The organism is Subtercola sp. YIM 133946 (assembly GCF_036553535.1).
Lineage (GTDB): Bacteria > Actinomycetota > Actinomycetes > Actinomycetales > Microbacteriaceae > Subtercola.
This window is the reverse complement of the sequence record NZ_JAZHPE010000008.1, coordinates 1-56,708: the sequence shown is the minus strand read 5'-3', so window position 1 is coordinate 56,708 and position 56,708 is coordinate 1. Positions and strand designations below refer to the sequence as shown.

Annotated in this window: 55 protein-coding genes and 1 tRNA gene (1 of these 56 running past the window's edge); 25 read left to right on the top strand and 31 right to left on the bottom strand. The window is 68.5% G+C overall.

From position 1 onward, the window contains the following. Positions 1–1,052 carry the 5' portion of a phosphotransferase family protein gene (locus V3W46_RS01745; RefSeq protein ID WP_331781360.1) on the bottom strand. The gene continues 31 nt to the left of window position 1, outside the view, so 1,052 of the gene's 1,083 nt are visible here — the first part of the coding sequence; its start codon is at positions 1,050–1,052; its stop codon lies beyond the left edge, outside the window. 67 nt (positions 1,053–1,119) lie between these two features. On the opposite strand from V3W46_RS01745, the gene V3W46_RS01740 reads away from it, so the two are divergent. Continuing rightward, positions 1,120–1,725, top strand: a complete 606-nt coding sequence (locus V3W46_RS01740; protein ID WP_331781359.1) for a TetR/AcrR family transcriptional regulator — start codon at positions 1,120–1,122, stop codon at positions 1,723–1,725. Between the two features lie 19 nt (positions 1,726–1,744). Next, complete coding sequence (locus tag V3W46_RS01735; protein WP_331781358.1) at positions 1,745–2,932, top strand: acyl-CoA dehydrogenase family protein; 1,188 nt, start codon at positions 1,745–1,747, stop codon at positions 2,930–2,932. A gap of 95 nt (positions 2,933–3,027) precedes the next feature. On the opposite strand, the gene V3W46_RS01730 is transcribed toward V3W46_RS01735, so the two are convergent. The 12 genes from V3W46_RS01730 to V3W46_RS01675 form a co-directional block, all read right to left on the bottom strand. Further along, on the bottom strand, positions 3,028–3,222 hold the full coding sequence (locus V3W46_RS01730) for a hypothetical protein (protein WP_331781357.1): 195 nt from the start codon (positions 3,220–3,222) through the stop codon (positions 3,028–3,030). Between the two features lie 79 nt (positions 3,223–3,301). Beyond that, positions 3,302–3,910, bottom strand: a complete 609-nt coding sequence (locus tag V3W46_RS01725; protein WP_331781356.1) for a VOC family protein — start codon at positions 3,908–3,910, stop codon at positions 3,302–3,304. Next, positions 3,907–5,355, bottom strand: a complete 1,449-nt coding sequence (locus tag V3W46_RS01720; protein WP_331781355.1) for an FAD-binding oxidoreductase — start codon at positions 5,353–5,355, stop codon at positions 3,907–3,909. Before V3W46_RS01720 ends, V3W46_RS01725 begins: the two co-directional genes overlap by 4 nt. 29 nt (positions 5,356–5,384) lie before the next feature. After that, positions 5,385–6,356, bottom strand: coding sequence for a fumarylacetoacetate hydrolase family protein (locus V3W46_RS01715; RefSeq protein WP_331781354.1), 972 nt, complete (start codon positions 6,354–6,356; stop codon positions 5,385–5,387). Next, positions 6,353–7,165 carry an ABC transporter ATP-binding protein gene (locus V3W46_RS01710; protein WP_331781353.1) on the bottom strand — a complete coding sequence of 271 codons (813 nt, stop codon included), beginning with the start codon at positions 7,163–7,165 and terminating at the stop codon, positions 6,353–6,355. Before V3W46_RS01710 ends, V3W46_RS01715 begins: the two co-directional genes overlap by 4 nt. Next, positions 7,162–8,058: an ABC transporter permease gene (locus tag V3W46_RS01705; protein ID WP_331781352.1), complete on the bottom strand. Its 897-nt coding sequence runs from the start codon at positions 8,056–8,058 to the stop codon at positions 7,162–7,164. The genes V3W46_RS01710 and V3W46_RS01705 overlap by 4 nt, the downstream gene beginning before the upstream one ends. A 1-nt stretch (position 8,059) precedes the next feature. Continuing rightward, positions 8,060–8,881, bottom strand: coding sequence for an ABC transporter permease (locus tag V3W46_RS01700; RefSeq protein WP_331781351.1), 822 nt, complete (start codon positions 8,879–8,881; stop codon positions 8,060–8,062). Positions 8,882–8,912: 31 nt separating this feature from the next. Continuing rightward, the gene (locus V3W46_RS01695; protein WP_331781350.1) at positions 8,913–9,887 is read right to left on the bottom strand and encodes an ABC transporter substrate-binding protein; all 975 of its coding nucleotides are present in this window, start codon (positions 9,885–9,887) and stop codon (positions 8,913–8,915) included. A gap of 127 nt (positions 9,888–10,014) precedes the next feature. Further along, a complete protein-coding gene (locus V3W46_RS01690) occupies positions 10,015–10,833 on the bottom strand; it encodes a FadR/GntR family transcriptional regulator (RefSeq protein ID WP_331781349.1) in 819 nt (272 codons plus the stop codon). A 29-nt stretch (positions 10,834–10,862) separates the two neighbouring features. Continuing rightward, positions 10,863–12,299 carry an L-serine ammonia-lyase gene (locus tag V3W46_RS01685; RefSeq protein ID WP_331781348.1) on the bottom strand — a complete coding sequence of 479 codons (1,437 nt, stop codon included), beginning with the start codon at positions 12,297–12,299 and terminating at the stop codon, positions 10,863–10,865. Between the two features lie 62 nt (positions 12,300–12,361). Continuing rightward, entirely contained in the window at positions 12,362–14,053 is a 1,692-nt protein-coding gene (locus V3W46_RS01680) for a glycoside hydrolase family 43 protein (protein WP_331781347.1), read from the bottom strand. Beyond that, positions 13,986–14,996 (bottom strand): LacI family DNA-binding transcriptional regulator, encoded by a 1,011-nt coding sequence (locus V3W46_RS01675; protein WP_331781346.1) that lies wholly within the window; start codon positions 14,994–14,996, stop codon positions 13,986–13,988. The genes V3W46_RS01680 and V3W46_RS01675 overlap by 68 nt, the downstream gene beginning before the upstream one ends. Positions 14,997–15,152: 156 nt before the next feature. Here V3W46_RS01675 and V3W46_RS01670 point away from each other — a divergent pair, with 156 nt between their 5' ends. The 4 genes from V3W46_RS01670 (at position 15,153) to V3W46_RS01655 (ending at position 20,663) form a co-directional block, all read left to right on the top strand. Continuing rightward, positions 15,153–16,442 carry an extracellular solute-binding protein gene (locus V3W46_RS01670; RefSeq protein WP_331781345.1) on the top strand — a complete coding sequence of 430 codons (1,290 nt, stop codon included), beginning with the start codon at positions 15,153–15,155 and terminating at the stop codon, positions 16,440–16,442. A 12-nt stretch (positions 16,443–16,454) separates the two neighbouring features. Continuing rightward, positions 16,455–17,471, top strand: coding sequence for a carbohydrate ABC transporter permease (locus V3W46_RS01665; RefSeq protein WP_331781344.1), 1,017 nt, complete (start codon positions 16,455–16,457; stop codon positions 17,469–17,471). After that, positions 17,471–18,337, top strand: coding sequence for a carbohydrate ABC transporter permease (locus V3W46_RS01660; RefSeq protein ID WP_331781343.1), 867 nt, complete (start codon positions 17,471–17,473; stop codon positions 18,335–18,337). The genes V3W46_RS01665 and V3W46_RS01660 overlap by 1 nt, the downstream gene beginning before the upstream one ends. A gap of 79 nt (positions 18,338–18,416) precedes the next feature. Further along, the gene (locus tag V3W46_RS01655; RefSeq protein WP_331781444.1) at positions 18,417–20,663 is read left to right on the top strand and encodes a beta-glucosidase; all 2,247 of its coding nucleotides are present in this window, start codon (positions 18,417–18,419) and stop codon (positions 20,661–20,663) included. A gap of 22 nt (positions 20,664–20,685) precedes the next feature. Here V3W46_RS01655 and V3W46_RS01650 read toward each other — a convergent pair whose 3' ends face one another. Then, positions 20,686–21,567: an NAD-dependent epimerase/dehydratase family protein gene (locus V3W46_RS01650; RefSeq protein ID WP_331781342.1), complete on the bottom strand. Its 882-nt coding sequence runs from the start codon at positions 21,565–21,567 to the stop codon at positions 20,686–20,688. Positions 21,568–21,683: 116 nt separating this feature from the next. On the opposite strand from V3W46_RS01650, the gene V3W46_RS01645 reads away from it, so the two are divergent. Next, positions 21,684–22,283, top strand: a complete 600-nt coding sequence (locus V3W46_RS01645) for a TetR/AcrR family transcriptional regulator (RefSeq protein ID WP_331781341.1) — start codon at positions 21,684–21,686, stop codon at positions 22,281–22,283. Between the two features lie 23 nt (positions 22,284–22,306). Here the strand turns inward: V3W46_RS01645 and V3W46_RS01640 are convergent, their stop codons facing one another. The 9 genes from V3W46_RS01640 to V3W46_RS01600 form a co-directional block, all read right to left on the bottom strand. Further along, complete coding sequence (locus V3W46_RS01640; RefSeq protein WP_331781340.1) at positions 22,307–23,635, bottom strand: NosD domain-containing protein; 1,329 nt, start codon at positions 23,633–23,635, stop codon at positions 22,307–22,309. Positions 23,636–23,665: 30 nt separating this feature from the next. Further along, positions 23,666–24,610, bottom strand: a complete 945-nt coding sequence (locus V3W46_RS01635; RefSeq protein ID WP_331781339.1) for a carbohydrate kinase family protein — start codon at positions 24,608–24,610, stop codon at positions 23,666–23,668. Further along, a complete protein-coding gene (locus V3W46_RS01630; protein ID WP_331781338.1) occupies positions 24,607–25,596 on the bottom strand; it encodes a glycosyl hydrolase family 32 in 990 nt (329 codons plus the stop codon). The genes V3W46_RS01635 and V3W46_RS01630 overlap by 4 nt, the downstream gene beginning before the upstream one ends. 2 nt (positions 25,597–25,598) lie before the next feature. After that, a complete protein-coding gene (locus V3W46_RS01625) occupies positions 25,599–26,666 on the bottom strand; it encodes a LacI family DNA-binding transcriptional regulator (protein ID WP_331781337.1) in 1,068 nt (355 codons plus the stop codon). A gap of 10 nt (positions 26,667–26,676) precedes the next feature. Further along, on the bottom strand, positions 26,677–27,516 hold the full coding sequence (locus V3W46_RS01620; RefSeq protein WP_331781336.1) for a carbohydrate ABC transporter permease: 840 nt from the start codon (positions 27,514–27,516) through the stop codon (positions 26,677–26,679). After that, positions 27,513–28,403: a carbohydrate ABC transporter permease gene (locus V3W46_RS01615; protein ID WP_331781335.1), complete on the bottom strand. Its 891-nt coding sequence runs from the start codon at positions 28,401–28,403 to the stop codon at positions 27,513–27,515. The genes V3W46_RS01620 and V3W46_RS01615 overlap by 4 nt, the downstream gene beginning before the upstream one ends. Positions 28,404–28,497: 94 nt before the next feature. Next, positions 28,498–29,814, bottom strand: a complete 1,317-nt coding sequence (locus V3W46_RS01610) for an ABC transporter substrate-binding protein (protein ID WP_443069908.1) — start codon at positions 29,812–29,814, stop codon at positions 28,498–28,500. Positions 29,815–30,084: 270 nt separating this feature from the next. Next, positions 30,085–30,161 (bottom strand) — tRNA-Arg (locus tag V3W46_RS01605). A gap of 82 nt (positions 30,162–30,243) precedes the next feature. Continuing rightward, positions 30,244–30,999, bottom strand: a complete 756-nt coding sequence (locus V3W46_RS01600; RefSeq protein WP_331781334.1) for an SDR family NAD(P)-dependent oxidoreductase — start codon at positions 30,997–30,999, stop codon at positions 30,244–30,246. A 99-nt stretch (positions 31,000–31,098) separates the two neighbouring features. Here V3W46_RS01600 and V3W46_RS01595 point away from each other — a divergent pair, with 99 nt between their 5' ends. Both V3W46_RS01595 and V3W46_RS01590 read left to right on the top strand, forming a co-directional pair. Next, complete coding sequence (locus tag V3W46_RS01595; protein ID WP_331781333.1) at positions 31,099–31,686, top strand: TetR/AcrR family transcriptional regulator; 588 nt, start codon at positions 31,099–31,101, stop codon at positions 31,684–31,686. Positions 31,687–31,810: 124 nt separating this feature from the next. Then, complete coding sequence (locus tag V3W46_RS01590) at positions 31,811–32,794, top strand: alpha/beta fold hydrolase (RefSeq protein WP_331781332.1); 984 nt, start codon at positions 31,811–31,813, stop codon at positions 32,792–32,794. 109 nt (positions 32,795–32,903) lie between these two features. Here the strand turns inward: V3W46_RS01590 and ald are convergent, their stop codons facing one another. Then, positions 32,904–34,025, bottom strand: coding sequence for an alanine dehydrogenase (ald, locus tag V3W46_RS01585; RefSeq protein WP_331781331.1), 1,122 nt, complete (start codon positions 34,023–34,025; stop codon positions 32,904–32,906). A 147-nt stretch (positions 34,026–34,172) separates the two neighbouring features. Here ald and V3W46_RS01580 point away from each other — a divergent pair, with 147 nt between their 5' ends. From V3W46_RS01580 to V3W46_RS01570, 3 genes are all read left to right on the top strand, one after another. Continuing rightward, positions 34,173–34,682, top strand: coding sequence for an Lrp/AsnC family transcriptional regulator (locus V3W46_RS01580; protein WP_331781330.1), 510 nt, complete (start codon positions 34,173–34,175; stop codon positions 34,680–34,682). A gap of 94 nt (positions 34,683–34,776) precedes the next feature. Next, positions 34,777–35,550, top strand: a complete 774-nt coding sequence (locus tag V3W46_RS01575) for a VOC family protein (RefSeq protein WP_331781329.1) — start codon at positions 34,777–34,779, stop codon at positions 35,548–35,550. Positions 35,551–35,669: 119 nt separating this feature from the next. Then, positions 35,670–36,869, top strand: coding sequence for a hypothetical protein (locus V3W46_RS01570; protein ID WP_331781328.1), 1,200 nt, complete (start codon positions 35,670–35,672; stop codon positions 36,867–36,869). 64 nt (positions 36,870–36,933) lie between these two features. Here the strand turns inward: V3W46_RS01570 and V3W46_RS01565 are convergent, their stop codons facing one another. From V3W46_RS01565 to V3W46_RS01545, 5 genes are all read right to left on the bottom strand, one after another. Next, positions 36,934–37,944, bottom strand: coding sequence for an adenosine deaminase (locus tag V3W46_RS01565; RefSeq protein ID WP_331781327.1), 1,011 nt, complete (start codon positions 37,942–37,944; stop codon positions 36,934–36,936). Between the two features lie 34 nt (positions 37,945–37,978). Further along, positions 37,979–39,472 carry an amidohydrolase family protein gene (locus tag V3W46_RS01560; RefSeq protein WP_331781326.1) on the bottom strand — a complete coding sequence of 498 codons (1,494 nt, stop codon included), beginning with the start codon at positions 39,470–39,472 and terminating at the stop codon, positions 37,979–37,981. Beyond that, the gene (locus tag V3W46_RS01555) at positions 39,469–39,972 is read right to left on the bottom strand and encodes a cupin domain-containing protein (RefSeq protein ID WP_331781325.1); all 504 of its coding nucleotides are present in this window, start codon (positions 39,970–39,972) and stop codon (positions 39,469–39,471) included. Before V3W46_RS01555 ends, V3W46_RS01560 begins: the two co-directional genes overlap by 4 nt. A gap of 93 nt (positions 39,973–40,065) precedes the next feature. After that, positions 40,066–41,484, bottom strand: a complete 1,419-nt coding sequence (locus V3W46_RS01550; RefSeq protein ID WP_331781324.1) for an NtaA/DmoA family FMN-dependent monooxygenase — start codon at positions 41,482–41,484, stop codon at positions 40,066–40,068. Between the two features lie 26 nt (positions 41,485–41,510). Further along, the gene (locus V3W46_RS01545) at positions 41,511–42,110 is read right to left on the bottom strand and encodes a TetR/AcrR family transcriptional regulator (protein WP_331781323.1); all 600 of its coding nucleotides are present in this window, start codon (positions 42,108–42,110) and stop codon (positions 41,511–41,513) included. Between the two features lie 175 nt (positions 42,111–42,285). Between V3W46_RS01545 and V3W46_RS01540 the strand changes: the two genes are divergently transcribed. The 10 genes from V3W46_RS01540 to V3W46_RS01495 all read left to right on the top strand — a co-directional run bounded on the left by V3W46_RS01540 (position 42,286) and on the right by V3W46_RS01495 (position 51,623). Continuing rightward, positions 42,286–43,425, top strand: coding sequence for an ABC transporter substrate-binding protein (locus tag V3W46_RS01540; RefSeq protein WP_331781322.1), 1,140 nt, complete (start codon positions 42,286–42,288; stop codon positions 43,423–43,425). A gap of 127 nt (positions 43,426–43,552) precedes the next feature. Next, the gene (locus tag V3W46_RS01535; protein WP_331781321.1) at positions 43,553–44,389 is read left to right on the top strand and encodes an ABC transporter ATP-binding protein; all 837 of its coding nucleotides are present in this window, start codon (positions 43,553–43,555) and stop codon (positions 44,387–44,389) included. Then, a complete protein-coding gene (locus tag V3W46_RS01530; RefSeq protein WP_331781320.1) occupies positions 44,382–45,269 on the top strand; it encodes an ABC transporter permease in 888 nt (295 codons plus the stop codon). The genes V3W46_RS01535 and V3W46_RS01530 overlap by 8 nt, the downstream gene beginning before the upstream one ends. Continuing rightward, positions 45,269–46,162 carry an ABC transporter permease gene (locus tag V3W46_RS01525; RefSeq protein WP_331781319.1) on the top strand — a complete coding sequence of 298 codons (894 nt, stop codon included), beginning with the start codon at positions 45,269–45,271 and terminating at the stop codon, positions 46,160–46,162. Before V3W46_RS01530 ends, V3W46_RS01525 begins: the two co-directional genes overlap by 1 nt. A 2-nt stretch (positions 46,163–46,164) precedes the next feature. Beyond that, the gene (locus V3W46_RS01520) at positions 46,165–46,929 is read left to right on the top strand and encodes a nucleoside phosphorylase (RefSeq protein ID WP_331781318.1); all 765 of its coding nucleotides are present in this window, start codon (positions 46,165–46,167) and stop codon (positions 46,927–46,929) included. Beyond that, entirely contained in the window at positions 46,926–47,957 is a 1,032-nt protein-coding gene (locus V3W46_RS01515) for a nucleoside hydrolase (RefSeq protein WP_331781317.1), read from the top strand. Before V3W46_RS01520 ends, V3W46_RS01515 begins: the two co-directional genes overlap by 4 nt. Continuing rightward, positions 47,954–48,973: an adenosine deaminase gene (gene add, locus V3W46_RS01510; protein ID WP_331781316.1), complete on the top strand. Its 1,020-nt coding sequence runs from the start codon at positions 47,954–47,956 to the stop codon at positions 48,971–48,973. The genes V3W46_RS01515 and add overlap by 4 nt, the downstream gene beginning before the upstream one ends. Positions 48,974–49,069: 96 nt before the next feature. Continuing rightward, positions 49,070–49,501, top strand: a complete 432-nt coding sequence (locus tag V3W46_RS01505; RefSeq protein WP_331781315.1) for a nuclear transport factor 2 family protein — start codon at positions 49,070–49,072, stop codon at positions 49,499–49,501. Positions 49,502–49,510: 9 nt separating this feature from the next. Beyond that, positions 49,511–49,951, top strand: coding sequence for a hypothetical protein (locus tag V3W46_RS01500; RefSeq protein ID WP_331781314.1), 441 nt, complete (start codon positions 49,511–49,513; stop codon positions 49,949–49,951). Between the two features lie 235 nt (positions 49,952–50,186). Next, positions 50,187–51,623, top strand: a complete 1,437-nt coding sequence (locus tag V3W46_RS01495; protein WP_331781313.1) for a DUF6421 family protein — start codon at positions 50,187–50,189, stop codon at positions 51,621–51,623. A gap of 28 nt (positions 51,624–51,651) precedes the next feature. Here the strand turns inward: V3W46_RS01495 and V3W46_RS01490 are convergent, their stop codons facing one another. Beyond that, positions 51,652–52,047: a nitroreductase family deazaflavin-dependent oxidoreductase gene (locus tag V3W46_RS01490; protein ID WP_331781312.1), complete on the bottom strand. Its 396-nt coding sequence runs from the start codon at positions 52,045–52,047 to the stop codon at positions 51,652–51,654. A 12-nt stretch (positions 52,048–52,059) separates the two neighbouring features. Continuing rightward, positions 52,060–52,230, bottom strand: a complete 171-nt coding sequence (locus V3W46_RS01485) for a hypothetical protein (RefSeq protein WP_331781311.1) — start codon at positions 52,228–52,230, stop codon at positions 52,060–52,062. A 152-nt stretch (positions 52,231–52,382) separates the two neighbouring features. On the opposite strand from V3W46_RS01485, the gene V3W46_RS01480 reads away from it, so the two are divergent. The 3 genes from V3W46_RS01480 (at position 52,383) to acs (ending at position 56,545) form a co-directional block, all read left to right on the top strand. Beyond that, positions 52,383–53,474: a threonine aldolase family protein gene (locus tag V3W46_RS01480; RefSeq protein ID WP_331781310.1), complete on the top strand. Its 1,092-nt coding sequence runs from the start codon at positions 52,383–52,385 to the stop codon at positions 53,472–53,474. 100 nt (positions 53,475–53,574) lie between these two features. After that, positions 53,575–54,207 carry a nitroreductase family protein gene (locus V3W46_RS01475; protein WP_331781309.1) on the top strand — a complete coding sequence of 211 codons (633 nt, stop codon included), beginning with the start codon at positions 53,575–53,577 and terminating at the stop codon, positions 54,205–54,207. Positions 54,208–54,487: 280 nt separating this feature from the next. After that, complete coding sequence (gene acs, locus V3W46_RS01470) at positions 54,488–56,545, top strand: acetate--CoA ligase (RefSeq protein ID WP_443069910.1); 2,058 nt, start codon at positions 54,488–54,490, stop codon at positions 56,543–56,545. Positions 56,546–56,708: the final 163 nt, after the last annotated feature.

The following is a 56,708-nucleotide window of genomic DNA, read 5'->3' as shown; positions in this document are numbered from 1 at the left end:
AGCAGGCGGGGCACTCCGCGCTCGAGGCTGGGGCCGAACACCGTGTCGTCGGGGCGCTCGCCCTTCAGGTAGCGGGTGTAGATCGCCTCAGAGAAGATGGCCGCCTTCCACAGCGCGAGCGCCTGGTACCAGCCGAGATCAGACAGGTCGAGGTCGGAATTCTGGGCGTAGCGCGCCAGCACCTCGTCACGGGTGAGGTAGCCGGGCTCGCGGGTGACGCTCGAGAGCTCCATGGTGGTGGGCTCGTGGTCGGGGCTCGCCCAGGTCGCCACGAGATAGCCCAGGTCGGCCAGCGGGTCACCGAGGGTCGCCATCTCCCAGTCGAGCACCCCGATGACGGTAGCCGGCGCCTCACGGGCGAACATGAGATTGCCGGTGCGGTAGTCGCCATGCACGATCGACGCCCGCTGCGTGCCCGGGATGTTCGCCGCCAGCCACGCGCCGATGCGGGCGACCTCGGGCATCTCCCGCACCGTCGCCCCCGCCCAGAGCGAACCGAAGCGGCCGACCTGGCGCTCGAGGTAGCCGTCGGGGCGGCCGAGCGTCGCCAGCTCTCCCGACCGCACATCGAGCCGGTGCAACCCGACGAGAGTATCGACCACCGCCTCGCTCGTCGCCCGGCGCTGCTCGAGCGAGTCGAGCGGCGCGGGGATGCTGCCGGTCACCACGAGCCCGTCGAGGTACGACATGAGGTAGAAGGGCACGCCGAGAACGTCATCGGTCTCGCACACCGCGATGATCTGGGGAACCGCCACGCCCTCCCGGCCCACGAGCGTCTGGATGCGGGCCTCGCGGATCATGTCGTGGGTCGACTTCGGCAGCGGCGGCCTCGGCCCCCGGCGCAGGATGAACTCCGCGGCGCCTCGCCGCATGCGATAGGTGACGTTCGACTGGCCGTCGCCGACGCGCTGCCACTGGACCTCTCCGCTGCCGAGCTGGTGCTGATCGAGAAAGGCGATGAGCGACTCGACCACGAGGAACGGCGGTGAGGCGAGGCGCGCGGCCTCTGCCGGGGTGGCGACCACTTCGACGCCGTCGGGAGTGTTGTGCATCCCAATACTATGACCGACCGAGCGCCCGGTAGCAATGACGTGGCCCGAAGGCGTACGCTGTGGTGACATGAAAGAGCCCACTGCCCCCAGCGTCGCGACGGCCGACCGCCTGCTCGTCGCAGCCGCGGCCCTGTTTCGCGAGAAGGGCTTCGCGGCCACCTCGACGCGCGAGCTGTCAGAGCGGCTCGGCATCGTGAAGGCCTCGCTCTACCACCACATCAAGAGCAAAGACGACCTGCTGTTGCGCATCTCGATGCTGAGCCTCGAGCGCATCCGTCTGGCGGCCGTCGCCGCCATCGAGGCCGCCCCGCCCGGCGAGACGCTGCGCGCGGTCATCGCCGCGCACCTCGAGACGGCCCTGACCGACCGCGACATGCACGCCACCATGCTCGCCGAACTGCACTCGCTCACCCCCGAGCGGCGCGCCACCGTACTGGCCGAGCGCGACGCATACGAGGCGGTGCTGCGCTCGGTGATCGCGGCCGAGCAGCAGGCCGGCCAGCTGCGCACCGACCTCGACGCCCGCGAGCTCACCCTGGGCCTGCTCAACCTGCTGAACTGGACCATCTTCTGGTACAGCCCCGAGGGCCCGCAGACCCCGGCCGACATCGCGCGGTTCTTGACGACGATCTACCTCGACGGCGCAACGGCGCGCCCGGCACCCACCCCCTGACCACAGAAAGGGCGAACGAATGAGCGAACCGATCGACGCCACCGAACTCGAGAGCCTGCGGCTGCGCACGCGCGCGTTCATCCGCGACGTCGTGGTCGCGCAGGAGCCCGCCCCCGGCGAGCGCCTGACCGAAGATGCTCGCCTGAGCCTGCAGGCAGCTGCCCGCGCAGCCGGGGTCTTCGCCCCGCTCGCCCCGAAGGAGTTCGGCGGGCATGCCCTGCCCATCGAGAGCTGGTCGCCCATTCTGCAGGAGGCCGGCTACTCGCCGATCGGCCCGACAGCCCTCAACTGCATGGCGCCCGACGAGGGCAACATGCACATGCTGAACCTGATCGCCACGCCGGCTCAGCGTGAGAAGTACCTCGCGCCGGTGGCCAGGGGCGACATGCGTTCGTGCTTCGCCATGACCGAGCCGCACCCGGGCGCCGGCTCCGACCCGGCCGCCCTGCTGACCGAGGCCCGGCGGGTCGAGGGCGGCTGGCTCATCACCGGCGAGAAGCGCTTCATCAGCGGCGCAGACGGTGCCGGTTTCGCCATCGTCATGGCCCGCAACGACGAGAGCGCCGGGGTGCCCGAGGGCGCGACGATGCTGCTCGTCGACAGCGACAACCCCGGCATGACGGTGGGAGCGCACATCCACACCATCGACCGGGCCATCGGCGGCGGGCATCCGTACGTCTCCTTCACCGACTGCTTCGTCGACGACGACGCCGTTCTGGGCGAGGCCGGCAAGGGTTTCGTGTACGCGCAGGTGCGGCTCGCGCCCGCCCGTCTCACCCACTGCATGCGCTGGCTCGGGCTGGCCAGGCGATCGCTCGACATCGCCCTCGACCGGGTGAACGAACGGGTGATCTTCGGCGCGCCCATCGCCGACCTCGGCATCGCGCAAGACCTCATCGCCCGTGCCGTGATCGACATCGAGACGAGCGATGCCATCATCACCAAGACGGCCGCCCTGCTCGAGACCGACCCGCGCGCGGGCGCGGCGCTGTCGTCGGTGGCAAAGGTGCACTGCTCCGACGCGATCTACCGGGTCATCGACACGTGCATCCAGCTGTGCGGGGGCGACGGGGTGTCGGATGAGCTGCCGCTGGCCTCGTACCTGAACGAGGTGCGCCCGTTCCGCATCTACGACGGCTCGAACGAGACGCACAAGTGGGCGATCGCCCGGCGTGCGGCGAAGGCGCGCAAGCGCGCGGTGGCGTAGGGCGTCGGTGAGCGCAGGCGTCGGGCGTCGGCTCGCCTGAGCAGGTCGACAGCGGCCGCCCAGCGGCAGCCCGGCGGCTACCGGGCGGGCATCCGTCAGCCGGCGAGCAGACCGACGAAACCGCGGTTGGCGTGCTCGGGCGCTGCGAAGTAGGCTCCCCGGCGGCGGTCGGCCGAATGCTCGCAGCACACGGCGTAGACCAGGTGCAGCTCGCCGACGGTGAACGTGAGCAATTCATCGGCGGTGCGCGTACAACCGAACACGATGCACCCGACAGGCTCTGACGACATGGTGGCTCCCGACTCCCTGATGGCTTTCGGATGCCGGGGTCTGGGGCTGCACAAAACGTAACACCCGCGCCCGGGAGTCTCAACCCCGGTAGGCCACCCAGGGCGAATCGATGTCGGAGTTCTCGAGGTCGAGCTCGTGGCTCTCGTTCGAGTAGAACCGCACCGAGAGCCCATCGGGGTCACGGCAGATCAGCAGCCAGCCGAGCATGCCCCGCAGCACCCCCGAGTGGTCGATGCGGTGCGCGTCGAAGTACCGCGCCCAGGCGTCGAGGTCTGCGCGGGTGTCGGCGGCGAACACGATGGGGTCGAAACTGCTCTGCCGGGCCGCCACGGCCGGAGCCTGGCGCAGCTCGACGACCACGTCGAGCCCCGGAATCGTGACGATGTACGCGAACACGGTGCCATTCGGCAGCACATGGTCGAACTGCGGCAGCCGCTCGGCTCCGAGCGCCGTGCCGTACCAGTCGAGGCTGGCGCCGAGGTCTGACACCGCGATCTTCAGGTGGTGGATGCCCGCGACGTACGGCCTCGCCGCGTCGCCCGGTGACGTGTCGACGTTCAGCGTCGCGGCGGTACTCGGTGTCGTCGCGGTGCCGGGTGCTGGCGCGGCGCCGGGTGCTGGCGCGGTGCCGGGTGCTGGCGCGGTGCCGGGTGCTGGCGCGGCGATCGGAGTCTCGGGGGTGCTCATGGTGCGTCCTGTTCTGTTCGTCGCGGAGGTCGGGTCGTGGTCACAGTGTCGTCGGCGGGCGTGATGTGCGCCATCGAGCGGAACACGTCGGCAGGATCGTACCGCCCCTTGATGCGGCGTAGCCGGGCGAGTTTCTCGGCGCCGAAGACATCGGCGAGGTCGGGCGCGGCCGCGGCTCCCACGAAGTTCAGGTACGCCCCGGCCGGCGCGAACCGCGCGAGGGCGGCATGGGTGCGTCGGCACCAGTCGACGTGGGCTTGGTCAGACGGCGCCGAGCGCCAGCCGCCCGTCACGTTGAATGCCAGCGCGGCGTCACGCCGCGGATAGGCGGTGTCGTCTTCGCCCACGTCGGCGACCGCACCCCCGAGCAGCAGCAGCTCGATCTGGGCGTCTTCGGGCGGCATGGTCGACGCGGCATCGAGCATCACATCGATCACGTCGGCATCGAGCGCCCTGAGGTGGCCGGGTTTCAAGAAATAGCGGTAGCCGTGCGGGTAGCGGTGGTCTTGAGACGACTGCACCTCGGCGAAGCGCATGCGCCTCGAGCGGGCTGTTCCGAACGACGAGAGCCCGAGCATCCGCTCAGCGTCGGCTTCGGCCGCGGCGTCGCCCGACCACAGCCACTCGACGGTGACTGCGGGCGTGCCCGTGAAGGCGCCGACACGGTCGCCCGCGATCTTCTGCAGTTTCACCATCACCTGAAGCTCGCGGGGCAGTGAGGCCGCCCGCTCGCCGTATGCCGCGAGCGCGTCTCGCGCTTCGGCGAGGGGCACCACCCGCGTGCCGAAGGTCACCTCGCCGATCGGCTGCGCCTGCATCGTGTACTCGACGACCGCCCCGAAACTGCCGCCCCCGCCGCGCAGCGCCCAGAACAGATCGGGCTCGTGCGACTCGTCGGTGACGACGATCTCGCCGCTGCCGAGAACGGCCCGGGCGCTCACGAGGTGGTCGCTGGTGAGACCGCGGCTGCGCGAGAGCCAGCCGATTCCGCCGCCGAGAACGAGGCCGCCGACCCCGGTGTGCGACACGACGCCGGCGGGCACGGCCAGGCCGTGGCGGCCGAGCGCCCAGTCGAGGTCGCCGAGCAGCGCTCCGCCGCCGACCGTGACACGCCCCGAGACGACATCGACGTCGACGGCCCGCAGCCCGCCCAGGTCGATGACGATCGCGCCGTCGGCCACCGCCGCACCGGCGATCTGGTGCCCGCCGCCTTTCACCGAGACAGGTACGCCGCTCGCGGTGGCCTCGCGAACGACGTAGGCGACGTCGGCCGCGCCACCGCAGCGCGCGACGGCGAGCGGAACCCTGTCGACCATGCCGTTCCACACCGCGCGCGCGGCATCGAAGCGCGCGTCGCCAGCCGTCACGAGCCGGTCGTCGAACCGCTCACGCAGGCGCGTCAACAGGGCGTCCGCACCGCCCCCCGGCAGGGCGCGCTCATCCACGACCGCACCCCCCTCCAGCGTCGCCGCCATCACGCAGCCCCCGCGAGCTCGCTAGCTGCTCCCGCCGCGGGCCCGACATCACCGGCCGCCTCCGCAGCTGGGGTCGCGCCAGGCGCCACCCCCGTACCCGTCGACACCGCGTCGACCGCGTCGGCCCCGGATGCCCACCCCGCCACCAGCGGATTCGTGAGCTCGCCCACACCCTCCACCGCCACCGTCACCACGTCGCCCGGCTTCATGAACTCGGGCGGCGTGCGAAAGGCGCCCACCCCGCCCGGCGTGCCCGTCGTCACCACGTCGCCCGGGCTCAGCGTCACGGTGCGCGTCAAGAACTCGATCAGCTCCGGAATCCTGACCACCATCATGTCGGTGGTCGCGTCTTGCTTCAGCACACCGTTGACCGTCGTGGTGATGCGCCGCCCACCGATCTCACCCACCTCGTCGGCCGTCACGATGTCGGGGCCGACAGGGCAGAACGTGTCGGGGCTCTTGCACAGCATGATCTGCAGCGACTCGCGCTGCATCACGTCGCGCGCGCTCACGTCGTTGATCATCGTGTAGCCGAACACGTACTGCCAGGCATCCGCCGCCGCCACATTCTTCGCCGTCTTCGAGATGACGAAGGTGAGCTCGGCCTCGTAGTCGGTGGCCGTGCGCTGCTCGGGGATGACGATGGCGTCGCCCGGGCCGATCACCGACGACCACAGCCCGGGAAAGAAGACGGGTTCGACCGGGGTGATGAGGTGCGCGACCTCGGCGAGGTGGTTGGCGTAGTTGCCGCCCGCGTAGATGATCTGGCACCGGTCGGCCAGCGGTGCGAGCAGCCGCTCGGGCACGACGGCCGTCGCTGTTTCGACCAGCGCGGCCACCGCCGCCTGCTCAGGCTCGGATGCCCGCAGGTACTGCCGAAGGTCGCTGAACCCCGTGTCGACCACCCTCGTCTCGTCGACGCGCAGGCCGAGCCGGTCGGCTCCCTCGTACCGGTACTTCACGAATCTCATGACGTAACTCCTCCTGTCGTTGCCGGCGCGGCGGCCGGAGCGCTGATGAGCCGGTGCACCTCGGCGCGCAGTTCGGCGAACCGAGGCTCGGCCTTCGTGGCGAGCTGGTCGCGTTCGCGCCCGAACGGCACGGCCAGGTCGGCCCGTACCGATGCCGGCCGGCCGCCGAGCACGATCACGCGGTCTGCGAGGTAGATGGCCTCGTCGATGTCGTGGGTGATGAGCACCACCGACTGCCCCTCGTCGTTGCGGATGCGCAGCACCAGGTCTTCGAGGCTTTCCCGGGTCTGCGCGTCGACCGACGCGAAGGGTTCGTCCATCAACAGAACACGCGGTTCGAAGACCAGCGCACGGGCGATGGCCACCCGCTGCTGCATTCCGCCCGAGAGCTGCCAGGGGTAGCTGTCGCGGGCATCCGTCAGCCCCACGTCGGCGAGCGCGCGCAGAGCCCGCGTTGTTCGAAGCGACCGCGCGACGCGGCCCTTCAGCGGCAGCATCACGTTGTCGATCACGCTCAGCCAGGGCAGCAACGACCGGCTGTAATCCTGGAAGACCAGGCTGACGGCGGCACTCGGCCCGGCGATCTTCGAGCCCTCCACCGCGACGAAACCCTCGCTCGGGGCCTGCAGCCCAGCCAGGCAGCGCAGCAGGGTGGTCTTGCCCACGCCCGACGACCCGACGATGCACACGAACTCTCCGGGCGCCACTGCGAACTGCAGGTCGCGGAGTATCGCCGCCGTTCCGGCCGCCGTCTGGTACGCGTGGCCGAGGCCCACTGCCTCGATCACCGCCGCCGTCTGAGAACTCATTTCACACCCTTCTTTCGGTACGCCGGATGCCAGGCCAGGAGCCGGGCCTCGACCACCCTGAACACGAGGTTGAGCGCGTAGCCGAGCAGGCCGAGCACGATCATCCCCGTCCACATGTCGGTGATCGCATAGTTTCGCTGTGCCGCCAGCACGAAGTTGCCGATGCCGCGATAGGCACCGCTCATCTCGCTCACCACGATCAGCACCACGGCGATCGACAGTGCCGTGCGTGCCCCGGCGAGAATCTGCGGAGCGGCCGAGGGCAGGCGAACAGAGAACAGTGCGATGGCGGGCTTCAGCCGAAAGGCCGTCGAGACGTCGCGCACCACCGGGTCGGTCGAGCGCACCCCCGCGACCGTGTTGACGAGAATGGGCCACAGCGCACCGAACGCGATCACAGCGATGCGCATGTCGTCGCCCAGACCGATGGCGATGATCGCGATCGGCAGAATCGCCACTGCGGGAACCGCCCGCAGAAACTCGAGTTCGGGTTCGACCGCGTCGAGCAGCCGGGGCAGCAGGCCGAGCGCGAGCCCGGCCGCGACGCCCACGATCACCGCGATGCCGTAGCCGGCCAGCAGGTTCAGGATGCTCGGCAGCAGATCGCTCGACACCCGCCCCTGCACCACCCACACCTGCCAGGTCTTGGCGAGGATCTTCTGCAGTGGTGGAAAGAATGGCGACGTGGAGTTCGCACTGGCGAACCACCACACCCCGACGAGCACGACGGGCAGCCAGACCTCGAGCGCCACACGGCCGAGCAGCAGGCCGAGCCGGCGCCTGGTGCCCCCGGCCGTCGTGCTCGGGGGCATCTGCCCTGCGGCGGTGACCGACGCGTTCGGGGCCGTCGTGGCCGCGTCGCGGGCCGGTCGGTGTGTCACGGTCGACGTCATCTCAGCGGCCTTCCGTTCGAACGGAGGGGTGCCAGAACAGCATCCGTCTCTGGGCGACAGCGACGCCGAGGTTGAGCGCCACGCCGAGCAGGGCCGCAACGACGACGTACGCGTAGGCGGTCGGCACCTGCGCTCCGAGCTGGGCGAGGGCTATCTCGCGGCCGACGCCGGGCGCGTTGCCGATGAGTTCGGCGGCGACCGCGAGCAGCAGGGCGATCGTGCTCGCCACCCGCAACCCGGTCAGGAGGAACGGGGTCGAGCTCGGCAGCACGATGTCGACCCACAGCGAGCGCCGCGACAGCCGGAAGGCCCGCGAGACATCGCGCAGAAGGGGATCGACCTCGCGCACCGCGTACACCGCCTGCAGGAAGAGCGGCCACACCGACCCGAACACGATCAGCACCACCTGCATCTCGGCGCTCGGACCGTACAGCAGCACCGCGAGCGGAATCAGCGTCACCGGTGGAATGGTGCGCAGGAAGTCGACCGACAGCCGCGTGCTGGCGGTTGCGAATCCGCCGCTGCCGGCGAGCAGCCCCAGGGGAACGGCGACCACGATGGCGATCGCGAGCCCCACCAGGGTGCTGCCGACCGTCGCGCCCACCGCCGCCCAGAAAGCGCCGGTCGCGACCAGCTGACCGAGGGCCACCACGGTCTCGCCGGGCGACGGAACGACGGTGTCGCCGAGCAAGATCGTCGCCGCCTGCCAGAGCGCGAGCGACACGATGACGGCCGCCGCCCGCCACCCCCAGCGCACCGCCGACGGGCGCCGGCGGCGCGACGACGCGAAGGGCGCCGCCTGATGCACCGGATGCACGGTCATGACCATCTGCTTCTCCGTCGCCTGTCGCCGATCAGTTGCCGCTGACGAGCAGCGTGTCGTAGTCGGGCTGGTTGTCGAGGAACTTGTACGTGTTCATGAGGTCGACCAGCTTGCGCATGCCGGAGGTGTCACCGGCACTCTCGGCGTAGGTCGGAAGGGTGATCACCTTCAGCACGTCGGGCGAGATCGTGGTGTACGTGCCGGCGATCTGGCGCGCCAGGTCTGTATCGGCGTTCGCCCGCGCGCCCGCTTCACCCACGGCCTTGTTGAAGCGGGTGACGATGTCGGGGTTCGCGGTGGCGTAGGCCGTCGAGGCGACGAAGATCGTCGACGGCAGGCCCGGCACCGAGTACGACTGGGGTGCGATCACCGTGGTCAGGCCCTTGGCCTTGGCGGCCGAGAGGAACGGCTCGACGATCAGGGCCGCGTCGACCTTGCCGCTGGTGAGGGCATCCACCATCTGCGGAAAGGCCAGCTCGACGAACTGCACCTTCGACGAATCGCCGCCCTGCTTGTCGATGGCTGCTGCGGCGGTGAGCTGGGCGATGCCCTTCAGCTGGTTCACGGCCACGGTCTTGCCCGCGAGGCCGGCCACGCTGGTGATGGCGGGATTCGCCGTCATGATCGCCGAGTAGTCTTTCGACGCGTCGGTCGGCGACACCGTGGCGACGCCGGTCGCGGTGATGCCGATGTCGTTCGACGACGCCGTGATCGTGCCGGCGGCGTCGCCGAGGGCGAAGGTAAGGCCGCCGTTGAGCAGCTGCGGTATGGCTTCGGCACCCGACTGGATGGTCGTCGTGGTGACGGCGAGACCCTGCTCGGCGAACTCCTTCTGCTGGGCGAGGTAGACGGCGGCCGATGCCGTCGAGGGGCTCACGCCGACGGTGATGGCGGTGAGGCCGCCTGACGCCGTGGCGGCCGGTGCCGCTGCGCCGGCCTGCCCGGCGCAGCCCGAGAGGCCGATGACGGCTGCTGCGAGGGCCGCTGCGAGAATGCTGCGTTTCATGAGGATGTCACACTCCGTTGTGTTGAGGACAGTACAGCGAGTATCGCAGCGCAGGTGCATGGTGTCAATGTCACTGGGTGACTTTGTACTTGCAGTCTTCTTCGGGGTCGGGAGGTTGGATGCGCGGCTACCGGCTCGCGATGAGCGCCGTGATCACGGCCGCGAAGCGCTCGTCTGACAACCGCGCTCCGAAGCTGTCGGCGTTCGTCTCCATGCGCAGCACCGCCTGCTGATGGTAGCGCTGCACGGCAGAGACGGCGGCCGCGGCATCCTTCGCCGAGATCGCCGCGATGATCTCGGCGCGTTCGTCGCCGACCTGCCCGGTCAGGTTCTGCCAGAACGCGGTCTCAGGCGGAAACAGGTCGACCTCGATGCGGTCGAGCAGCTGCACCAGAAAGCGGGCGAACACCATCAGCAGCGGCTCGTGCGCACTCGCAGCGAGAGAGGTCAGGAACGCCACCACCCCGTCGAGGATCTCGCGGGGATTCTCGCCGCCGACCACCCTCGCGTTCGCGTCGGTCAGGGCCTGCACATCGTCGACCGTTGCGCGATCGATCGCCAGAACGACGGCGCGCTCGTTGATCAGCGACAGCATCGAGATGATCTCGGCCACGCTGACGCCCTCCATCTGAAGCGCTGTGGCGAGCGAACTCGTGACGAGATTCGTGGTGTCTTCGACCACGTACGAGCCGCTGCCGTGCCGCACCTCGACGAGGCCCATCACGGCGAGGGCGCGCATCGACTCGCGCACCGTCGACGGGCTGACCTTGTACACGGTCGCGAGGTCGCGCTCGGTCGGCAGCCGCGAGCCCTTCGAGATCGCGCCGGTCGCGATGAGCCCGCGCAGGTCTTCGATGATGGTGTCGGCCGCACCGGCCCGACTGACCTGCGACGAGGTGACCAGTTCAACTGCGGGCGGCCGGGCCTCTGGTTTCGATCGGGGCACGCAGACAGCTTATGCCCCGGTGCCGGAGGTCAGCAGTACGGCACGTTGACCGCGAGGCCGCCCGTCGAGGTCTCCTTGTAGCGCGACGACATGTCGTTGCCGGTCTGCCGCATCGTCTCGATGACGGTGTCGAACGACACGACGTGGCGACCGTCGCCGAGCAGGGCGATGCGGGCGGCGGTCAGAGCCGTCGACGCGGCCACCGCATTGCGTTCGATGCACGGAATCTGCACCAGCCCGCCGACGGGGTCGCAGGTCAGACCGAGGTGGTGCTCCATGGCGATCTCGGCGGCGTTCTCGACCTGTTCGGGTGTGCCGCCCCATACGGCGCAGAGCCCGCCGGCGGCCATGGCGCAGGCGGTGCCGACCTCGCCCTGGCAGCCCGCTTCCGCGCCGGAGATCGACGCGTTCGCCTTCACAATAGAACCGATCGCCGACGCGGTGAGCAGAAACGAGCGCACCTCGGCGTCAGTCGCGCCCTGCTGCACGAGGTGGTAGAGCACAGCGGGTACGACGCCCGCGGCTCCGTTCGTCGGTGCGGTCACGACACGGCCGCCGGCGGCGTTCTCCTCGTTGACGGCCATCGCGTAGACCGCGACCCACTCGTCGGCCGAGACCGAGCCACTGCTTCGCGCGGCCAGCTGCGAGTGGGCATCCGCTGCGCGTCGAACGACGCCGAGGCCGCCCGGCAGTGCGCCGCGGGTCGAGAGCCCGGCTTCGACGCACGCGCTCATCGCCGCCCAGATCGCAGCGAGCCCCCGGTCGACCGTGTCGGGGCCGAACATCTGCAGCTCATCGTCGAGGGCAACGCTCGCGATCGACCGGCCGGCCGACTCACGCAGCAGCCCGGCGGCGTTGGCGTAGGTCGAGCGCGGCAGGCGGGCGGGCAGCACGGCCGGCGGCGCGTCGTGCGGGGCGGCAGGCAGTGCAGCCGCGTGCCGCCCGGCTTCTGACGAGGCGACGGGCTGCCCGGCATCCGCCTCGACGACGAAGCCGCCCCCGATCGAGAGATACGTGCGCGTCAGCAGCGTCGCGGTGTCATCTGAAGCGATGAGCGTCAGGGCGTTCGGATGCCCGTACCCCCGCGCGAACGGCTCGAAGACGATGTCGTGGCGGGTCATCGGCACACCCGCCACCGAGAGCGTCTCGCCGCGCACCAGCGCCTCCCACAGGCCTCGAACCTCATCGGGGTCACAGCTCTCGGGCGCGAGACCGCGCAGGCCCGCGATCACGGCGTCGGGGGTGCCGTGCCCGACGCCCGTCGCGCCGAGCGACCCGTGCAGCGTGCATCCGAGCCGAACGACAGAGCGCGCGAGCCCGCGTGCCGCGAGCTCGTCGACGAACATCCGGCCCGCCCGCATGGGGCCGACCGTGTGCGAGCTCGACGGCCCGATTCCGATGGAGAAGAGGTCGAGGGCAGAGACGTAGACGCCGCTCACAGAAGAGTCGGCTCTGCAACGCCGCATCGCGCACTGTTCATGCGACCAACGTAACACCGCCACCTGTCGTGCCCGGCCGACGGGCAGACTCAGGGTGCCGTCAGAACGATCTCGTCGTGGCTCGCGCCCGGTTCGAGCAGACGCTGGGCTTCGGCCGCGTCGGCCAATGCGACCGTCGTAGAGGTGATGATGACCGATGCGCGCGGGTCGCCGACCGCGAGCGGGCCGACCCACACGCCGACGAAGCCGCTGCCCGGGTCGGGAACCAGGAACGCGAGGTCGATCTCGGCGATCGGCGCCCCATCGACGGTCACGAATGCGACGAGGTCTCGCACGTCGAGGCCGATCTCGAGTCGATCGCAGAAGCCGGCGACCTCGGCGTGGTTGTGCAGGGTCGAGCGGCTCATCGATGTGCATCGCACGACGCCGCCCCGGTCGACGCTCACTTCGAGATAGGCCTGCTCGCTCGTGCGCAGCAGAAGCCCGCCGCGCACGTCGCCGGCTCCAGCAGCGTCGGGCACCTCCAGCACGACGGTGATGCGCGCGCGCTCTGACGGCAGGCGCCGGCCGAGGAACGACTGCGGCCCCAGGCTGCTGGGCTCCGCCCCCGCCCGCAGGGTCAGCTGCCCGGCCGCGTCGCCGGGCACTGCGAACGTCGAGGGATGGCGCCCCACCCCGTTCCAGGCGAGGTCGAGTCTCTGCCCACCGAAGTCGTCGGCGAACACGGAGGTCTGCGCACTCTGGTCGGGCACTCCCGGCGCGTCGTTGTCGATGCGAACACGGCCGACGCCCGGGGCGAAGACCGGTCGGGCGTCTTCCCAGTCGACCGACACCAGATGCGTCTGCCTGCCGAGCAGTCCGTCGCGACCGTCGACCGGCCGGGTGGCCAGAACGGTGGCCCAGGTGTTGCCGGCACCGTCGTCGACCAGATCGGCGTGACCGACCGAGGCGATGGGCGCGCGACGACCGAGATCGCGGTGCGTGAGACGGGGATTTCCGGGATCGCCGCGATACGGCCCGGCGATCTCGTCGGCGTAGGCGACGCAGACGGCGTGCTCGCGGGCAGTGCCGCCCTCGGCGGCGACGAGCATCCAGCCGCCCCCGGGTCGTCGCATGATGTGCGGCCCCTCGGCCCAGACACCGCCCAGCAGCGCCCCGCGCCAGATGACGACCGGCGTCGTCGACGGCTGGTACGTCGCCGGGTCGAGTTCGACGAGCCAGACGTCGGTCTGCCCGGGCCACTGCGGCCGAACGGCAGGTTCGGTGCCGGTCAGCCACACGCGATCGCCGTCGAAGGTGAGCGAGGGGTCGAAGCCGCCGACGCCGTCGATCCACACCGGATCAGTCCAGGGCCCGGCCGCGTCGAGGGCCGTCACGACGAAGTGCCCGGTGCGCCCGGCCCACGAGTCGCCGTCGGGCCCCACCACGGTGCACACCACATGGAACCGTTCGCCATCGTGACGGATGGTCGGGGCGAACAGTCCACGCGACGAGGGCAGTGCGGCGAGGTCGAGCTGCCCCGGTCGTTCGATCGCATGCCCGACGAGCGACCAGTCGACCATGTTGCGGGAGACATGGATCGGCAGCCCGGGGAGGTATTCGAACGTCGAGGTGACGAGATACACGTCGGCACCCACGCGACAGACGCTCGGGTCGGGATGGCAGCCGGGCAGTATCGGGTTGCGGTAGTGGCCCACGTCGGCCCCTTCGAGGTCAGGCCGACGCCGGTTGCGGCGGGGCGGTGGTCGCGCGACGAACGAGCTTGGTGGGCAGCAGCACATGGGTGGCCGAAAGGGTCTCGCCGGCCATCAGGGCCGTCAGCATCGTGGCCGCCGTCTGGCCGATGCGCTGCATCGGCTGCCGAACGGTGGTGAGCGGCAGAACGAGGCGCGAGGCCTCGGGTACGTCGTCGAAACCGACGACCGAGATGTCGCGAGGCACCTCGAGCCCGAGGTCGCGGGCCACCTCGATGATCGCGATGGCAGACAGATCGTTCGCGGCGAAGACAGCGGTGGGTCGCTGACGCTGCCCGAGGAGCTCGCGCGCAGCGTCTTTCGCGGTGTCGGCCTCGTAGAACCCGACGCGTACGAGCGCGGGGTCGAAGCCGATGCCGGCAGCCGCCAGGGCGTCTCGGTAGCCGGCGTCGCGCAACCGTGACGACGTGAGGTCGGGCCGGCCTGCGACGAAGCCGATGCGGCGGTGGCCGAGTTCGATCAGGTAGGCCGTCGCCTCGCGGGCGCCGCCGCGGCTGTCTGCCTCGACCGTGGGCAGATCTGCGCGGCCGGTGTGCGGGTCGACGGCCACGAGGGGCACGTCTGCCGACACGTTCACGACGGTCGGGGTGACCATGATCGCGCCGTCGATGAGCGTGCCGCTCAGTCTGCTCAGCGACCGGCGCTCCCAGCCCTGACCGTCGCCGTGTCGCGACCCGCTGTACGCCAGCAGGTCGTATCGCGATTCGCGCAACCCGACGGCGACGCCCTTCAGCACCTCGGCGCTGAAGGGCTCGAAGTCGGCCACGAGAACTCCGATCACCCCCGTTCGGCGAGACCGCATGCTGCTGGCGACGAGGCTCGATTCGTAGCCCAGCGCGGCGACGGCCTCGAGTACCCGTTCGGTCGTCTCGGGCGCGACCCCGTAGCGACCGTTGACCGCCTTCGAGACGGTGGCGACAGAGACGCCCGCCGCCGCAGCGACATCGTGGATCGTCGCCCTCGCCATCATGAGTCAGATCCTAACGGTGTCGAAATGGTTTTCGAAACTGTTTTCGAAAACGTTTGACGACGTCTCTCTTCGATCGCAAACTGACTAACGCCCAACCATGCACAGCATCCGATTTCTTCGGATGAACCTCAACGAAGAGAGAAGGTTGCAACCACAATGAGACTCAAGAAAGTCGTCGCAGGCTCCGCGGCAGTGCTTCTCGGCATGCTGGCCCTGAGCGGATGCTCGGCCGGCTCCAGTGATTCGTCGGCCTCAGGCGGCGCTGTCACGCTGACGTTCTGGCACAACTCCACCACCGGCCCCGGCAAGCAGTACTGGGAAGACACCGCCGCCGCATTCGAGAAGCTCCACCCGAACGTCACCATCGAGATCCAGGCGGTGCAGAACGAAGAGATGGACGGCAAACTGCAGACCGCTCTGAACTCCGGTGACGCTCCCGACATCTTCCTCGCCCGCGGAGGCGGCAAGCTCGCCGACGTGGTCAAAGCAGGCCAGGCCATGGATATCACGAACAGCCTCACCGACGCGGCGAAGACGGCCGTCGGCAACTCCCTGTCGGCCTTCGAGGTCGACGGCAAGAACTACGGCATCCCGGTCTCCGTGCTGCCGTCTGGTCTCTTCTACTCGTCAGACCTGTTCGGCCAGGCCGGCATCACGTCGCCGCCCACCACCATCGCAGACCTCGAGGCGGCCGATAGCAAGCTCACAGCAGCCGGCATCGCGCCGATCGCTGTCGGGGCCAAAGACGCCTGGCCTGCCGCGCACTGGTACTACAACTTCGCGCTGCGCGCGTGCTCGCAGGATGTGCTCACCGAGGCCGCGCAGAGCCGCAAGTTCGACGATCCGTGCTGGCTGACCGCGGGCAACAACCTGCAGGACTTCATCAACACCAACCCGTTCAACGACGGCTTTCTCACCACCGCGGCCCAGCAGGGTGCAGGCTCGTCGGCCGGTCTGGTCGCCAACCACCAGGCCAGCATGGAGCTCATGGGCGCGTGGGATCCCGGAGTGATCGCGTCGCTCACGCCTGACACCAAGGCACTGCCCGACCTGAAGTGGTTCCCCTTCCCCTCGGTTCCGGGCGGTGAGGGCGCTCCGGGAGCCATGATGGGCGGTGTCGACGGGTACACCTGCTGGGTGAACGCCCCGAAGGAATGCGCCGACTTCCTGAACTTCATGGTCGAGAAAGACAATCAGGAGGCCTACGCGACCGCCTTCCAGACACTTCCCGCCTCGAAGGACGCCCAGAGTGTCGTCACCGATCCCGCCCTGAAAGACGTGCTCGCCGCATACAACAGCGCCCCGTACGTGTCTGTCTGGCTCGACACCCTCTACGGGCAGAACGTCGGTAACGCACTCAATGTGGCCGTCGTCGACATGTTCGCCGGCAAGGGCGATGCCCAGGGCATCGTCGATGCCGTGAACGCCGCCGCAGCGAAGTCGTAGGCGCCGACGCCGATGGCATTCCTCCGCGAACATCCGCAGGCGACTGAGGCTGAACCGGCGAACCACGACCAGACAGGGGTCAGCGCTACCGCGCCGGCCCCTGCCGGGCCCGGCCGGCGGGGGCCCTCCCTGTGGCCCGCCCGCGGCGAGCTGGCGATACTGATCGGGCCCGCGCTCATCGTCTTCGTCGCCTTCGTGATTCTGCCGGTCGCGCTCGCCGCCTACTACGGCTTCTTCAGCTGGTCGGGCTATGGCGCGGCGACCGACTTCATCGGACTGCGCAACTACGTCACGATTCTGACCGACCCTGATTTTCACGAGGCTCTCAGTCACAACGCGTTCATCGTCATCATGTCGCTGGTGATCCAAGGTCCGATCGCTCTCGGCGTCGCGTTGCTGCTGAACCGCAAGCTGCGCTTCCAGTCTGTGATCCGCGTGCTGATCTTCGTTCCCTACGTCATCTCCGAGGTCGTCGTCGGCCTCGGTTGGAGCCTCATGCTCCAGTCGAACGGTGCGCTGAACGGTCTGCTCTACAAGGTGGGACTGGGCGCGCTCGCCACCGACTGGCTCTCCGACCCGGCCATCGCGATCTGGACCCTGCTCGCGATCGTCACCTGGAAGTACGTCGGCTTCGCCGTGATCCTCTTCCTCGCCGGGCTGCAGGGCATCCCCGACGAGGTGACCGAGGCGGCGACGATCGACGGAGCCGGCTACTGGCAGATCCAGCGGCACATCGTGTTGCCCCTGATGGGTCCGACGATCCGCATCTGGGCGTTCCTGTCGATCATCGGATCGCTGCAGCTGTTCGACCTCGTCTGGATCATCTGGGGCCAGTACGTCGCCTCCACCGCCGGCACCTCGACCATGGCGACGTACATGGTCGCCAACGGCCGCGACGCCGGCAGTTACGGCTATGGCAGTGCCGTCGCTGTTGTGATTTTCCTCATCTCACTCATCGTCGCGCTCTTCTACCAGCGCTTCGTGCTTCGCCGCGACACGGCGGGCGCACTCACCGGAGGCAAGAACTGATGGCCATCGCCGCAACCATTCCGAGCCGAGCCCGCCGCCGGCCGGCCAGCACGCACCGGCCGCCGCTGACCATCTACTTCTTCGCGCTGGTGGTCATCGGCCTGATGCTCGCGCCTGTCGCGTACATCATCCTCGGCGGATTCCGGAACAACTCCGAGATCACCGTCGACCCCTCCGGGCTGCCGGGCACCTGGCACTGGTCGAACTACGTCGACGTTCTCACCAGCAGATCGTTCTGGGCCCAGGTCGGCAACTCCGGAATCGCTGCGATCGCGACCACGGCGTTCGTGGTCGTGCTCGGGCTGATGGCGGCGTACGCCCTCTCCCGCTATTCGTTCCGCGGCCGCGGGGCGGTCTATGCACTGTTCACCGCGGGACTCATGTTTCCGCTGACCGTCGCCATCACGCCCCTGTACATCCTCGTTCGCACCCTCGGTCTGACGAACTCGCTCGCCGGCGTGATCGTGCCCCAGATCGCCTTCGCCCTGCCGATGACCATCATCATCTTGGTGCCGTTCCTCTCGGCCATCCCGAATGAGCTGCAGGAAGCGGCAGCCATCGACGGTCTCGGCCGACTGGGGTTCTTCTGGCGCATGGTCATCCGGCTCTCGCTGCCGGGAGTCATCACCGTGGGCATCCTCGCCTTCATCGCCAGCTGGAATGCGTACATGCTCCCGCTGTTCATCCTGAACAATGAGGCAGCCTACACTCTGCCGCTCGGCACCCAGGCGTTCGCGTCGCAGTACGCGGTCGACACGGCGAAGGTGCTCGCCTTCACCTCACTGTCGATGATTCCGGCGCTCATCTTCTTCAGTCTGTTCGAACGCCGCATCGTCGGCGGACTCACCGGCGCTGTGAAGGGCTGATCGCGTGAGCATCGACCAGACAGAACGAGCCGTCGTTCACCCCGAGACATCTGAGCGGGTGCGAGCGCTTCTCGCCGACATGACTCTTGAAGAGAAGCTCGCCCAGCTCGTCGGTTTCTGGGTAGACCAGGGCGACGAGGTCGTCGCTCCGCGGGCCGGCGAGATGGCCTCGTCCACGCGCTACGAAGACGCCACAGCACAGGGCATCGGCCATCTCACCCGCGTCTACGGCTCTCGACCCGTCGATGCTGAAGAGCGGGCGACCTGGCTGTGGAGCGAGCAACGGCGTCTCACGACGTCGACGCGGCTGGGCATCCCCGCCCTCGTTCACGAAGAGTGCCTCACCGGGCTCGCCGCCTGGAAGGCAGCGACCTTCCCCACCCCGCTCGCCTGGGGTGCCGCGTTCGATCCGGAGCTGGTCGAACGCATGGGCCACGCGATCGGCCGCTCGATGAAGCAGCTCGGCATCCATCAGGGATTGGCCCCGGTGCTCGACGTGATCCGCGATCCGCGCTGGGGTCGGGTCGACGAGTGCATCGCCGAAGACCCGTACACCGTCGGAACGATCGGAACAGCGTACGTGCGCGGGCTTCAGCAGTCAGGCGTGCATGCCACGCTCAAACACTTCGTGGGGTACTCGGCTTCGCAGGCCGGCCGCAACCACGCCCCGGTGCACATCGGCCGTCGCGAACTCGAAGACGTCTTCCTGCCGCCCTTCGAGATGGCCGTACGCCTCGGCGGGGTGCGGTCTGTGATGAACTCGTACTCCGAGATCGACGGGGTGCCCGTCGCCGCTTCGGCCGCATATCTCACCGGCATCCTGCGCGACCGCTGGGGATTCGACGGGGTGGTCGTCTCCGACTACTTCGCCGTCGCATTCCTGCAGACGATGCACGGTGTGGCGGCAGACCGGGGCCAGGCCGCACAGCTCGCCCTCGAGGCCGGCATCGACGTCGAACTGCCCAGCGGCGACGCGTATCTGCAGCCGCTTGCCGAGCGGGTGCGTTCCGGCGACGTTCCTGAGTCGCTCGTCGACCGTGCCGTTCTGCGCGTACTGGCGCAGAAAGAGGATCTCGGGTTGCTCGACGCGACCTTCGACGAGCCGCCCAGCCAGATCGACCTCGACGACGCAGAACACCGTAGTATCGCCCGGGCGCTCGCCGAGCAGTCGGTCATCCTGCTCGCCAATGACGGCGTGCTGCCGCTCGCCGAGCCGGCCCGAATCGCCCTGATCGGGCCCAACGCAGACAGCGCCGATGCTCTCATGGGGTGCTATTCATTCGCGAACCATGTGCTCGCCCACCACCCCGGTACGCCCGTCGGATTCGACATCCCCACCCTGCTCGAGTCGCTCACCTCCCAGTACCCGACAGCGAGCATCACCCACGAGCAGGGCTGCTCGATAGACGCAGCAACAGACACCGGCGGAATCGCCGCCGCCGTCGAGGCGGCTCGGGCTGCCGACATCGCCATCGTCGTCGTCGGCGACCGGGCCGGGCTCTTCGGCCGGGGAACGGTCGGCGAGGGCAACGATGTCGAATCGCTCGAGCTTCCCGGCCTTCAGCGCGAGCTGGTGGAACAGGTCGTCGAGAGCGGAACGCCCGTGATCATGGTCGTGCTCTCCGGCCGCCCGTACGCGATCGGATGGGCGCTCGACAGCACAGACGGCCCGGCCGCCGTTCTGCAGTCGTTCTTCCCCGGAGAGGAGGGCGCGCCAGCGATCGCATCGATTCTCTCGGGCGACGCGGCCCCCTCGGGTCACCTTCCCGTGTCGCTGCCGCGATCGGCCGGGGCGCAGCCGTTCAGCTATCTGCATCCCCTGCTCGGCGGCCCCAACGACGTGACGAGTTCCGACAGCACGCCGACCAGGCCGTTCGGCTTCGGCCTGACCTACACGACGTTCGCGCACAGCGAGTTGCAGGTCGAGCCAGAGGTGCCGACCGACGGTACGATCACAGCGACCGTGCGGGTACGCAACACGGGCGATCGCCGTGCGACCGACCTCGTGCAGGTGTACGCGCGCGATCTGCTGGCGAGCGTGACGCGGCCGGTGGCGCAGTTGATGGGCTACCAGCGCGTGACCCTGGAACCGGGAGCGGAGGCAGTGGTGCGTTTCGACGTGCCGACGGCTCAGCTCGCCTTCTCCGATCGCGACTTCGACCGTGTCGTCGAACCGGGCGAGATCAGGCTCTGGGTCGGCACCTCCTGCGCCGACGAAGAGACAGACGCACAGCTCACGCTGACCGGGCCCGTGCGCCGGATCGCAGGAGAACTGCCCGCGATCACAGAGACGACGGTGACGCACCTCGCGCCGAACCCGGCGTGATCCGGGTATCGGACTGCTCGGTTCAGTCGGTGTAGTAGCCGGCCTCGAGGTCGTCGATGAGTGTCGGACCAGTCGGTTCCCACAGCAGGAGCCTCCGGGTCATGATGGCAGACGCGGGCTGGTCTGCACCGAGGAGGGCGCCGAACACGCCGAGCTGTTCGGCATCGACTGGTGCTGCGGGCAGGCCCGTTTTGGCCGCGATGACGGCGGCGACCTGACCCATGGGCACACCCTCCTCGCCGACGGCATGGAGGACGGCGCCTGCGGGCGCCTTCTCGAGGGCGAGGAAGAAGATTCGTGCGGCGTCGGAGATGTGCACGGCGGGCCACCGGTTCGCTCCGTCGCCGATGTAAGCCGCGGTTGCCAGTTGGCGGTCGAGGCCGACGAGGGCGGTGACGAGACCGTTCTTGTCACCTTGACCGTGAACCGACCGGGGCATGCGAACCAGGGCGGAACGAATACCCCTCTCCGACAGTGCCAACACAGCGGCGGCCGTTCGGGCGCGAGCGCCGGCCGGACCCTCCGGGTCAAGTGCGTCATCCTCGGTGGCGACTCGACCTTCGAGGATCGGGGTGCCGGAGGCAGCGACGAACGCCTTGCCGGTTCCCTCGTAGGCGGCGCCGATCTTGCTGATCAGCTCGACCTCATTGTCGACGGCCTCGTCGAATTCCGCGAAATCCAACGTGAAGGCCAGATGCGCGAAGGCATCGGCTTTCTGAGCTTCCGACACGATCAGGTCGTGGTGCTGCATGGTGCCACGCACTGCGGTGCCGCCGGCCGCCGTGATCTTCTCGGCAGAGGCATCAGACCGAGCAAGGCCCGTGACGTCGTGTCCCGCTGAGATGAGTTCGGCGGTCAGGGCCGATCCGATCCACCCGGAGGCTCCGGTGATGAAAACGCGCATGGTGTGTTCTCCGTTTCGAGAAGGCGGGAGGAGGCTCGCCCCGTATCCTTTTGATGTGACTCGGTAACGTCACTATACACGGGATGTGACTTGGTAACGTCACTAGGATGGTGATCATGAGTCGTTGGGAGCCCGATGCGCGCGGTCGCCTTCTGCGCGCGGCGATCGAGCTGTTCACCGAACGCGGTTACGACGCCACGACCGCTGCCCAGATCGCTGCCCACGCCGGTCTGACGAAGACGACCCTGTTCAGGCACTTCGCCGACAAACGCGAGATCCTCTTCCAGGGTCAAGACGTACTCGTCGAAGGGGTCGTGAGCGGGGTGCTCGAGGCGCCCGCGCTCTCCTCCCCGATGGAACTCGTGCGCGCCGGTATCGCGTCACTGTGCGCGAGCCACTCTGCAGATCTGCGAGACGTTGCACGGTTGCTCGACCCGCTTCTCGCCACGACTCCCGAACTGCAGGAGCGCGCCACGTTCAAACGGGCCGCCATCACCGAGGCACTCCAGCAAGCGCTCGAATCACGGCTCGGCGACGCCCGCCAGGCTCGTCTTCTCGCAGACATGGGCGTCAGGGCCTACTACGAGGGCTATGCGGCCTGGATTTCGTCTGACGCCCCCGCCGCCTTCGCCGCCAGCGTCGACGACGAACTCACCGCCTATGAAGCGGCGCTGCGCGAGTTGACGGATGATCGTGCATCCGTTCACCCCTCCTGACCTCGAGACCGGCGCGCCAGCGTCTACAGACCGAGAGCGGGCGTCACCCTCACGACGTTGAGGGCCGTGTCAACGTCGACCTCGTCGGCCCTGCCCGAGTCGAGGATCGTATTGCGAGCAGATGCAGCATCGACCGCCACACAGGTGACGGCGAGGGTGCCCCAGCCCCGGGTCGTCAGCAGAGCGTCGACCTGGGCGGCAAACGCCGATTCGCTCGACGCCGCGCGAACATTGACCGCCACCACGTGGTTGCTTGCAACGTAGTTGGCCCCGCCCGCAGCCAGTCGGATGATGACAGGCGTCACCCCTGACGGTTTCACCCGCCTCGCGTCGATGACCTCGGAGAAGTGGTTGCCGATGACGGAGTTGTTGCTGCCGTTGATGCGGAGAAGCCCGAACAGATCGTCGAGCCCATTGTCGACATCGAGAAAGGGGGTCCAGGGTTCGTGATCGCGCAAGAAGTGGTTCGACCCGATGAGGTTCTCCGAGCTGTCGGCGTCGAGCACCACCATGCCGGGGTAGAACGAGTGCAGGCGGTTGTTGGTGATGCTCGACCGTGTGACGCCATTCAGCTGGATGCTGCTCGCCCCACGGGGGAAGACGTTGTTCGCGGTGACCAGCAGGCCGCCGTGTTTCTCGGCGTAGACCGAGTACCCGTGGGGGCCGGCTCCGATCAGGTTGTCGGTGATCTTCGAGGCCTGCCCCCATCCGCGCAGTTCGAGGCAGCTTCCGCATTCGGCGATGAAGTTGTCATGCACAGACAGGGCATCGGCGTTGTGGATCGTGACGGCATGCTCGAGGTAGACGAACCCCATGCCGGTGACGCGAAAGGAGTCGTTGGCGCTCTCGACGTAGATTCCTGTCTTGCCGTTGACGTAGGTGTTCTCGGGATGCACCTCCGAACCGTCCGCGGTGAAGTGCAGGCCGTCGATGCAGAAGTTCGAGAACTCAACCGAACTGATGCGCGGGCTGCCGCTTCGTTCGACGAAGAACGCGGCACCGTCAGACTCTGCCGATTCGTCACCGAGGGGGATGTCCACGAGTATGCGGCTGCCTCCCGGCCACAGCTCGTGCAGGTCTGGCCACTCGTCTTCGGGCACATTGAACCGGATGCTCGACGACGTGAAGCCGTGCCCCGAGCCCTCGATGCGCAGAAAGCTGATGTCGATCACGACCTGGGTGCGCAGGCGGTGGTCTCCCGGGGGAATGTAGATCACCGCGCCCGGCTTGCCGTTCTCGGCGGTCTGCCGGTTCTTGATGTCGGCGATGATGCTGTTGATGACCTCGCCGACATCGACGGCCGCATTGCCGACGGGCCATGTCGTCACGTCGTAGTAGTTGGCGCTGGGCACAGGTTCTCCGTTTCGTATCGGGGCACGTGGTCAGATCGACCGGGCGAATTCGGCGAGATCGGCCGAGTGAGGCAGATCGGCACCGTTTCGGCTGACCGTGACGGCGGCGGCAGAGGCGGCGAATCGTGCCAGAGACTCGAGGTCATGCATCCGCAGACCGGCGAGCCGCTCTGCGCCGGCTGGTTCTGCGCCGCCCGAATCTGCGGGCAGCTTCAGGATGCCGGCGAGCAGTGCCGCCATGTAGCTGTCTCCGGCTCCGATGGTGTCTCCCTGAACGCCAGAAAGGGCTGCAATCGAGACCGAGTGCTCGCGGGTCGACAGCATCGAGCCTTCCGCGCCCAGCGTGACGGCGACGAGCTGAACACCCGAGTCGAAAAGGTCGTGCCGCACCGCATCGAGCTCACGGCCCGGGTACAACCAAGACGCGTCTTCGTCGCTGAGCTTCACCACCTGCGAGACACCCGCGAATCTCTCGAACTGAGCGCTCACGCGTGCTCGATCCGGCACGAGGGAAGGCCGGATGTTCGGGTCGAACGAGACCAGCGACTCAGGCCGGCTCGCAATGATCTGGAACACCTGCTCGGCGCCGGGCTGCAGGAAAGCGGCGATCGACCCGGTGTGCACGATGTCGGCCGGCGGCACGGCCGGGCCGTCGGGGAGTTGCCAGACGACGTCGAAGTCGTAGTCCGCTGACCCGCCTGGTCTGATGGTGGCGACGGCGCTCGACGTGCGCTCTGCACCGAACGACTCGGTAACTATCGAGACACCGGAATCCTGCAGGTGTGCGGCGATCATCCGGCCGAATGCGTCGCGTGCGAGTGACGTCAGAAGGCGCGTCGTGACGTCGAGGCGTGCGAGGCCCAGGGCGACATTCGCCGGTGAACCGCCGGGATGCCGCTTTATGTGCGGGGCGCCGTCGGGCGTCGTCGTGACGACATCCATCAACGCCTCACCGATGACGAGGGCGCTGCTCACCGCGACTCGCTGGCTGAGAGGCTCGTCTCGAGGTTGGCGAGGGCCGGCGGGATGCACAGCCTGCCATCGACCCAGGCGACGGGCATCGGGTCGGTGATCTCGCCGATCCACTCTCCGTCAGGGGCGGTGTTCTTGAAGGCGAGCAGATGCCATTCGCCGCGACGGTTCTGCACGAGCCGGCCGACGTAGAGCGTCTCGTCTGCCACCCGGTAGGCGTTCTCGATCTCGAAGGGCCCGGTCGGCGAACTCACGTTGACGGCCCAGATTCCGCCTCGTTCGCCTCGCGCCTTGCGCTCGTCGGAGAGCTCGGACGAGAGGCAGGAGAACAGCAGCACGTCGTGCCCGTCGACGTGTGCGACCTGCAAGACCTCGAGCTGCCCGAATCCTGCACCGGGGTTGGAGAGGGGCGCCGAGACGCTCCACTTCGAGAGGTCTGCGGAGGTCGCATGGCCGACGACGCCGCGCTGGTCGACCGCGCCGGCCTTTGCGCGCGCGGTCACGAGCATGTGCCACAGACCATCTGCCTCCGACCGGAAGACCCAGGGGTCCCGCCACGCCTCGTCGGGCCACGAACGGTCGGCGAGTGTTTCGTACCAGCGCGAATCCGGTTCGATGACGGTGGGTTCGTGACGATTCCAGACGGTCAGGTCGGTGGAGCTCGCCGATCCGATCCGCTGGATGAGCCCGCGGCCCTCCCTGTCGACGCCGGTGTAGAACATGCGCCAGAGACCGGCATCGTCTCTGACGATCGAGCCGGTCCAGGTGGCGAGGTCGTCGAATGAGGGGCCGTCGGCGGGTACGAGCGCGTCGGGCTGCTCTACCCAGGTGCTGAGGTCAGTCGACGTCGCGTGCCCGATGCTCGCGCGCCAGTGCCTCCTGTCGGGGTCGATGAGAGCTCGCGAGGCCTTGAGGAAGAAGAGGTGGAACTGGTCTCCGTCGTCGGCGAGCCAGAAGTCCCAGACCCACGCTGCGGGAAGGTGGAGCATGATCAGTCCTTCGGTGAGTTGCGGTCGGTGGAGAGTGGTGGCGCGATCGAGTCGCGTTCCACGAGCGGGCAGGCGATGAGCGTCGGTTGATCGGCCAGTAGCCGAAGCTCCTCGTGGCCGGCCATCAGGCCGACGAGCGTTTCGACCGCCCAGGCACCCATCTCGTAGTGCGGCAGTGCGACCGTCGTCAGAGCCGGGTAGATGTTCGCGGCGATGAGTTCCTGGTTGTCGAACCCGACGATCGACAGGTCGCGCGGAATCGACAGGCCCAGTTCTGCGGCCGCCCTGTACGCGCCCATCGCCATGCGGTCGTTGTAACAGAAGAGGGCGGTCGGCCTGTCGGCCCGGTCGAGCATCGCGCGCGCCGCCTCGTACCCCGCGGCCGTCTCTGAGGGCGAGTTCGAGACGAGGCCGGGGTCGAACCGGATGCCCGCAGCCGACAGAACCGCTCGGTACCCTTCGAGGCGCCCGTGTGTGGCCGGCACGTCGTCGATGTTGTTGAGAAAGCCGATGCGCCGGTGGCCGGCATCGGTGAGCGCCTGTACGGCTGCAACGGCACCGCCCTCCTCGTCGGGCACAACGGAGGGCACCAGGCCTGCCCTGTCGCTGGCGTCGATGAGTACGGCGGGCGTGCCCAGCAGATTAGCGGGCAGCGAGAGTTCGCGGTGGTACATGGTCGCGTACAGGATTCCGTCGACCTGACGGTTCAGCAGGGCATCCACATCGGCCCGGTGGTTCTCATCGTTCGAGTCGCGCTCGGAGTTGATGATGACCAACGTCAGGTCGTGGGCGCGAGCGGTCTCCTGCGCGCCGAGGATGATGCGCCCGGCGTGCGGGGTGGTGGCGATCTCCTCGCTCAGCAGCCCGATCATGCCCGAACGCTGCGTGCGGAGGCCCTGCGCCATTCGGTTCGGACCGTAGCCGAGCCTGGCCGCGGCATCCTTCACCCGCGCTCGGGTCTCACTGCTCGTGCGGGAATGCGGGGTGTTGTTCAGAACGTGGGAGACCGTGGTGACCGACACCCCGGCGGCCTCGGCGACATCTCTGATGCCGATGTGTTTGCGAACCATCTGCCTCCCCTTATCCCTTGACGGCGCCGAGGGTGAGCCCGGCGACGATGTGCCGCTGAAGAACGAAGGTCAGCAGGATGACCGGAATCGAGTACAGAACGGCAAGTGCTGTCATTGTGCCCCAGTCGAGCCCGAACTGCGTCTGCAGGTTGGCGATGACGATCGGAGTCGTCTGCGCGCGCACAGCGGTGAGCAACAGGGCGAACAGAAAGTCGTTCCACGATGCGAGGAAGGCGAAGATCGCCGTCACCGCTATTCCGCCCGAAGTGACGGGGATGACGACGCGCCAGAGAGCACCAAGCCGGCTCGCGCCGTCGATCTTCGCTGCCTCCTCGAGTTCGTCGGGCACCGCCTCGAAGAAGCTCGCCATCAGCCAGATAGACAAGGGGAGCGAGATCGTCGTGTCGGCGATCGCCAGCGCGAATGAGGTGTCAGAGATGCCCAGCGTGTGGAAAATGCCGATCATCGGTGCCCCCACGACGATCGCGGGCACCATCCTGGTCACCAGCGCGACGAGGATGAACACGCGCCCGAGCCTGGTGCGGTACCGGGTGATGGCGTAGGCCGCCGGAACGGCGAGCACGAGAGAGATGAGCGTGCTCAGCACCGCCGTCACCACGCTGTTGATGAACGAAGCCAGCACCCCGTCACGCGTGAGCGCGGAGACGTAGTTCTCGAGGGTCCAGACCGAAGGCAAGATCTTCGCCGGCACTGCGATCGTCTCGACCGGCGTCTTGAACGAGGTGAGAAGCATGTAGATGAAGGGGAAGCCGTAGAGCACTACGATCGCGACCAGCACGATCCAGAGGATGACGCGGGTACTGACCCGCCTGGTGGCGAGGCCGTTCATCGGGCATCACTTCCCGGGCGCCAGATGGCGAACACGGCGAAGATGGCCACCGCCATCATGACGATCAGGTAGATGGTTCCCATCGCGCTGGCGAGTCCGGGTTCTCCGAATCTCACGAGCGTGCGGTAGATCAGCAGTGACATGGTCTCCGTGCTGCCCTGCGGGCCGCCGTTGGTCTGGATGAGGATCACGTCGAAGACGCGAGCCGCATCGATGCCGCGAACGATGAGCGCCACGGCGATCACCGGCCGCAGCAGGGGAATGACGATTCTGAAGATGATGGTGGGGTAGCGTGCGCCGTCGATTCGTGCGGCCTCGAGGATGTCGCCCGGCACGTTCTGAAGCCCCGCGAAGAGCACCAGCGTGATGAACGAGGTCGTCAGCCAGATGTCGGGCAGGGCGACGGAGAACAACGCGATGTTGGGGTCACTGAGCCACTGGATCTGGTCGGTGGAATGAAGGATGCCGACGCGGGTCAAGAGTTCGTTCACGATGCCGAAGTTGTCGATCAGCAGGAACTTCCACAACAGACCCGCGACGATCGGCGCGATCATCAGCGGGTAGAGAAAGATCGTACGCAGGAACCGCGACGAATCCCCGAGCGCAGAGAACAGCAGCGCTACGGCCAGGCCGATCACGAACTCGAGGGTGACGACGATCACGGTGTAGACGATCGTGTGCCACGCCGCACTCCAGAAATCCGAAGACTGGAACGCCTTCACGTAGTTCTCAAAACCGATGAAGGTGCGCGGGCCGCCCGCGATCGGGCTGATGTCGAAGAAGCTGTTGGAGACGAACTGCACCAGCGGCCAGCCGACGAAGACGGCGAGGAACAGGGCCGCAGGGAGCATCATGAGTGCCGCGAAGCGGCGGTCGGTTATGCGCACTGGTCACTTTCGGGTTGGGGAGGGCGGCATGCTGGGGGTGGCTGCGGCCGACGACGGTCTCATCGCCGGCCGCAGCCGTGCATCCGGTTGGCGCTTACTGGGTTATGGCGTCGACTTGCGCTTTGGCGTCATTCAGCAGCTGCTGGTTGTCTGCTCCGGGCACGACCGCCTTCTGGATCATCGGGATGAGTACCGAGTCGACGATCTGCTGCCACTTCGGGTTTGCCGGCCTCGCGATGGTCGCCGGGGCGTTCAGGGTCGCGATCAGCGGCTTGAAGGCCGCGTACTTGGGGTCATCCTGATACTTCTCGAACGCCGAGATGCGCGCCGCGAGACCGAGTGAGCTGTTCACTGAGAGAGCGTTGTTGTCGTAGGCGAACTTCAGGAAGTCGAGGCCGGCCTGCTGGTTCGGGCTCGCCTTGGCCACCGAGAGGTACCACGGCCCGGGAACACCGGCGATGCCGGCGGATCCGCCGATCATCGGCGCCACCCCCACCTTGCCCGCGACCGGTGCGTCGGCGGGAATCTGCGCGTAGGCGTGCGCCCAGAAGAGCATCATCGCGGTCTTGCCCTGGTTGAACAGGTTCTGGGCGGCTGCCCAGTCGACCTGAGCGGCGCCCGCCGGGGCGTTCGGAACCTGGCTGGTGTAGAAGTTCAGCGCGTCGAGCGAGGCCTTGTCACCGAGAGTCGACTTGCCACTCGAGTCGATGACCATGTTCTTCTCGCCCGCCTGTGAGAGGTTCGCGAGCCATTCCGTCTCGACCGCTCCCTTCACGCTGGTTCCGTACAGTCCCGCGTCGGGCTGGGTGAAGAACGCCGCGACATCGCTGTACTGCTGCCAGGTCGTCGGCGGAACGAGGTCGTACCCGTACTTCGCCTTGAAATTCGCCTGCTGGGTCGGGTCGTTGAAGAGATCGGTGCGGTAGTACAGAATCTCTGAGTTGGCCCAGGCGGGCATCCCGACATAGTTTCCGTCGATCTGAGCTCCGTCGACGAGCGATGGGAACAAATCTGCCTTGACGTCGTCGGTGTACATGTCGTTCAACGGGGTGAGCGCGTCTTTGAAGGCGGGAAGCCAGATCGCGTCGAGCGCGGCGACGTCGAACGAGACCGTGCCCGAGCTGAACTCACTGTTCAGTCGGTTGTAGAGGCCGTCGTACGGCAACTCGACGAAGGTCACTTTCGTGCCGGTCTGCTGCTCGTAGGCGTCTGCAATGGGCTGGAGCTCGCCGTGGCCGCCGGCCTCGACGAGAACGGTCAGGCTCTTGGCGCCCGAACTGGAACTGGCGGTCGAGCCGCCAGCGCCGCAGGCGCTGAGGGCGAGAAGGGCGACCGCGCCGACCGCAATGGCCGACGTGGCGCGGGCTCGGCGCGACATGCGCCTGAGCCCTGTGGTGGTGCGAAGCATCATTACTCCGATTTCGTTGTGTGCGGCTGTGGGCCACTCGTGAATGATTCTATGGGTGCTAAAACGTTTTGACAAAACGTATTGGCATGAAGTTAGGCGCTGCCGAATGCGTTGTCAATCAAATCCGGGTGCCAAAACTTTTTGGCTTCCGCCCGCGCGGCTGAGGCACGATGCCAGCGCCTGCCGTGCGCCGAGTTCGTGTGGAGATTGAAGTGGAGCAGCCCAGGGAGAGCCAACAACCAGGAAAGCCCCCGCACTCGCGGGGGCTTTCGGTGGTGCGCCCGGAGGGATTCGAACCCCCGGCCTTCTGATCCGTAGTCAGACGCTCTATCCAGCTGAGCTACGGGCGCATCTGTGTGAGAAGTGACTTTTCACACAAGGGAAAACACTACCATGCCGAGCAATGTCGCCGCGACACGAGTGCCTGCGCGATCACTGGGCGGCGTATCCGCCGTCGACCAGGTGGTAGCTGCCCGAGATGAACGATGCGGCGTCGCTCGACAGAAAGGCGACGAGCGCGGCGACCTCTTCGGGCTGGCCCAGGCGGCCGAGCGCGTGCTTCGCGGCCAGCGCATCCTTCGCCTCGGCGCTGAGGTTGGCGTCGATCAACGGAGTCTGGATGAACCCGGGGCCCACGGCGTTGGTGCGCACGTTCTGGGCTCCGTACTCGAGCGCGGCGTTCTTGGTGAGACCGACGAGGCCGTGCTTGGCGGTGACATAGGCCGACGACGATGGGATGCCGACGCTGCCGAGCACCGAGGCCATGTTGACGATCGATCCGCCGCCGTTCGCGGCAATGGCGGGCAGCTGCGCCTTGAGGCCGTAGAACACGGCGTTGAGGTTGATCTCGATCACGGTGCGCCAGCTGTCGAGCGAGTAGTCGCCGATCTGGGCGGCCTGGCCACCGATGCCGGCGTTGTTCACGGCGATGCGCAGCGGGGCGAGGGCGTTGGCGGCCTCGACACTCTGCACGGCGAATTCGGGGTCTGAAACGTCGCCGACCAGCACTTCTGCTGTGCCGCCCGCGGCACGGATCTCGTCGACGACGGCCTGCGCAGGCTCCTGTCGAATATCGGTCACCAGCACCGCGGCGCCGCTCGCGGCGAGCTCCAGCGCGACAGCGCGGCCGATGCCCGAGCCTGCCCCGGTGACGATGGCCGAACGGCCCGCAACATCATATGTAGCCATGAGATTCCACTCTTCTTTCTGTATGAAAACCAATAGGTCGACTCTACTCCCTTATCCAACAGCTGTTGGTTATCCGACGAAATCGTCTAGGCTGGGCAGATGGATGCCCGCCAGCGACGAACCCGCGACAAGCTGCAGCGCGCGGTCTACGAGTTGGCGTCCGCTCGCCCAGTGAACGAGGTGACGGTGTCTGAACTTGCAGCGCTAGCCGAGCTGAACCGATCGACCTTCTATGAACACGCGAGCTCTCCCCAGACACTGCTCGTGCAGCTGCTGGGCGACGAACTCGACGCGTTGCGAGACCGGTACCTCACGGGCATCCGGCCCGCCGACGCCGGCGCCGCGATCAGCGACGTCACCCGGGCGGTGCTGCAGCACGTCGACGAGCACGCTGCGATCTACCGGCTCGGGCTGAGCGAAGACAGCGGCGCCGCCAGCCTGCACGCCCTGCTCAGCTCGCACTTCGAGGCCTCAATTCGACTGCTGGTCGAGCAGCACTCGATCACGATCGACGACGAGGCCGCTCTGCCGGGGCTGACCGACCTCGCCGCGAGCTACATCTCGAACGGAACGGTGGGCGTGATCACGGCCTGGCTCGACGGGCCGGAGCCCCGCAGCATCGACGGCGTGCTGCAGGCCTATCAGCGGCTGCTGCCGGAGTGGTGGCCGCGCGGCGGGGCGCACTAGAGACGGCGCTGCGCCAGAGGCGGCGGGGCGCACTAGAGTTCGGGCATGGGCAGGGACGGGGCGGGCGACGGGGCCGCGCGACGGGTGGTGCGCGGCGTCGCCATCGTGGTGTCACGCTCGCGGTGTGCCTGCTCACGGGCAGCTACTCGTCGCTCGAACGGCGACTGCTCGAGGGTGCCTACATCCGACCACCGGAGTCGCCGCCGACTGCGCCCCGTCGCTGAACGTCGACCCGGCCAGCCTCGTCGGTGTGATCGATCCGTTCGGCATCGAGGGTCTCGACCGGCTTCTGGCGGCCGGGTACGTGGTGGCGGCCACCGACTACCCCGGTCTCGGCGCGCCCGGGCCCGACTCGTACCTGATCGGAACCACCGAGGGCAACAGCGTGCTCGATGCGGCGCGGGCGGCGCGGCAGATCGCCGGGGCCGGGGCTGGCAGCCGGCTGCTGCTGTGGGGGCACTCGCAGGGCGGGCACGCGGCGCTGTTCGCGGCTCAGGATGCCCGGTCGTACGCTCCCGAACTGAACCTGCTGGGCGTGGCGGTCGCTGCGCCCGCCACCGAACTCGGAGCGTTGCTGAAGGCCGACATCGGCGACGTCTCGGGGGTGACGATCGGGGCCTACGCCTTTCAGGCCTACGCGAACGTATACGGGCCGACCACGCCGGGCGCCACCCTCTTGTCGATTCTGACGCCGGCCGGGGCCGCTGCGACGCCGGCCATGAACGACCTCTGCCTGCTGGCGCAGAACTCCCGGCTGCACGAGATCGCCACGCCGCTGATCGGCCAGTATCTGGCCGCGGACCCGACCACCGTCGAGCCGTGGGCGTCACTGCTCGCGGCGAACACGCCTGGTGCGACCGCGATGCCCGTGCCGTTGTATGTCGCGCAGGGCGACACCGACACGCTGGTGCGGCCCGGCGACACGGCCGACTTCGCCCGCGACCAATGCGCTCTCGGCGCGCAGGTCACCTACGTCAGCGTCGCCGCGACAGGGCACGGGCTCGTGGCTTTCCGTGCGATGGACACGGTGCTGCCGTGGTTCGCGCACCTCGACCGAGGCACTCCGCTGCCCGCCTCGTTCGGAGCCGCCGCCCCTACGCCCTGCTGACATCGGCGGGGCGCGGCGGGGCGCGGCGGGGCGCGGCGGGCACGGCGGGGCGCTGGGGGCTTCCGGCACGGCGCCCCCGCCGGCGCGGCACTCCGCGTGACCATACGGGTCAGGCCGAGGCCGCAGCCTCGAGGGGCGGGGTGAACGGCAGTGCGAGGGCCGCCGCGACGTGCGGGTTCGTGACGGCACCCGCGTGGATGCTCAGGCCCGAGGCGAGGGCGGGATCATCCTGAACCGCCCGCTGCCAGCCCTTGTCGGCCAGCGTCAGCACGTATGGCAGGGTGGCGTTGGTGAGCGCGGTGGTCGACGTCTCAGGAACAGCGCCCGGCATGTTCGCCACGCAGTAGTAGATGCTGTTGTGCACCTCGAAGATGGGGTCGTCGTGGGTGGTGGGGTGGGAGCCCTCGAAGCAGCCGCCCTGGTCGATGGCGATGTCGACGAGCACCGAACCGGGCTTCATGGCCGCGACCATGTCGTCGGTGACGAGCTTGGGGGCGGCGGCGCCCGGAATGAGCACCGAGCCGATCACGAGGTCGGCGTCACGCAGCTGGGCCGCGATCTCGTAGGCGCTCGACGCGCGGGTCTGGATGTGCCCGCCGAACTGCACCTCGAGCTGGCGCAGGCGCGGCAGCGACACGTCGATGACCGTGACGTCGGCACCCATGCCGAGGGCGTCGGCCGCCGCGTGCTCGCCCGCGACCCCGCCGCCGATGACGACGACCTTGGCCTTGGGGGTTCCGGGCACGCCGCCGAGCAGGATGCCCCGGCCGCCGGCCGCGCTCATCAGGTGGTAGCCGCCGACCTGAACCGACAGGCGGCCCGCGACCTCGCTCATCGGCTGCAACAGCGGGAGGCTGCGGTCGGCGAGCTGCACCGTCTCATAGGCGATGGCCGTCGTGCCCGACGCGATGAGGGCGTCGGTGCACTCACGGGAGGCGGCGAGATGCAGGTACGTGAACAGCACCTGGCCGGAGCGCAGCCGGGCGTACTCCGGCGCGATGGGCTCCTTCACCTTCAGCAGCAGGTCGGCGGCCGCCCACACCTCGTCGGCCGTCGCGACGATGCGCGCCCCCGCGGTCTGGTAGTCGTCGTCGGTGATGCGAGAGCCGAGCCCCGCCCCCGACTGCACCACGACATCGTGGCCGCGCCTGACCAGCTCGTGCACGCCGGCGGGGGTGGCGGCGACCCGCTTCTCGTTGTTCTTGACCTCGGTGGGAATACCAACCAGCACGTTCGTCTCCGTCGGCTCAGTGAAGCGTCTCGTCAAACTCGATGCCTCAATTCTGCAGAATGCTCGTTTCAGGCACATTAAGTCGGTGAATACTGCGGCAGAATGACTCTGAAGGGCGCAGATCTTCACGAAAGGGAGTGCGGGGCAGTGGTTAGTTCGAAGAATCCACGGGCATCCGATGGTCTCGGCGGGGCTGGCGGGGCAGGCGGGCCCGGCGGCGAGCTCGACGACATCGACGCGACACTCGTCGAGGCCCTGCGTAAGAACGGGCGGATGCCGAACAGCCGCCTCGCCGAGCTGGCCGGTATTGCGCAGTCGACGTGCATCACCCGCGTGCGTTCGCTCGAAGAACGCGGAGTGATCACCGGCTACACCGCCCTCGTCTCGCCGGCCGCGCTCGGGTTGAGCCTGCAGGCCCTGATCAGCGTGAGCATCAAGTCGGGAGCGCGGCAGAGCATCGCCGTGTTCAGCGACGAGATCAGGCAGCGGCCCGAGGTGGTGCAGCTGTTCTTCCTGGGCGGCGCCGAAGACTTCGTGATCCACGTGGCGACGCGTGACAGCGACCACCTGCGGGAGTTCGTGGTGTCGAACCTGTCGGCGCACCTGTCGGTGGCGTCGACGCGCACGAGCATCGTGTTCGAGCATGTTGTGACGTGAGCCCGGCCCTCGAGCCCGCCCCTGTCTTGAACAATGCGACGAATCCTCGTCTCGACCGTTGCCGGGTCGGGAGACCACGAGTAGGTTGGGCGCCATGTCGATCGTCGAGAAGTACGAACAGGGCGTTCCCTGCTGGGCCGACGTCATCACCAGCGACGCGAACGGGGCCATGGCGTTCTACGGGGCGCTCTTCGGCTGGCAGTTCGACGCCTACCCGATGGGCCCCGAAGGCAGCGGCCTCACCTACTACATGGCGACGCTGCACGGGAAGAACGTCGTCGGGCTCATGCAGCGCTTCGACGACGCCCCCACCTCGTGGAACACCTACATCGCCGTCGACGACGCCGACGCAGCGGTCGCCCGGGGCGTCTCCGCGGGCGGAACGATCGACGTCGCCGTCGACGAGATTCCGGGTTCGGGCCGCACCGGCCGGCTGATCGACCCGGCCGGCGCCCCCATCTCGGTGTGGCAGGCCATCGGCCACATCGGCTCGGCGGTCGTGAACGAGCACGGTGCCGTGGTGTGGAGCGAGCTGCACGTCGCCGATGTGCCGAGCGTGCTGCCCTTCTACGAGGCGACCTTCGGCGTCGGCAGTGAGACTGCGCCCATGGGCGACGCCGGCGACTACACCCAGTTGCAGGCGGGCGGGCGCAGCGTGGCGGGCATCATGCAGGTGCCCGAGACGGCTCCGGATGCCGCACCGGCCTGGTTCGTCCACTTCGCCGTCGACGACCCCGACGCCACCGTCGCCCTGGCCACCAGCCTCGGCGCGTCGGTGGCCGAGCCGCTCGTCGACATGGCGGGCGTCGGACGCTTCGCTGCTCTCACCGACCCCCAGGGCGGCACCTTCTTCATCATCAACGGCTGACCAGCCCTCAGCTCGATCGAGTTACGCCTTCGGGTGGGTGTTTCGGCCCCCGACTGTTCCGAAGTCTAAAGTCGATGGCCGCGGCAGCGGTGGATTGACAGCTGCGGTTGAATTGACAGATGGTGACGACTGACACGCGGGTGCTGGTGCTCGACTTCGACGGAACCGTGTGCCTCGGCGACGCGCCTGTGTACGCGTACGCGCGGCTGCTCGACGAGGCGCTCGCGGCGCAGGCCGGAAACGCGACGATGCCACGGGTGCGGCACGTCGTCGAGCGGTACCTCGCGGCGGGCGAGAGCGGTGGGGTGGCCGGAGCGGCGGCGGATGCCGGGCAGATACCCTCGCAAGAAGGCGGCGCTGACGGCCAGGCGGCCGGAGCGACAGCCGCCGGGCCCGGCGCGGAAGAGAACGGCGGCGGCCAGGCGGTTCGAGACGCCCTGGAGATCGTGGCGAACAGCGTCGACGGGTACGAGGCGGCCGAGCGGCTGGCCCGATCGCGCGGCATCGGCGACGCGCAACTGAGCGCGGCGTACGCGGGCAGCCGGGAGGAGCTCGCGTCGGGAGCGATCGAGACGACGGCGCCCGAGGGGCTGGTGGAGCTGCTGGCGGGGCTGCCCGAGGCGACCCGCGTGGTGCTGGTGACGAATGCTCCGGAGACGGGCGTGACGCAGCAGCTCGAACACCTAGGCCTCACGCAGTGCTTCGACGAGGTGATCACGTCGGCGGGCAAACCGGCGAAGATGGGGGTTATCGTTCAGGGGTTGCTCGACCGCGACGGGCTCGCCGGGCATCCGGCCGCCCTGCTCAGCGTGGGAGACATCTGGCGCAACGACCTCGCCCCGGCTGCCGCGCTCGGCTGCGAGACGGCCCTCATCGAGCGCCTGGCGGCCCCGGATGCCCGGCCGACGTACCGGGCGGCGACCATCGAGCAGCTCTACCCGGCCATCGCGGCGTGGGCGGCGGAGTCTTCCGCGTCCTCCGGGGTGACGCCGGAGGAGAAGGCGCGCGCGGCCTTCGATTCGATCGCGGCCGGGTTGCTCGAGCGGCCGGGGGTCGACATCGGGCCGATGTTCGGCAGCGAGGGGCTGCGCATCCGGGGCAAGGTGTTCGCGTTCGTCGGCTCCCGCGGCGCGCTCGTGGTGAAGGTGCCGGCCGCCCGAGCTGACGAACTCGCGGCCGAGCCGGCCCGCGTCGTCGAGCGCATGGTGATGCGCCAGCGCGAACTGCGGGAGTGGGTGACCGCCGGGCCCGGCGCGACCGAGCGGTGGGCGCCGCTCATCGCCGAGGCGTTCGCCTACGTCGACTCGATCACGCCGTAGCCGTCGTGTGCACGGCGCGCCTCAGCCCGCGGGAGCGGCACGCGCAGCCCGCGCGGCAGCCCGATCAGCGCGCAGCGACCCAGGCCGCCACGGCCGCGCGCAGCTCGGCCTTGCGGGCGGCGGGCGCGAACGAGGCGGCGATCGAGTTCATGGCGAGGGCCGCCATCGCGGCATCCGTGAACCCGAAGGTCTCTTGCACAGCGATGTAGTTGTCGCCGATGTACCCGCCGAAGTACGACGGGTCGTCTGAGTTGAGGGTGACGAGCAGCCCGGCCTCGAGCATGCGGGGCAGCGGATGCTCAGCGAGCGTCGAGACCCCGCGCAGTGCGACGGTCGACAGCGGGCACACCGTCAGCGGCACCTGGCTCTCGCGCAGTCGCTCGACGAGGGCGGGGTTCTGCAGGCTGCGGATTCCGTGGTCGATGCGCTCGCACTTCAGGGCGTCGAGCGAGCCCTCGACGAACTCGGGCCCGCCCTCTTCGCCGGCGTGGGCGACGCAGTGCAGGCCGAGGCCGCGGGCGCGGGCGTAGACCTCGGTGAAGATCTCGGGCGGGTAGCCGACCTCGGTCGAGTCGAGCCCGACCCCGATGATGTCGCCCGCGAGCGCGCGGGGCGACACGGCGTCGAGCGTGGCGAAGGCGCTCTCGACGGGCAGGTCACGCAGAAAGCACAGGATGAGGCCGCCGGTGATGCCGAGTTCGGCGTGAGCGTCATCCATCGCCCTCTTCAACCCCGTGATGACGTCGTCGAGCGCCACGCCGCGCTGGGTGTGGGCCTGCGGGTCGAAGAACATCTCGACGTGGCGCACACCCTGCCCGTGCGCCTTCGTCAGGTAGGCGGCGGCGAGGTCGTAGAAGTCCTGCTCCTGCCGCAGCACGATGCTGCTGGCGAAGTACAGGTCGAGAAACGGCTGCAGCGAGGCGAACTGCAGCCGGCCCTTCCAGTCGTCGACGCTCTCGAACGGCAGCTCGATGCCGTTGCGCTCGGCGAGCGCGAACACCATCTCGGGTTCGAGCGTGCCCTCGATGTGCAGGTGCAGTTCGGCTTTCGGCAACTCGTACAGCGCAGGCGTCATGCCCCCATTCTCGCCCACCCGCTGGCCGCCGAGGTCAGGCGGCCGGCGGCGTGAAGAGGCCCGCAGGGCCCGAGGCGTCCGAGACCGAGGCGAGGTAGGCCGTGCGACGGGCGAAGAGGTCGGGCACGACCGCGCGGGCCCGGGCGATGAGGTCGGCCAGGTCGGCGGTGAGCAGCCGGCCATCCTGAACCAGCAGGCGACCGTCGACCATCGTCAGGTCGACGTCGCTGCCGCGAACGGCGTGCACGAGGTTGTGGTGCAGGTTGGCGTACGGCCCCGAGCCGATGAGCGGAGTCATGCGCGGTGTGTCGGTGCGAACCGCAATCAGGTCGGCCTTCTTGCCGGGCTCGAGCGAGCCGATCACGGCGTCGAGGCCGAGCGCGCGGGCGCCGCCCCTGGTGGCCATCTGCAGCACCGGCCAGCTGTCCATCGCCGCCGCGTCCATGGTGCGCAGTTTGCCGAGCAGCGAGGCGACCTTCATCTCTTCGAACATGTCGAGGTTGTTGTTCTCCTTCTCGCCGTCGGTGCCGATGCCCACGTTCACGCCCGCCGCGAGGTACTCGGCCACGGGCGCCATACCGCTGGCGAGCTTCATGTTGCTCACGGGGTTGTGCGAGACGCCGACCCCGCGCGAGGCGATCAGCGACACCTCGGCGGCGTCGAGCCACACGGCGTGCGCGATCATCGCCCGCGGAACATCGAAGAACCCCAGCTTCTCGAGCGCGAACATGGGTCGCGCCCCGTATCGCGCCTCGAACTCGGCGACCTCGATCTGGCTCTCACTGCAGTGCGTGTAGAACCCGGTGTCGTACTTCTCAGCCAGCGCGAGGGCCCGTCGCTGCCCGGCCTCGTCGGCGTAGAACGGATGCTCGAGCCCCACCCACGGGTAGATGCGCCCGCCCGCTCCCCCGCCGACGCCGCTCGCGGCGCCCGCCGCTGCGGCGCCACCCGCGCTCCACTGTTCGAGCATCGCCTCATTGTCGTCGAGCGTGTCGAAGTAGTCGTAGTCGGGGTGGGCGCCGACGTAGTTCACGGTGACGAGGCGGTTGCCGAGGGCATCCGCCGCCCTGGCGCTGCCCTGCATGTAGCGCCACATGTCGACCACGGTGGTGGTGCCCGAGAGCAGCCCTTCGGCGTAGCAGAGCCACGATGCGGCCTCGGCCTCGTGGGGCCGCAGCACGCGGTGCATGGGGTCGATGTGCAGGCGCAACCACTCCCACACCGGCAGGTGTTCGGCGGTTCCGCGCAGCACGCCCGAGTGGTGGTGCGCGTTGACGAGCCCGGGCATCAGCAGCCGGCCGGCCAGGTCGACGACGTCTGCCCGGGGGTAGCGGGCCGCCAGGTCGGATGCCGCACCGACCGCCTCGATCTGACTGCCCCTGACGAGCACCGCGCCGCCGGGAACCACCTCGAGCGCATCGTTCATGGTGACCACGAAGTCGGCCCGCAGCAGGCGGTCGCCGTCGATGTGCGCCGCGACGGCAGGGCCGTCAGCCGCTCTCTGGTCGGAGCCGCCGGGGCCGCTCACTCGGCGAGCGTCCACGCGTCGAACGAGAAGCCCGGCGACACCACGCAGCTCACCAGCGCCTCGCCGTCGCCCGGCAGCGTGCGCTGCCACACCCCGGCCGGCACGACGATCTGCGGGTGCGCACCACGCTCGATGTCACCGCCGAGCGTGATGATCTTCGCGTTCTCGCCCGAGAACGCGGGCGTCTCGCCGGCACCGCCGAGCTGCACCATCACGTCGTCGGGCCCGTGCCAGAACCACAGCTCGTCGAAGTCGACCCGGTGCCAGGCCGACGCCTCGCCGGGCGGCAGAAGAAAGTGGATGCTCGTGGCCGCCGGCCGGCTCGCCCCGTTCGTCGTCACGGCGGCGGCCGAGGCCCACGTTCGGCGGTACCAGCCGCCCTCAGGGTGCGGTTCGAGCCCCAGCAGCGCCGCTCGCGGCGGAACGTCGAGCCACTCGATCAACCGGCCGTCGACCATACGCCTGGCGACCTGCCCCGGCGCCCCCACTTCGTCGGTCACGCATCGCTCCTGTATCTCTGTTCGGTCGTTCTTCTCGTTCCATTCTGGCCGCTGCGCCGCCTCCGGTCGTGGCGCCGCGCGACCTTCGGAGGGTCAGTCTGTGACAACGGCGTCGGCCGGCGCGGGCGAGACCGTGAAGCGGGTGCCGGGATGATCGGCCGAGAGGTGGGCGCCCGGTCGGCCGAGCATCTGCTCGCGCAGCGAGCCGGTGGCCGGTTCGGCGGGCATCCGGCCCCTGCGGCGCAGTTCGGGCACGACCAGCGTGGCGAAAGCCACGAGGTCGCCGGGCGGAAAGATGGGCTCGAGCAGAAAGCCGTCGAGGTCGGTGGCGTCGATGAGGCGTTCGAGTTCGTCGGCGACCTCGGTGGTGCTGCCGACGAGCTGCAGTCCGCGCGTTCCGCGCCCCGAGAGCTGCGCGAGAATCTCGCGCACGGTGGGAGCAGGGCTGCCGTCTTTCGGAACGAACCGGTCGATATTGCTCTGCCCCATCTGGCCGATGGGCCCGCCGGCGTCGAGAATCTGGCTGAGGTCGCGGTCGGGGTCGAGCGAGAGCAGGTCGATGCCGGTGTTACCGGCATAGAGGGTTGCGGCGACCTCGTCGGTCTGCAGGTCGTCGAACTCCTTGCGCAGAGCGAGGGCCTCGTCGTGGGTCGGTGCGACCGTGACGGTGAGCCCCACGAGAATCTTCAGCGAGTTCGGGTCGCGGCCCCACTCGGCCGCCTTCGCCCGGATGTCGGCGACGTTGAACGCCGTCTGCTCGACCGTCGTGCCCTGTACGAACACGCACTCGGCGTTGCGGGCGGCGTAGGCGCGGCCGCGTGCCGAGGTACCGGCCTGGAAGAGAACGGGGGTGCGCTGCGGCGACGGGTCGACGGTGAAGTACCCCGTCGACCGGAAGTGCTCGCCCTCGAAGGTGTGCCGGTGCAGCTTGTCGCGGTGCACGAGAATCTGCGCGTCGCGGTCGGCGACGAACGCATCGTCTTCCCACGACCCCTCCCACAGCGTCATCGCGAGGTCGAGGTACTCGTCGGCCTGGTCGTAGCGCGAGTCGTGCGCCTTCATGGTCTCGTGGCCGAACAGCTCGGCGACGGTGTTCTGCGACGCCCCGGTGACGATGTTCCAGCCGATGCGGCCGCGCGTGAGGTGGTCGAGCGTCGCGAACCGGCGGGCGGTCTGCACCGGATGATCGAGCCCGGTCGAGCTCGTCACGACGAAGCCGAGGCGCTCGGTCTCGTGGGCGAGCGTAGCGATCATCATCGCCGGATCCATCGACGGGAAGTTGATACCGCCGCGGGCGGCCATCTCGGGCAGGTCGCCGTCGATCGACGGAAAACCGTAGCCGTCGGCGAAGAAGAGAAAGTCGAAACCGGCGCCGTCGAGCAGCTTGGCGATGCCGATCCAGTGGTCGAGTTCGTGGTAGCGCACCGATTCGCTGAGCGGATGCGGCCAGCTCAGTGTGCCGCCGACCTGCGGGCCGGCCACTTCGAATACACCCAGGTGGATTTGCTTCATGCCCTCATTGAACCAAACGGTTCATATCAAAGCGAGCCCGGAAACACAGTGTTAACACGATCGACCAGAGCGTGCGTCGCAGCGCGGGCGGAACGGTCGACGAGCTGCGGGTCGCCTCCGCTGAGCAGCGTCGCCTGAAAACCGCGCCACAGAGCGACGGCCTCGTGCGCGAAGAGGTCGGCCTGGGCATCCGTCACCCCCCGGCGCGCCAGCGCGGTGCTGAGGTGCTCGACCCACTCGGTGCCGACCGCACCCAGAAAGGCGGTGAACCGCTGGCGTTCGAAGCCGGCCAGGCCGAAGATCTCGAAGAAGAGGCGGTGCAGCGGCAGGTTCTGCGGGTCGGCCAGAATCGCCCACGCCTCGAGCAGCCGATCGCCGACCGGCAGAGAGTCGTCGTCGATCAGCACCACCATGCGGCCCATGCCGGGAAAGCGCTGCTCGGCGCCGGCGAGGGCGGCGATGATCAGCTCCTCCCGGCTGCCGAAGTAGTAGAGCAGCATGCGGTTGTTCGACCCGACGGCGTTCGCGAGGCCGCGCAGAGTCAGCTGGGCGACACCGTTCTCGAGCACGAAATCGACGATGCTCTCGAGCAGCAGCTGCCTGCGGTCTGGGCCGTCGTCAGTCATGCACTGACGCTAACGGTTCGAAGGCTCATGCGGCGAAGGCAACACCGCCGAAATGCTCCGGTAACAATCGCGAACTAGCGTTTCACGGATAAAGCGAACACGTCGTGCTCTTCGGCGTGCGTCACACAGCACTTCGCTGCACCACCCCTGCGAAACCCGACCGTCTGGAGCCTTCATGAACGCCTTCACCCCTCCTCCCGTCATGACTCGGCAGTTCGACCGCCGCAACTTTCTGCGCATCGGCGGGCTCGGCGCCATGGCCGTCGGCGGTGCCGCCGTACTGGCCGCCTGCAGCTCGGGATCGAGCACCACCGCCAGCACCGCAGGCTCGACCGGTGCGGCCAGCGCCGCCCCGGGCAGCCTCGGCACCATCGCCCTGCAGCTCTCATGGATCAAGAACATCGAGTTCGCCGGTGAGTACTTCGCGACCGAGAAGGGCTACTACACCGACGCCGGCTTCCAGGAGGTCACCCTGCTCGCCGGTGGCGGACAGACCGGCGCAGAAGAGGCGCTGCTCTCGGGCCAGGCCCTCGTCGGCCTCTCGTCGCCGTCGATCACCGGCCCCTCGGTCGAGCAGGGCGCCGCGCTGAAGATCATCGCGTCGACGTACCAGAAGAACCCGTTCTGCCTGCTCTCGCTGGCCGAGAAGACCCCGATCAAGACGGTCGCCGACCTCAAGGGCAAGAAGATCGGCGTGCAGTCCGGCGGCAACCAGACCATCTTCGAAGGCTTCCTCGCCGCGAACGGCCTCACCGACGCCGATGTCACCCTGGTGACCACCCAGTACGACATCTCGCCGCTCGAGACCGGTGCCTACGACGCGCACATGTCGTACACCACCAACGAGCCGATTCTGGCCGCGAAAGACGGCTTCACGCCTGTCGTGCTGGGCTTCGCCGACAACGGGCTGCCGTTCGTGGCCGAGACCTTCACGGTGACGCAGGACTCGATCGACAACAAGCGCGACCTGCTCAAGGCGTTCCTGGTGGCCGAGATCAAGGGCTGGACCGACGCGGTGAAAGACCCCGCCCAGTCTGCGACGTACGCGGTCACCAAGTACGGTGCAGACCAAGACCTCGACCAGACCGAGCAGACCGCAGAGGCGACGGCGCAGAACGCGCTCATCGTCACGGCCGACGTCAACTCGAACGGCCTGTTCACGATGACCGACGATCTGATCGCCGAGAACATCAAGTCGCTCACGTCGATGGGCACCACCGTCACGGCCGACCAGCTCTTCGACATGAGCCTCATCAAAGAGGTCTACGCCGAGAACCCCGACCTCATCACCACCTTCACCATCCCGACGGCCTAAGAGGGTCGACGGGGGTGGGTTTCGATACGGCCCGCTGCGCAGGCCTGCTCAACCAGCGGCGGCTCGCTCGTTGAGTAGCACCGAAGGTGCGTATCGAAACCCTCCACTCACAAGAAAGCTGGGAAACATGGCCATCTCGTCGGTCGCCGGGTTTGCGACAAGCACACCCGCACAAACGCCGGAGCTCGCCTCTGGCATCAACATCCAAGGGCTGACGAAGACCTTCCAACTCGGCCGCAAGTCGGTGCAGGCCCTCTCGGCCATCGACCTCGGAACGAAGAAAGACTCGTTCCTGTCGCTCCTCGGCCCCTCGGGCTGCGGCAAGTCGACCATCCTGCGCATCATCGCCGGACTCGAGAAGCCCAGCGCCGGCTCTGTCGTGGTGAACGGCAAGAACGCCACCGAGATCCAGCGTGGGCACGAGACCGGCATCGCCTTCCAGGATTCGGCACTGCTGCCCTGGCGCACGGTCACGAAGAACATCCGCCTGCCCCTCGAAGTCGCCGGCATCACCCCCGCACCCGGCCTCATCGACGGGCTGATCGACCTGGTCGGCCTCAAGGGCTTCGAGAACGCCAAACCCGCCCAGCTCTCGGGCGGCATGCGCCAGCGGGTGTCGATCGCCCGCTGCCTAGCCGTCGAGCCGACGATCATGCTGCTCGACGAACCGTTCGGTGCGCTCGACGACATGACCCGGCAACGGATGAACGTGGAGCTGTTGCGCATCTGGGGCGAGAAGCCCGCCACGACCCTGATGGTCACCCACGGCATCGGCGAGGCCGTCTTCCTGTCAGACGTCGTCGCGGTGATGAGCGCCCGGCCCGGCCGCATCGCCGAGGTCGTCGAGATCAACCTGCCGCGGCCGAGACTGCCCGAACTCACCCGCTCACCGGAGTTCCACGCCTACGTCGACCAGATCTCCGAGATTCTCTTCGGCGCCCACGGGGCGGCCTCCGATGACTGATCTGCGCGAACAGGAGACCGGGTACGCCGAGAGCATCGCGCTCGGCGCCGAAGAAGCCACGGGCGCGAACCGCCGCTCGTTCCTCGGATCGTTCAACCAGATGCCGCCGTGGATCGGCGCCATCATCGGCGTCGTCGTGCTGCTGCTCGTCTGGCAGTTCGTCGCCGTGACCTTCTTCTCGGTGACCGGCAGTGTTCCGCCACCGCTCGACGTGTTCGTGCAGCTCGTGCACGACCTCACCGACAGCGTGTACTGGAACGCCATCGCGCAGACCAGCATGTCGGCGATGTGGGGCTTCATCTGGGGCAACCTGATCGCGTTCTTCCTCGCGTTCATCGTGCTGCTGATTCCGTGGTTCGAGGGGCTCAGCACTCAGCTCGCCGTGGTCTGCTCGTGCATCCCGCTCACCGCCATCGCCCCGATCGTCACCCTGCTCTCGCCGGCCGGCAGCCGCACCACCTCGATCTTCCTCGCCGCGCTCAGCGTCATCTTCACCACCGTCATCGGTACCCTGCTCGGGTTGCGGGCCGCGAGCGAGACGCAGCTCGACGTCGTGAAGGCGTACGGCGGGTCGAGGTTCACCCAGCTGCGCAAGGTGCGCCTGATCGCCGCCGTGCCGAGCATCCTCGCCGCCCTGAAGCTGGCCGCCCCGGCGGCCTTCCTCGGCGCGGTGCTGGGCGAATACTTCCTGCTCGGGGTCGACTCGGGTATCGGCATCCTGCTGCTCGCCGCCCAGGCCACGGCCGCCTCGGTGAAGCTGTGGGCGCTCGCGCTCATCTGTGGCGGCATCGCGGGGCTGGCCTACTTCGTCATCGGCCGCATCGGCCACCTCATCACGCCATGGTCAGCGGGCGACAGTCGCGCCGGGGAAGGTTTCTGATGGCTACCGCCGCACCCGCACAGGCGCCCATGGTCTCGCGCCCGATGGTCAGCGAGCAGACGGCGAGCACCGTCAGGTACGTCTTCCGGCGCATCGGCACGACCGTGCTCACCATCGCGATCTCGAGCGCCATTCTGGTGCTGCTGTGGAGCCTCGCCATCCAGGTGCTGCACGCGAACCCGTTCATCGCCAAGACCCCGGTCGACGTGTGGAACTATCTCTTCGTCGACGCGCCGAAGAGCAAGACCACCGCGGCCGAGAACCGCGAACTGATCTCGGGGCTGCTCTGGGTCACCCTCTTCCACGCCCTGATCGGGTTCATCTTCGGTGTGGGCAGCTCGATCGTCATCTCGGTGGCCTTCACGCTCATCCGGCCGATCGAGTTCATGTTCATGCCCATCGCGATGCTGCTGCGCGTCGTACCGCTGCTCGCGATGGCTCCGGTGATCTACCTCATCTTCGGCAACGGGCTGGTGACCGCGGCGTTCATCGGCGGGGTCGTGGTGTTCTTCCCGCTGCTGGTGAACCTGACGCTCGGCTTCCGCTCGGTGAGCGCCCAGTCGGTCGACCTGATCCGGGTGTACGGCGGCAGCCGCTGGACCATCATGCGCAAGGTCGCCATCCCCACCGCGCTGCCCTACTTCTTCGCCTCGATGCGCATCGCCGTTCCCGGCGCGATCACCGGCGCGATGCTCTACGAGTGGCTCTTCACGTACGAGGGTCTGGGCGCCGCGATCACGACCGCCAAGTCGCAGTCGCTCTACAACGAGATCTGGGCCATCGTCGTGGTCATCACGGTGGTGTCGATCCTGCTCTACACGGTGGCGACGTTCGTCGAGACCGCCGTGTTGGCCAAGTGGGGCCCGAACGCCGGAAAGTCGACCGGAAAGTAACGGTGATCGTCGACAAGGCCGAGGCAGGCACCACCGCCCGGCAGTACCACATCGGCATCGCGCCGGGCGAAGTGAGCACGGTCGCGCTGCTGCCGGGCGACCCGTTCCGCGTTCCGCTGATAGCCGAGTTTCTCACCGACGTGACCGAGGTCGCCCACAACCGCGAGCACCGCACGATGACGGGCTACTACAAGGGCAAGCTCATCACGGCGACCTCGACGGGAATGGGATGCCCATCGACAGCCATCGCCGTCGAAGAACTCGCCCGAGTGGGCGTCACATCGTTCATCCGGGTCGGCAGTTCGGCGGGCCTGCAACCGGGTGTGAACCCCGGCGACCTGCTCGTCAGCGAGGGCACCCTGCGCAACGACGGCACCACGGCCGCGTACGCGCACCACGGCTTTCCGGCGGTGCCAGACCTGCGGCTGACCCTGGCGCTGCAGGATGCCGCACTCGCGTTGCCCGGCGCCGGCACCGACTACCAGGTGCTGTCGGGCATCAACGCCTCTGACGACGCGTTCTACGCCGAGACCCCCGAGTGGATCGGCGAACTCAACCGGCTCGGCATCCTGAACGTCGAGATGGAGAGCTCGGCCCTCTACGTCGTCGCGCGACTCAGGGGCCTCCGCGCGGGAATGATCTGCGCCTGCTCGTCGAACCTGGTCGACGGCACCAGCCTCTACGACCACGATGCGTCGAAGCTCAGGGCGGGCTGGCAGAACAGTATTCTTGCCGCGCTCGACGCGGCCGTGGCGCTCGACCTGTGAGCGAACGGATGCCCGCGCCCGGCCCCGCACCCGCCGAAACCGTGTCACCGGCCCCGCGGCGCCGCATCATCGTCGACACCGACACCGGCATCGACGACGCCCTCGCGCTGCTCTACCTCGCCGCCCAGCCGGAGGTCGAGCTCGTCGGCGTCACGGCCGTGTACGGCAACTGCGTCATCGACGACTCACTGCGCAACATCGCGTACGTGCTCGCGCTTGCGGGCCGCGGCGACACCCCTGTCGCCCGGGGCGCGGCCAAACCCCTGAATGCCGAGCCGCACATCGCTCACTACGTGCACGGCCACGACGGGCTCGGCGACGTGCTTTCAGCCGAACAGCGGCCGATGCCGACCGGTCTGCTGCCGCAGAGCGCCGCCGAGTACCTGGTCGAGCAGGCCCGCGAGCATCCGGGCGAGATCGAGCTGCTGACGCTCGGGCCGCTGACGAACGTCGCGCTCGCGCTCGAGGCCGAACCCGATCTGCTCTCCCTCTTCGCCTCGATCACGATCATGGGCGGCAGCGGTCCGTTCCCCGCACTCGGAGCGAGCGACATGTTCGACGCGAACATCCAGAACGATGCCGACGCCGCACGGCTCGTGTTCTCGGCTCCGGCGAACCGGCGGCTGATGGTCGGCGTCAACGCCACCGCTCAGGTGGTCACCGACGAACAAGACGTGGTGGCGCTGCACCGCTCGGGCACGCCGACGGGCGAGTTCGCGGCGAACATCCTCGAGTCGTACCTCGACTTCTACCGGCTGGCCTGGGGGCGCCGGGTGAGCCCCGTGCACGACGGCCTCGCCGCTGCGCTGCTCGTGCATCCCGAGTTCATCGCCGCCGCCGTGACCGGGCCCGCCAACGTGACCCACGACGGCTTCACCACCCGGGCGCGCATCATGCAGACCGCCGAGGGCCGTGCGGTACCGTGGGCCATCGAGCCCGTGGGCGACACCATCGCCGTCACCGCCGTCTCGCCCGACTTTCTTCCCGCATTCATCTCAGCCCTGATCCAAGGAGGCGCACGCCCATGACCGACACCGCGACCGAAACCCGAACCTCGACCCGCGATCTGGCGCTGCTGCCCAAGGGGCACCTGCACCTGCACATGGAGGCGGCCATCCGCGCCGAGACCCTGAAAGAGATGGGAGCAACGGCGGGCATCGAGATTCCGATGCCCGACCTGTCGACCACCTACAGCGACTTCTCGGTGTTCAGCCAGACCTACCGCAGCATGCTGGCCGTGCTGACCACGCCGTCGAACCTGTTCCGGCTGATCGACGAGGCCGTCGAAGACGCCGCGCGCGAGGGCGTCGTCTACGTCGAGTTCGGCGCGAGCCCGCACTTCTACATCGACGCCTTCGGGTCAGTCGAGGATGCCCTGCAGATGCTCATCGACAAATGCGCCGAGGCGGGGTCGAAGTACGGCGTCGAGATCGGGCTGATGATCACCGTCGACCGCACCGAGAGCGTCGAGACCGCCGACGCCTACGCGGCCGTTGCGGCTGCGTTCGCCGGACGCGGCGTGGTGTCGCTCGGCCTCGCCAACGACGAGCGGGGCTACCCCGCCGAGAACTTCGAGGAGGCGTTCGCCATCGGCAGGGCGGCCGGGCTGCTGTCGACGCCGCACGCCGGCGAGCTGGCCGGGCCCGGGCAGGTGTGGAAAGCCGTCGAGGTGCTGCACGCCGACCGCATCCTGCACGGCGTGACGAGCGTACAAGACCCGGAGCTGCTCGAGCGGCTCGCCGCCGACGGCATCTGCCTCGACGTCTGCCCCACGTCGAACCTGCTGCTCTCCGTGGTCGACGACCTCGACTCGCACCCGCTGCGCGTGCTGCTCGAGGCTGGCGTGCGCTGCTCGATCAACGCCGACGACCCGGTGCTGTTCGGGCCGAACATCCTCGCCGAGTACGAGCTGAGCCGCACCGTACTCGGGCTCAGCGACGAGCAGCTGGCCGCCTGCGCGTGGAGCTCGATCGAGTGCGGCGGCGGCTCGGCCGAGCTGAAGGCGCGGTCGAAGGTGGCCATCGACGCCTGGCTCGCGAGCTGACTCCGGGGGGCGGCGCGCGACGGCAGGGGTGACCACTCCGCCCGCCCACAGCGCAAGCCCCGGGCATCCGTTCGGCCAGGCGGGTATAACGGGTGCATGACAGACACACCGATCGAAGACCTGCCACCCGTGCAGCCGCCCAGCCACGACGGCGTCAGTGCCGACGAGGCCGCCGCGTTCGCCGTCGCCGACTGGATCAACCGCTACGAGACAGCGTGGGAGTCGAACGAGCCCGACGACATCCGCGCGCTGTTCACGCCCGACGCCAGCTACCGCACCGAACCCGACGCCGAACCGTGGGTCGGTCACGACGCGATCGTCGCCGGCTGGACCGAGATCAAAGACCTGCCCGGCGACATGTCGTTCGAGTGGAAGCCGCTCGCCATCACGCCCGAGGTCGCGACCATCCAGGCCGTCACCGTCTACCCGCGCGAGAACCGCACGTTCGACAACCTGTGGGTGATCAGGCTGGCACCGGATGGCCGGGCCACCGACTTCACGGAATGGTACATGCAGCGCGCCACGTAAAATTGTGGCATGACCCCCGCTGACGGCGAACCCAGCCCCTTCGGCAAGCGAGACTCCGGCGGCGGAAAGCTCGGCGACTACGGCTACAACATGGTTCCGAAGAACGCGCGCGTCACCATGCAGCTCGCCGGCAGCGACCCGAGCGCCGACGTGCTGCGCGACGTGCTCGGCCGCGTCGGTTCGAAGGGCCGCGAGCCGGTCGAGGTCGAAGCCTTCGTCGCCCGCCGCACGGCCGAGGAGGAACGCACCGACGCCCCCATCCTCGTTCGTCTGTTCGTCGACTCACGCATGACCGACGTGGTCGGTTGGGTACCGCGCGGGCTCGAGGCGCCCGTCATCGACGCCCTCACCCGCCTCGAAGAGGCCGGCCGCACCCCGCGCATCCCCGCCGCCATCGCCCCCACCCGCCACGGCCTGCGCGTCACCCTGCTTCTCGGCCGCACCCGCTGACCCGCCCCGCCGCAGGCCCGCCCGCGCACGAAAGCCGCGCGGCGGCGGGCTGGATGCACGAAAGCCGCCAGCGCGACACGAAATCGCGGCCGAAAGTTGCATAGGGTCGAGGCACGACGGGGAACGCTCGCGACTCCCACCCACTGCGCACCACACCACGGCGACGCCCCGACCGTGGGATGCGCGAAGCGACACCCCACCCGCCGCCCCGCCCGATGCACGAACGGAGGTTCTCATGTCTCACTACACACCAGACGCCATCACCGGCGAACCCGAGGTCGTCGAAGACGCTCTGGCCTTCGAGGGTGACGCGGCATCCGCGAACCTGCCGGCGGCGTGGGCGGCACTGAAGAGCGCAGTCACGAGCCTGCGTGGGTATCAGCGGGCCGACGGGTCGGTCGATCCGGCGGTGTCGGCGCGCAGCCGTGAGGTGCATGAGCTGGTCGACCGGGTGATCGACAGTCTGCGGGCCCTCGCCGACGACTACAGGCACGATGCAGAGTACCTGCGAGCGAGCATCCGCGACTTCGAGCGCTGGGTGAACGACGGGTTCGGCGTGCCCGACTTTCTCGACTCGTTGACGGCGTTCCACCCCGAGCAGCAACGGGTGGATGGCCGGCGGCACGTCGTCGTCTTTCCGATGTACACACAGAACGGCAACCCCGACAAGGTGTTCGAGGCCGTCGCCGTCGAGGTCATCTGGCCCGAGTTCGTGGCCGGCCTCGAGGCGGGAGACTACTCGAACGCTCTGTTCGTGCCGATACGCTTTCTCGACTTCACGCCGGGGTACGACACGAACTCGGCCGTGCTGTTTCCTGAGACCGTGACGATGCGCGCCGTTCCGACCTTCACCTGGGGCGCGATCTTCGCCGACCGCGAGGCGGCGCGCTTCCGCGTGGTCGTGCGCGAGGCCGCCCGGGTGACGCGGCTCGAGCTGCCGGCCGGAGCACAGCAGCTGCTCGACGACCAGGCGCTGGCCGAAGAGACCTTCGTGATGTGGGATCTGATTCACGACCGCACGCACATGCGCGGCGACCTGCCGTTCGATCCGTTCATGATCAAGCAGCGCATGCCGTACTTCCTGTACACGCTCGAAGAGCTGCGCTGCGACCTCACCGCGTTTCGCGAGGCCGTGCGCATCGAGCGGGCCGGGGCCGACTCGGTCTCCTCACCGCAGGCCGTCGAGACGGCCGCGCGCGTGCAGTACGCCATCCTGTTCGACCGCATCTTCAGGTTCGCCATCACCGGCAGCCGGGTGAAGAACTACGACGGCCTCGGCGGCCAGCTGCTGTTCGCCTGGCTGCACCAGCGCCACGTGCTGCACTGGACAGACACCAGCCTCACGATCGACTGGCCCGAGGTGGCCGAACAGGTCATCGCGCTGAGCGACGCCATCGACGACCTCTACTGGCGCTCGATCGACCGCCCGAAGACCGCCCACTGGCTGGCCGCCTACCAGCTCGTGTCGTCGGTCGTCACGCCCAACCCGGCGTCGGTGTGGGCGAAGGGGCCGGATGCCCTGCCCCTCGACGGGCCGCCACGGGGCCTGACCGACGCGGTGCTGCCCGACGAGTTTCCGCTCTCGATGTTCTACGAAGCGCTCGAGAAGAAGATGACCGGCGTCATCGACAGCACGGCGGGAATCACGGGCGCGGGCCTCCCCGGCCGGTAGCGGCAGACGCCGGCAGGCCGTTCACCCGCTACCCGCGCACGAGAAGGGCGAAGTCTTCCTGCCGCAGCGCCGTGAGAATCCACCGCTGCGGCACGGGGAACGCCGCGATGGCCTGCCGGGCATCCATCGGCTCGATGCCGGCCACGGTGTACCGCCGACGATGGTGCACGAGCACACAGCCCCCGGCCGCCACGACATTGCGGAACCAGTTCACGTCGGGCCCGTAGGTCAGCGCGATGACGAAGCCGCCCGCGGTCGGCTGCACGATGATCGGCGTCTCGAAGGTTCGCCCGCTGCGCCGCCCCACGTGCTGCACGATCGTGAACGGCCCACGCGACGAGCGGGCGATGCGCAGGGTGAGGCGATTGAGCGTGCGCTTGATCAGCGCGAGCCACGCGCTCCGGATGCCCGACCGAACCGTCATCGCACGACCTCGTCAGGGCACGAAGGTCGCGGCCGGTTGCCCGGGGATGTCGGGCGCAGGACCGGTGACGATCGCCGGCGAACCGGGAACCATGTGCGCGACCGCCATCGTGAGCGGAACGAGTACCACGGCGAGGATCGCGATCGTGACGACGATGAAGATCGCATTCTTGATCGCTCGCATCTGCCACCTCCCCGTTGGCCTGAGAATAGCCGCAATGACTCTGCAACGGAAGCCGACGGGGGTGGGGGGCGCCTGCGGCGCACCGGGGCAGCCGCATGGCAGTTGCGCCGAACGCAAGACGTGTGCGTGCCGGGTGCGAGAGACTGGATGACGTGACCGACGCACCCACCACCACCACGCCCGCCTTCGACCCGGCCACGCGGCTGCACGACCCGGCGTGGCGCGGGTTCGCCTCCGACAACTATGCGGGCGTGCATCCAGAGGTCGTGGCGGCCATCGCCGCCGCCAACGAGGGCCACCAGGTCGCGTACGGCGAAGACCTCTACACCGCCCGCCTGCAGCAGGTCGTGAAGCGGCACTTCGGCGAGCAGGCCGAGGCGTTCCCGGTCTTCAACGGCACGGGCGCGAACGTGCTCAGCCTGCAGTCGATGCTGCCGCGCTGGGGTGCAGTCGTGTGCACGGCCACCGCGCACATCCACACCGACGAGAACGCCGCACCCGAGCGCGTGGGCGGCCTCAAGCTGCTCACCGTCGAGACGCCCGACGGCAAGCTCACGCCCGACCTCATCGACCGCGAGGCGTGGGGCTGGGGCGACGAGCACCGCGCCCAGCCGCTGGCCGTATCGATCACCCAGACCACCGAGCTCGGCACCTGCTACACGCCCGACGAGGTGCGCGCCATCGCCGACCACGTGCACGCCCACGGCATGACGCTGCACATGGACGGCGCACGCATCTCGAACGCCGCCGCCACACTGGGCGTTCCGCTGGCCGCGTTCACCACCGATGCGGGCGTCGATGTGCTGTCGTACGGCGGAACCAAGAACGGCCTGCTCTACGGCGAGGCGGTCGTGGTGCTGAATCCGCAGACCTCCGAGGGCCTCAGCTACCTGCGCAAGCTCGACATGCAACTCACCTCGAAGATGCGCTTCGTATCGGCCCAGCTCATCGCGCTGCTCGACGGCGACCTGTGGCTCGAGTCGGCGACGCACTCGAACGCGATGGCGCAGCGCCTGCGCGCCGCAGTCGAACGGATGCCCGGGGTCACCATCACGCGGCCGACCCAGTCGAACGCGGTGTTCGCCATCGTGCCGCCCGGGGTGGCCGACGCGCTCCGTGAGGTCTTCCGCTTCTACGACTGGAACCCTGCCACCGGCGAAGTGCGGTGGATGTGCGCGTTCGACACCACGGAGGCTGACGTCGATGCGTTCGCAGCCGCCCTGGCGGGCCTGCTGCCGGCCTGATCGAAGAACATGCGCATGTATGGAATAACCCGGCGGTAGTTTGGTTTAAGCAATCAGAGGCAACGGCGCCTGATCGACACCCACCGAGAAGGAGCCAGCCATGACGCTCACCGACACCACCCCCAGCTCTCCCGCGGCCACCGCGCCCCGCGCCGCGTTCGACCGCCCCGCCGAGACCAGCGTTCCGATTCTCGACGTGCTCACCGAGCGCTGGAGCCCCCGTTCGTTCGAGCCCGACAGCGAGATCGACGAGGCCGTGCTGACCGCCGCCCTCGAGGCCGCCCGCTGGTCGCCGTCGGCCGGCAACTCCCAGCCGTGGAAGTTCATCGTCGGCCGCCGCGGCACCGCCACGTTCGACCTGATCAACGCCAACCTGATGGGCTTCAACCAGGCCTGGACCCCGAACGCCAGCGTGCTGATCGTCGCCGTCGCCGAGGTCATCGACGCCGACGGCACGCCCCGCCGCTGGGCGCACTACGACCTCGGCCAGGCCATGGCGCACCTCTCTGTTCAGGCGCACGCCGACGGTCTGCACGTGCACCAGATGGGCGGCATCGACGTCGCGGGCCTCGTCGAGACCTTCGGTCTCGACGAGCGCTGGGAGCCCGTCACCGTCACCGCCCTCGGCACGGTCGCTGCGGCCGACAACCTGCCCGACGAGAAGTCGCGCGAGCGCGAGGTCGCCCCGCGCAGCCGCAAGCCCCTGGCCGACATCGTCGTCGTCAACGACTGACCCGACCCGCACCTCGGGTTTCGATACGCGCGCAACCCCGGTTTCGATACGCGCTACGCGCTACTCAACCAGCACCTACGCCGGTTGAGTAGCGGCGCAGCCGCGTATCGAAACCCACCCGCACGCAACCCCGGTTTCGATACGCGCTACGCGCTACTCAACCAGCGGCGGGGAACGTTACCGTGCGTGACGCCTGCGGCAGCGACACGGGAGGCGAGCCGGTACCGTCGAAACGGTGACCGCCGAACCCGTGACCGCCGACTCCGCGACCCCCGTACCCGTGACTGCCGAATCCGCCCACTTCGCCACCATCGAGAACCTGCTCACCGAGAACCGGCTGTACCCGCCGAGCGCTGGGTTCAGCGCCCAGGCGAACGTCGACGCGGGCGAGTACGAGCGGGCATCCGCCGACCCCGTCGCGTACTGGGAGCAGCAGGCCCGGCGCCTCGACTGGCAGACGCCATGGCGCACGGCCCACACGTGGAAGCCGGCGCTGGCGCGCGCGGATGCCCCCGAGCTCGACGTGCCCGAGGCGCAGTGGTTCGTGGGCGGCCGGCTCAACGTCGCGGTGAACTGCGTCGACCGGCACGTCGACGCGGGGCTCGGCGACCGCGTCGCCATCAACTTCGAGGGAGAACCGGGCGACCGCGAGCAGATCACCTACGCCGAACTGCAGCGTCGCGTGGCGAAGGCCGCGAACGCCCTCACCGCCCTGGGCGTCGTGGCCGGCGATCGGGTGGTGGTGTACCTGCCCGTCATCCCCGAGACCATCGTCGTGACGCTGGCGATCGCGCGCATCGGGGCGATCCACTCGCTCGTGTTCGGCGGGTTCTCGGCCGAGGCCCTGAAGTTCCGGGTCGAAGACACGGGAGCGAAGCTGCTCGTCACGAGCGACGGGCAGTACCGCCGCGGCACGGCCGTACCCGTCAAGGCGAACGCCGACGAGGCGGTGGCCGGCCCCGAGGGCGGGGTCAACACGATCGAGCATGTGCTGGTCATCCGGCGCACCGGTGACCTGACGCCCGACATTCCGTGGCGGGAGGGCCGCGACATGTGGTGGCACGACGTGGTCGACAGTGCGCCCGACACGCACGAGCCCGAGTTCTTCGACTCCGAGCATCCGCTGTTCATCATCTATACGAGCGGCACCACCGGCAAGCCCAAGGGCCTCGTGCACACCAGCGGAGGCTACCTCACGCAGGCCAGCTGGAGCCACTGGGCCGCCTTCGACGCCAAGCCCGACGACGTGTACTGGTGCACGGCCGACCTCGCCTGGGTCACGGCGCACACCTATGTTCTCTACGGTCCGTTCTCGAACGCGGCCACGAGCGTCATCTACGAGGGCACGCCGAACACCCCGCACACCGGGCGGCACTTCGAGATCATCGAGCGCTACGGCGTGACCACCTACTACACGGCGCCGACGCTCATCCGTACGTTCATGACGTGGTTCGCCGACGGCCGCCTGCCGTCGTTCGACCTCTCGAGCATCCGGCTGCTGGGCACGGTGGGCGAGGCGATCAACCCCGAGGCGTGGGTGTGGTTCCACGAGAACGTCGGCGGGGGCCGCGCCCCCATCGTCGACACGTGGTGGCAGTCGGAGACCGGCTCGGCGATCATCGCGCCGCTGCCGGGCGTCACGGTGTTGAAGCCCGGTTCGGCGACCATCCCGCTGCCCGGTCTCACGGCGCTCATCGTCGACGAGGCGGGCGACACCGTGCCGCACGGCGAGGGCGGCTACCTCGTGCTCGACGGAACCTGGCCCTCGATGGCCCGCACCGTGTGGGGCAACCCCGAGCGGTACCGCGACTCGTACTTCGCCCGCTACGCCGACCGCGGCTACTTTTTCGCCGGCGACGGTGCCAAGTACGACGACGACGGCTACATCTGGCTGCTCGGCCGCGTCGACGACGTCATCAACGTGTCGGGCCACCGCCTCTCGACCATCGAGATCGAGTCGGCCCTCGTGTCGCACCCGGCCGTGGGCGAGGCCGGTGTCGTGGGCGTCAGCGACCCGACGACGGGCGAGGCGATCGCCGCGTTCGTGATCCCCTCGGCCGGGGTGTCGGCTCGGGATGCCGCCGACCCCGCCTTCTGGGCGGCCCTGTCGGTGACCCTCGCCGACGCTCTGCGGTCGCACGTGGCGCACCAGATCGGGCCGATCGCCAAGCCGCGCGACCTGGTGGCGGTGCCCGACCTGCCGAAGACCCGCTCGGGAAAGATCATGCGCCGCCTGCTGGCCGACCTCGTCGACGCCCGCCCCTTGGGCGACACGACCTCCCTGCAAGACGAGACCGTGCCGGCCCGTATCGCGGCCATTCTGGCCACCCGCCACTAACCCCGCCGCCGCCGCCGGTTGAGTAGGCCCGCAGGGCCGTATCGAAACCACGGTGCCGTCGGGGGGGTTTCGATACGCGCTCCGCGCTACTCAACCAGCGGGCGGGCGGGGGGCGGCGGCCGCCGGTTGAGTAGGCCCGCAGGGCCGTATCGAAACCACGGTG

Coding starts and splice junctions, on each gene's coding strand:
- V3W46_RS01740 (WP_331781359.1), top strand. CDS start 1,120: ATGAAAGAGCCCACTGCCCCCAGCGTCGCGACGGCCGACCGCCTGCTC.
- V3W46_RS01735 (WP_331781358.1), top strand. CDS start 1,745: ATGAGCGAACCGATCGACGCCACCGAACTCGAGAGCCTGCGGCTGCGC.
- V3W46_RS01730 (WP_331781357.1), bottom strand. CDS start 3,222: ATGTCGTCAGAGCCTGTCGGGTGCATCGTGTTCGGTTGTACGCGCACC.
- V3W46_RS01725 (WP_331781356.1), bottom strand. CDS start 3,910: ATGAGCACCCCCGAGACTCCGATCGCCGCGCCAGCACCCGGCACCGCG.
- V3W46_RS01715 (WP_331781354.1), bottom strand. CDS start 6,356: ATGAGATTCGTGAAGTACCGGTACGAGGGAGCCGACCGGCTCGGCCTG.
- V3W46_RS01710 (WP_331781353.1), bottom strand. CDS start 7,165: ATGAGTTCTCAGACGGCGGCGGTGATCGAGGCAGTGGGCCTCGGCCAC.
- V3W46_RS01705 (WP_331781352.1), bottom strand. CDS start 8,058: ATGACGTCGACCGTGACACACCGACCGGCCCGCGACGCGGCCACGACG.
- V3W46_RS01700 (WP_331781351.1), bottom strand. CDS start 8,881: ATGACCGTGCATCCGGTGCATCAGGCGGCGCCCTTCGCGTCGTCGCGC.
- V3W46_RS01695 (WP_331781350.1), bottom strand. CDS start 9,887: ATGAAACGCAGCATTCTCGCAGCGGCCCTCGCAGCAGCCGTCATCGGC.
- V3W46_RS01685 (WP_331781348.1), bottom strand. CDS start 12,299: ATGCGGCGTTGCAGAGCCGACTCTTCTGTGAGCGGCGTCTACGTCTCT.
- V3W46_RS01680 (WP_331781347.1), bottom strand. CDS start 14,053: ATGTGCTGCTGCCCACCAAGCTCGTTCGTCGCGCGACCACCGCCCCGC.
- V3W46_RS01675 (WP_331781346.1), bottom strand. CDS start 14,996: ATGATGGCGAGGGCGACGATCCACGATGTCGCTGCGGCGGCGGGCGTC.
- V3W46_RS01670 (WP_331781345.1), top strand. CDS start 15,153: ATGAGACTCAAGAAAGTCGTCGCAGGCTCCGCGGCAGTGCTTCTCGGC.
- V3W46_RS01665 (WP_331781344.1), top strand. CDS start 16,455: ATGGCATTCCTCCGCGAACATCCGCAGGCGACTGAGGCTGAACCGGCG.
- V3W46_RS01660 (WP_331781343.1), top strand. CDS start 17,471: ATGGCCATCGCCGCAACCATTCCGAGCCGAGCCCGCCGCCGGCCGGCC.
- V3W46_RS01655 (WP_331781444.1), top strand. CDS start 18,417: ATGACTCTTGAAGAGAAGCTCGCCCAGCTCGTCGGTTTCTGGGTAGAC.
- V3W46_RS01650 (WP_331781342.1), bottom strand. CDS start 21,567: ATGCGCGTTTTCATCACCGGAGCCTCCGGGTGGATCGGATCGGCCCTG.
- V3W46_RS01645 (WP_331781341.1), top strand. CDS start 21,684: ATGAGTCGTTGGGAGCCCGATGCGCGCGGTCGCCTTCTGCGCGCGGCG.
- V3W46_RS01630 (WP_331781338.1), bottom strand. CDS start 25,596: ATGCTCCACCTTCCCGCAGCGTGGGTCTGGGACTTCTGGCTCGCCGAC.
- V3W46_RS01625 (WP_331781337.1), bottom strand. CDS start 26,666: ATGGTTCGCAAACACATCGGCATCAGAGATGTCGCCGAGGCCGCCGGG.
- V3W46_RS01620 (WP_331781336.1), bottom strand. CDS start 27,516: ATGAACGGCCTCGCCACCAGGCGGGTCAGTACCCGCGTCATCCTCTGG.
- V3W46_RS01610 (WP_443069908.1), bottom strand. CDS start 29,814: ATGATGCTTCGCACCACCACAGGGCTCAGGCGCATGTCGCGCCGAGCC.
- V3W46_RS01600 (WP_331781334.1), bottom strand. CDS start 30,999: ATGGCTACATATGATGTTGCGGGCCGTTCGGCCATCGTCACCGGGGCA.
- V3W46_RS01595 (WP_331781333.1), top strand. CDS start 31,099: ATGGATGCCCGCCAGCGACGAACCCGCGACAAGCTGCAGCGCGCGGTC.
- V3W46_RS01575 (WP_331781329.1), top strand. CDS start 34,777: ATGTCGATCGTCGAGAAGTACGAACAGGGCGTTCCCTGCTGGGCCGAC.
- V3W46_RS01570 (WP_331781328.1), top strand. CDS start 35,670: ATGGTGACGACTGACACGCGGGTGCTGGTGCTCGACTTCGACGGAACC.
- V3W46_RS01565 (WP_331781327.1), bottom strand. CDS start 37,944: ATGACGCCTGCGCTGTACGAGTTGCCGAAAGCCGAACTGCACCTGCAC.
- V3W46_RS01550 (WP_331781324.1), bottom strand. CDS start 41,484: ATGAAGCAAATCCACCTGGGTGTATTCGAAGTGGCCGGCCCGCAGGTC.
- V3W46_RS01545 (WP_331781323.1), bottom strand. CDS start 42,110: ATGACTGACGACGGCCCAGACCGCAGGCAGCTGCTGCTCGAGAGCATC.
- V3W46_RS01540 (WP_331781322.1), top strand. CDS start 42,286: ATGAACGCCTTCACCCCTCCTCCCGTCATGACTCGGCAGTTCGACCGC.
- V3W46_RS01535 (WP_331781321.1), top strand. CDS start 43,553: ATGGCCATCTCGTCGGTCGCCGGGTTTGCGACAAGCACACCCGCACAA.
- V3W46_RS01530 (WP_331781320.1), top strand. CDS start 44,382: ATGACTGATCTGCGCGAACAGGAGACCGGGTACGCCGAGAGCATCGCG.
- V3W46_RS01525 (WP_331781319.1), top strand. CDS start 45,269: ATGGCTACCGCCGCACCCGCACAGGCGCCCATGGTCTCGCGCCCGATG.
- add (WP_331781316.1), top strand. CDS start 47,954: ATGACCGACACCGCGACCGAAACCCGAACCTCGACCCGCGATCTGGCG.
- V3W46_RS01505 (WP_331781315.1), top strand. CDS start 49,070: ATGACAGACACACCGATCGAAGACCTGCCACCCGTGCAGCCGCCCAGC.
- V3W46_RS01500 (WP_331781314.1), top strand. CDS start 49,511: ATGACCCCCGCTGACGGCGAACCCAGCCCCTTCGGCAAGCGAGACTCC.
- V3W46_RS01495 (WP_331781313.1), top strand. CDS start 50,187: ATGTCTCACTACACACCAGACGCCATCACCGGCGAACCCGAGGTCGTC.
- V3W46_RS01490 (WP_331781312.1), bottom strand. CDS start 52,047: ATGACGGTTCGGTCGGGCATCCGGAGCGCGTGGCTCGCGCTGATCAAG.
- V3W46_RS01485 (WP_331781311.1), bottom strand. CDS start 52,230: ATGCGAGCGATCAAGAATGCGATCTTCATCGTCGTCACGATCGCGATC.
- V3W46_RS01475 (WP_331781309.1), top strand. CDS start 53,575: ATGACGCTCACCGACACCACCCCCAGCTCTCCCGCGGCCACCGCGCCC.